The organism is Marinomonas sp. PE14-40, from assembly GCF_051623805.1.
Classification (GTDB): Bacteria; Pseudomonadota; Gammaproteobacteria; order Pseudomonadales; family Marinomonadaceae; genus Marinomonas.
This window is the reverse complement of the sequence record NZ_CP130700.1, coordinates 807,402-865,072: the sequence shown is the minus strand read 5'-3', so window position 1 is coordinate 865,072 and position 57,671 is coordinate 807,402. Positions and strand designations below refer to the sequence as shown.

Here is a 57,671-nt window from a genome sequence, read left to right as displayed (position 1 = left end):
AAGCGTGAAGATCTTAATCACACAGGTGCTCATAAGATTAATAATACGATTGGCCAAGCGCTTTTGGCTAAGCATATGGGTAAACCAAATATTATTGCTGAAACAGGTGCTGGACAACATGGTGTCGCATCAGCAACGGTAGCTGCTCGTTTAGGTTTAAATTGTAAAGTATTTATGGGTGCAGAAGACATCAAGCGTCAGTCCTTAAATGTGTATCGAATGAAGTTGCTGGGCGCAGAGGTTATTCCTGTTGATTCTGGTACACAAACACTTAAAGATGCTCTTAATGAAGCTATGCGTCATTGGGTTAGTCATGTTGATGATACTTTTTACATCATTGGCACGGCAGCGGGTCCGCACCCTTACCCTAAGTTGGTAAGAGACTTTCAGGCTGTTATTGGTCGTGAAACCAAAGTTCAATGCATGGAGCAAGAAGGGCGATTGCCTGACGCTGTCGTGGCATGTGTTGGTGGTGGTTCAAATGCTATTGGTATGTTTCACCCATTTCTACAGGATGAGTCTGTTGCAATGTATGGCGTTGAAGCTGGTGGAAACGGTGTTGAAACAGGTGAACATGCTGCGCCATTAACAGCGGGTCGACCTGGCGTACTTCATGGTAATCGTACTTATATTATGGCTGACGAAGACGGTCAGATAAGCGGTACGCATTCCATTTCAGCGGGACTTGATTATCCTGGTGTTGGTCCAGAGCATGCTTGGTTAAAAGACATTGGCCGCGCAAATTATGTTGCAATCAATGATGATGAGGCGATGGACGGTTTCCGTGACTTAACGCGTTTAGAAGGTATTATGCCAGCGCTCGAATCAAGTCATGCGGTTGCTTATGGTATGAAGCTTGCTGCCACTATGGATGAAGATCAAATCGTTGTAGTGAATTTATCCGGGCGCGGTGACAAAGATATTTTAACAGTCGCTGAACTTGATGGGGTTGAGGTTTAAGATGAATCGTATAAAAAATTGCTTTGCCGAACTAAAGCGCACTAACAAAAAAGCCTTGATCCCATTTGTTGAGGCAGGTGATCCAAGTCCTAATCACACTGTCGATATTATGCATGGTTTAGTTGCATCTGGTAGCAGTATTATTGAATTGGGTATGGCCTTCTCTGATCCTATGGCAGATGGCCCAGTCATTCAATTGGCTTGTGAAAGAGCGCTTGCGGCAGGCATTACTGTCGCAAAAGTACTTGAGATAGTTGCCGAGTTTAGAACTAAAGATAATACAACGCCTGTTGTATTAATGGGCTATTTGAACCCAATTGAGTTCTTTGGATATGAAAAATTTGCTAAAGCAGCAAAAGAAGCAGGTGTTGATGGCATTTTATTAGTCGATCTGACTCCAGAAGAAGCGACAGATGTAGTAGAATGCTTTTCGCAGAATGATATTGATCTCATTTATTTATTAGCGCCGACGACAACAAAAAGCAGAGCTAAAAAAATCTGCGATCAAGCGTCGGGCTATGTTTATTACGTGTCAGTGAAGGGGGTTACTGGTTCTGCAGCATTAGATGTAGACAGTGTTCGCTCACATGTTGAAAGTTTAAGAGAAATTACTGACCTGCCTATTGGTGTTGGTTTTGGTATTCGTGATGCCCAAACAGCAAAAGCGGTTAGCCAATGTGCTGATGGCGTCATTGTTGGTAGTGTATTGGTAAATGCAATTGCAGATAACCAAACACAATCAAGTGATGTTGTTGTTAAAGCTTTATCAGATATCTTAATGCCTATGCGTACCAGCATGGACAGTGTTTAAGTCAGTTTAAAAGACAGAATTGGAGTTTAAATGAGTAGTTGGCTAGATAAATTTGTTCCTTCAAACTTTAGAAGTGAAGCAAAATCTCGTAGTTCAGTACCAGAAGGTCTTTGGAAGAAATGTCCGAAATGTGAAAATGTTTTGTACCGTCCAGAGCTTGAAAAGAATTTAGATGTTTGCCCAAAGTGTGATCATCATATGCGTGTAAGTGCGCGTCGCCGATTGGATTTATTTCTTGATCAAGAAGGGCGTTTTGAAATCGCAGCTGATTTAGAGCCAGAAGATAAGCTTAAGTTTAAAGACTCTAAGCGTTATAAAGATCGTTTGGTTGCAGCTCAAAAGAATACTGGCGAAAAAGACGCTCTAATTGCAATGGAAGGTACGCTAAATGGCATGCCTGTCGTTGCCGTTGCTTTTGAGTTTAGCTTCCTAGGTGGCTCTATGGGCTCAATTGTAGGCGAGCGCTTTATTCAAGCTGTTAATGTTTGTTTAGAAAAACGTATTCCTCTTGTGTGTTTTTCTGCAAGTGGTGGTGCACGTATGCAAGAAGCCTTAATTTCTTTGATGCAGATGGCAAAAACCAGTGCTGGTCTTGAGCGCATGAAGCAACAAGGTATTCCTTATATTTCTGCTATGACTGACCCTGTATTTGGTGGTGTTTCTGCTTCTCTAGCTATGCTAGGTGATTTGAATGTTGCTGAACCAAATGCTTTGATTGGCTTTGCAGGTCCTCGTGTTATCGAGCAAACAGTGCGTGAAAAATTGCCAGAAGGCTTTCAACGCAGTGAGTTCCTATTAGATAAGGGTGCTCTAGATATGATTATTTCTCGCCACGATTTACGTGATCGTTTATATAACATTCTTTCTATCCTTACTAATAAGGCTGCTTAACTTAATGCACCCTAAGTCTCTTTCTGACTGGCTTTCTTATATAGAAAGTCAGCACCCAAATAATATTGAGTTAGGTCTTGATCGTTGTTCTGCTGTATTAGATAAGCTCAATTATGATCGACCTAAAAATGATATTTTCACCATCTCCGGTACAAACGGTAAGGGTTCGACCTGTACTTTTTTAACTCATTTCTTGGGTATGAAGGGTTTAAGTGTTGGTACTTTTACATCACCACACTTTGTTCGTTTTAATGAGCGAATTGCAATTAATGGTGAGCCAGTTTCTGATGATATTATTTGCCAAGCTTTTGCGCATATAGAAGAAATACGAGGCAATATAGCGCTAACTTACTTTGAATTTAATACGTTAGCTGCCATTTATATCTTTTCGAATGCAAACTTGGATTATTGGGTGCTAGAGGTGGGCTTAGGTGGCCGCTTAGATTCAGTCAATATGATTGATGCTGATGTTGCAGCTGTAACCTCTATATCGCTAGATCATATTGATTGGCTAGGTGATTCATTAGACGTAATTGCTCAAGAAAAAGTCGGAATTGCACGAAAGGGAAAACTGCTAATTAGTGGTGTAAATAACCCTCCAAAAAGCTTAGCTGTTAGGGCAAGTGAAATCGGAGCAGATCTCAAGCAAAAAGGGGAAGACTTTTACTATAATCTGAACCCTAATAACACTTGGTCTTGGCAAGGTAATGGTCAATCTATCAATGATTTGCCAATACCTAGTTTACCTGTTGAAAATGCTGCCACTGTTTTGGCTATTCTAAGTTATTGCGGTTTTGACTTAGAGTTCGAAGTACTAAGCAAGCTAATGCTTGATGCTAGTTTAACTGGCCGATACCAAACCCTAATGACTTCCCCTAATATAATACTTGATGTTGCCCATAACCCTGAAGCCGCACAAGAGTTACAACGTCGTATTAAGGCATCAAACAAACAAACAGTTGCAGTATGTGGAATGTTACACGATAAGGATATTGAAGCCGTGTTAACTTGCCTAAAAGACGATTTCAAACAATGGTATTTAGCTGACCTTGAAGGGCCAAGAGGCGCAAGTTCAGACCAACTATCACAATATCTAAACACCTCTAAGCAGTTTAAGAGTGTTGCTGAAGCATTTGATGCTGCAGTCAAGGAAGTTGGCACAGATGATATTAACATCATTGTTTTCGGTTCATTTGTGACAGTGGCAGATTGTATATCTCACCACGAAGAAAATTATTAACCATATATTAAGCAGGCTCAGGATTAATGCTGGATAAAAGTTCAACTCATAGACTGATTGGCGCAGGTATTATGCTGGTTGCCGCTGCGGCATTGCTTCCTGTAATTCTTGATGGAGAAAGGCCTCCTGAACTTGATCTAGATATCCAAGTCTCTAAAGCACCTGTTATTCCAGAAGTTGTCATTAAGTCTGTTCAGCCTTTGCCAAGCGTTGATAAGCAAATTGAGTTCAAAAAACTTAATAAAGCGAATGATGTTAAAACTAAAGATGTGGTTGTTCAAACGCCAAAAACACCTGCACCTAGTAAGGTTACAAAACAGGAGCCTAAGCAAACTAAGGTGCCTGTTGTTAAGAAACTAGAAAAAACCAGTAAAAAAGCTAAGTGGACGCTTCAAATAGCCAGCTTTAAAAGTAGAGAAAATGCCAACGCGCTTGTGAAAAAGTTACAAGCTGCAAATTACCCAGCTTACACCATTACCACGAAAACTTTGTTCAAAGTTTATGTTGGCCCTGAAATAAAACGATCAAGATCTGAATCTTTGAAACAAGAGATTAAGAAGAAGTTTTCTCTTGAGGGTTTCATCGTTAAATATTCCGCAAATTAGATTGATTTAAAGTTTTATGCCTTGGCATTTAATCGACTTCTGGTAAACTTCACTGCGGATTAGATGAGGCAAATATGGATCAGATTAGTTCTATTGCGACCCTTGATTGGGTTGTTTTCGCAGTCATAACACTATCCACGTTATTAAGTCTAAAACGTGGTTTCATTAAAGAAGTACTATCATTAATAACTTGGGTGTTAGCCTTTGTTATTGCTGTGAAGTTTTCGTCTCAAATGCAAAGTCTAATTGTTGATCAGGTTCAGAATGATCAAATCCGCTACATAGTCGCATTCGCCTCTTTATTTGTTGTTAGTTTATGTGTTGGCGCATTAATAAATTTTTTACTCGGTTCCTTAATCAAGATTACTGGATTATCCAGTACGGATAGGGTGCTGGGCATGTTGTTTGGATTTGCTAGAGGCACACTTATTTTAGTCGCCTTTACCTCTTTGTTAAGCTTAAGTCCTGTTGTTACTGAAACAGACTTTTGGAAAGACTCTAAGTTAGTACCTAAGTTGGTCGTACTTAAAGATTGGGCGCGTGATGTGTTAGGCAAGGGTTCGGATTATTTAGATCCATCCCTCATAGAGCGCGCTCTCGGCAGTTAGAGAAACGGATTCAATAAGTAACATGTTTGTTGTGATTTATTGAATCCCAACAAACAGCTTAGCGGAAACTGTTTCTTGAGTTTTAGGTGAATTTCACCACCCCAAACACGAGGAATAAAAGCATGTGCGGTATAGTTGGTATCGTGGGTACTTCATTGGTTAACCAGGCTATCTATGATGCGTTAACCTTACTACAGCATCGTGGACAAGATGCTGCAGGTATGGTGACCAGCCATAATGGTAAACTTTGTTTACGTAAAGATAATGGCAGTGTTAGTGAAGTTTTTAGAACACGTCACATGAAGAAGCTCATGGGTAACATAGGCATAGGTCATGCTCGTTACCCAACCGCTGGGACTTCTAGTTCTGCAGAGGCTCAGCCTTTCTATGTCAACTCTCCTTATGGTATTTCACTTGCCCATAATGGCAACCTGACTAATACAGAAAAACTTGGACAAGAAGTTTTTGAGTCAGATTTACGTCATATTAATACCACTTCTGATTCTGAAGTATTATTGAATGTACTAGCTCATGAGCTACATCAAGAAGGTAAGCTAATCCCAAAACCTGATGATATCTTTAACGCGGTAGAGCGTGTTTATCATCGTATAGAGGGTGGTTATGCCGTTGTTGCGCTCATTACTGGTTACGGCATACTTGCATTTAGAGATCCTGATGGTATCCGTCCTCTAATATATGGCTCTCGTATCACCGAAGCTGGTGATACTGAGTATATGATCGCTTCGGAAAGTGTTGCGTTAGATGCTGCTGGTTTTAAAGTTGAGCGTGATATTAAGCCTGGTGAAGCCATTTTTATGGATTTGAATCAGCAAGTATATTTCAGACAATGCACGCCGGAAAAAATCTCGCGCCCTTGTTTGTTTGAATACGTTTATTTTGCTCGTCCTGATACAGTAATTGATAATATTTCTGTCTATAAAGCTCGTATTAATATGGGTGAAAAGTTAGCCAAGAAAATTGCGGTTGAATGGGCTGATTTAGATATAGATGTTGTCATACCTATCCCTGATACTAGTCGTACTGCAGCACTTCAAATTGCCCAAGAAATTGGCGTACCATTTAGAGAAGGTTTAGTTAAAAACCGCTATATCGGTCGTACGTTTATCATGCCTGGACAAGAAGTTCGACGTAAATCTGTTCGTCAAAAACTTAACCCTGTGCCGTTTGAATTTAAAGATAAGGCTGTTTTATTGGTGGATGACTCGATAGTTCGAGGCACTACAAGTAAAGAGATTATTGAAATGGCACGTGATGCAGGCGCTAAAAAAGTTTATATCGCCTCTGCTGCTCCAGAAGTACGCTATCCAAATGTTTATGGTATTGATATGCCTGCTGCAGAAGAGCTGATCGCACATAACCGTAATGTTAGTGAAATTTGTGAGCTAATTGGTGCGGATGGCTTAATCTTCCAGGATCTAAGTGATCTTATTGATGCTTGTATTGATGAGAAGCATTCAGATGTTCGAGAGTTTGATACTTCTGTATTCGACGGTAATTATATTACTGGTGATATCGATGAAACATACTTAAACAGACTGGAAGCTTCAAGAAAAGACACGCAAAAACAAGAATCACAACCGCAATCAAATGACATGATGCGTCCATTCTAGTAACCTCTATTAAATAAGAGGGTTATCTATTAACTCTCTTATTTATCTCGCTTTTTTTATGATTTTCTGGAGATTCTAATCTCCGTTTCGTGTTAGGAATATATTATGTCGGAATACAAAGATGCTACCCAAGCGATTCACGCTGGTATCAAACCAACTAATGAGCAGGAAAATAGCGAAGCTATTTTTATGACTTCTAGCTTTGCTTACTCAAGTGCTGAAGAAGCTGCCGCTATGTTTGGTGGTGATATGGATGGCAACGTATATTCTCGATTCACGAACCCTACCGTTGCTCTTTTTGAAAAAAGATTAGCAAGTCTAGAAAAAGGTGAAGCCGCGATAGCAACCAGTTCTGGCATGGCTGCATTGATGACATTAGCTTATACCTTGTTGAAATCTGGTGATAGGGTAGTTTGTTCACGTAATATCTTTGGTTCATCTATCAAGTTCTTCGATGCATACACCACTAAGTTTGGTATTGATGTTGTCTATGTAGATGCAACAGATTATGAAGGTTGGGAATCCCTAGTAGATGAGAATACACGCCTTTGTTATTTTGAAACGCCTTCAAATCCTTTGTATGAGGTTGTCGATGTAAAAAGGGTTGCAGAAATCTGTCATGCTAAAAGTGCGTTACTTTGTGTTGATACTGTTGTTGCAACACCTGCTTTACAAAACCCTCTTACACAAGGTGCTGATATTGTAATGCAGTCAGCAACTAAATTTATTGATGGACAAGGCCGTTGCCTAGGTGGCGCATTAATTTCAAGTCAAGAAATTATCGATCAGTTTACCGGCTTTATGAGAAGTGCAGGACCAGCAATGAGTCCATTTAATGCTTGGACATTATTGAATGGTTTAGAAACCTTATCCTTACGTATGAAGGCTCATTCAGGGAATGCTATGCAATTAGCACAATGGTTAGAGGCTCACCCTAAAGTAAGTAAGGTAAATTATGGTGGCCTTGCCAGTCATAAATATCATGAACTAGCTAAGCAACAGCAAAAAGACTTTGGTGGTTTATTATCATTTGTTGTTGATGGTGGACGAGAAGCTGCTTGGAAAGTCATTAATGGCACTAAATTGATGTCTATTACGGGCAACCTAGGGGATACAAAGACGCTCGTAACTCATCCTGCTACAACGACTCATGGGCGTTTAACGGATGAACAGAAAGATGCAGCAGGTATTGCAGAAGGCTTAGTACGTATATCTGTTGGTCTTGAAGATATTGAAGATATTATTAATGATTTGAAAACGGGTCTTGATAGCTTATAACCTAATTTTTAGTCATAAAAAAACGACCTCATATGGTCGTTTTTTTATGACTAATTTAACTGCCAAGTTCTAACAATAGTGGTAATTATTTAGGCTCTAAATCGTCATCATCTTGAGCGAGAAACTCAGCCTCTTTTTCAGCAAGTCTTATTTCTGCTTCTTTTTTCAGCTCTATTTTTTGAACCTCAAGCACAAATTTTTCAACGAATTCTTGTACGCTTTCTTGTGTTTTTGTAAACTGCCAGCTTGTCGACTCTTTTCTCGCGTAAACCATTTTGGCGATTAAGGCCCCAATTTTTTTGCCTTTATAGGTCACTACAAACTTCATTGACGTGTTAAGTTCGTACTGAGGAGTATCTCCTAAAGAGCAACCAGTAAAACTTAAATCTGTACAGTTAAAACGAGTATCACGGTCAATATGAAACACAAGAGGGTAGCCGTGAGTATCTACTCTTACTGCATTACGTTTGTTTGAAGACTCGTAAGTGAATCCAATTTCTTCTAAGTTTTCCATTAATCTGTTCGCTTAATTTTTCTCTAATACAAATTCGACACGCCTGTTGAGGGCTCTATTATCTTCATTATTATTAGGTGCAATAGGGACACTGTCAGCATAACCTGTCGCTGTCATTCTTTGTGGCGCTATTCCTTCCTCTAAAAAATATCTTAAAACGGTTGTTGCTCTTATTGCTGACAACTCCCAGTTACTGGGGAATTTCACTGTACGTATGGGGATGTTATCTGTATGTCCCTTAATATTAATAGAAAACTCATAATAAAACTGAAACATTCTAATGAGCTCTTCAAAAATATATTCAGCTTGCCAGGAAAGTTCTGATTCTCCAGATTCGAATAAGGTTTGACCATCAACAGTAATGATAAGTTGATCACCATTTTGCTGTACTGACACCACATTACTAATTTGCGATATCTCTAGCTGTTTATGAACCTCTGCAGTCATTTCCTCTATTTCTTTTAGCTCTTCTTGCTCCAGCACTTCGGCAGCACCAGCAGTATTAGTTGATGAGGTAATAAAGTCATCATTCACACCTATCTGGTGTTCCTCTGGTTGTACAACGTTCTCACCACCCGCAGAGTGCTTTTCTGGGTCTTGGGTAACATTAGCACCACTACTGTTCATTGCAATTTGAATGGATGAAAGGGCCGACTCTAACGTATATTTAGAGACTTTTGTCATACTAAATAACAAAATAAAGAAGACTAAAAGTAGTGACATTAGATCGGCATAGGTAAAAATCCAATCGGCCACTTCTTCCTGTTCAAATAACGGATCGTCATTCATTTTCGTGCGCCTGCGGCTTTTTCGTTCTCTTTATCACCAGCAGTAGGTAATTTTCTTTGTTTAGCTGGAATATAAGAAGACAAACGTTCATATACAGCTAGGTAGTTATTACTTCCCATTAAGCTGACCGTACCATCTCGAATAATTTCTAGTGTTTGAATTTCCAAAATGGTTCTTGCTTTAAGTTTACCTGCAATGGGCAAAAAGATAACGGTTGCCATTAAAGAGCCATAAAAAGTCGTAAGAAGGGCTACGGCCATTGAAGGGCCAATCATTTCAGGGTCATCAAGTCTTGATAACATCTGAATCAAACCAATGAGCGTTCCAAGCATGCCAAATGCGGGGGCATATGAGCCCATTTTTTTAAATACATCTTGTACTACATAGTGTCTGATTTTTAAGGAGTCGATATCAGCTTGTAATGTTTTACGAATATAGTCTTCGTCATTGGCATCAGATGCCATATTTAAAGCGCGTTTTAAAAATGGTGAGTCTGCCTCAACACGACTTAGTGCTATTAGTCCCTCACGGCGGGCTAGTTTAGTTAACTGCAACATGGTCGCAATCATGACTTGAGGGTTTTGTTTATCTTGGGAAAAAATGATAAAGCCAGCTTTAAATGCGGCCAAAGTGTCACGTATCTGAAAGGTAACTAAAGTTGCGGCAAGCGTTCCTCCGATTACAATCATGATACCCGGCACATTTATAAAAATGCTGAAATCATTACTTCCAAGCACAATGGCATAAAGAATTAAGCCAAAACCTGAAATGATACCAATCAGTGATGTAAAATCCATCTGCAGTGTTACCTTAATAAAATCAAAACGATAATAATTTAACTCATGTTTTTCTAAAATACACCTGCGATTAATAAAAGAGTACGAAACTCATGATTTTTTCGTCAACAATTGTATGAATAGTAGACAACATATCGATCACCATCGTCAATGTAACAAAGTGTAGTTTTAATGAAGTTGTAAGAGTGAGAGAGTGGGTTATAAATACGCTTACATTTGAGTAGCCTAACAGGTAACAAGGTGATTATTTATAAGCCTTGTTACCAGAATCGTTTAGATAATTAATTATCATAATCCGTTTCTACAAACCGCCAAACCTTTGATAAAAGTTGTCGTCTACAGGCGGTAATTTCCCGAGCTCGTTTTCCAAATGTAAATCTAACCAATTGTCTGCTTGAGAATATAATGATTGGTATAAACTTCGACATAGTTGTCTTGCTTGATAGCCTTCCCAATCATTAGGTAATAATGGGTCTGGAAGCTGAGGGTCTTTCAGTACTATTTTACGATATTCATGTATCAATAGGGTTCGAGCAAGATGGCAATCTTGGTCGGTTAAATCCATATTTTGTTTTATTGCTTGGTATAAAGGATTAAATGTTGAAATGAAATCATGGTAACGATTTGCTAATTGATCCAAATTCCAACTTTCATTAACTTGCTTGTATAACGCTTGAGGGCTCTTTTCTGAAATTGATTCTGTCTGCATGACAATTACATCTTGCTGGCACTCTAATTCGTTTAACAGGGCACTAATGTCGAGTCGATTAATTCTAGGGTGTAGCATTACATCATTGCCTAACGCACCAAAGCTCAACCACTCAAGTTCATCCCTAACTTCCTTTTTTTTATCCCCCATTAATTGATTAAGAAAAATAAGGCACCAACTACCTTGCCAATGAGGTGTTTTCATCTGGTAGACATGCTCAAATGCATTGTTAAAGCGCTTAGAGCCAGAATTTGTTAGGCAATAATAACTACGTCTACCTTGCTTATCGGCTTGTAGCCAATTTTCATTTACCAGTCTGTAAACAGAGGTTCTCACAAGTCTTTCGTTAATACCAAAAGGTGATAGTAATTCAAATAAACTACCTAGCCACACCTTATCTGCTCTTGGCGTAATTGCGTCACCAAATAAGCTAATAATCAAAGAGCCTGCCCGCAGAGGTCTTTGATTTTTGAAATTTTCTATCAAAAGAATTAGCTCAGTTTGTGCTGACATTAACATATCTCATTTTATTAGCGTTTAAGGTGTGTCATTTAGCATTATATAATTCAGTAGAGGGTTAATGCTAATAGAATCATGTGTTTACTTAACATCAGACTCTATCTTTGGGGCTAATGAGCTGCTTTGGACATATTCATCCATGCGCTTCCTATTGTCTTCCGCAAACGGTAAAGGGGAGCACTCTTCTAATGTTTGTTGACAACGAACTGCCAAATTTTGATATTCCTTTGTTCCTAGTTGTTTCCATTTTATTTCTTTCTCAGATAATTTACGTGTCACTTTTGCTGGAGATCCAACAATCAAAGATCCTTGCTCACATGTAAAGCCTGCTTTCACAATAGCGCCTGCTCCAACAAGGGAAAAATCAGCTATTTCGGCATTATCTAAAATAACGGCATTTATTCCTATAAGACTGTCTCTACCTACTTGGCAACCATGTAAAACCGCGCCATGTCCAATATGGCCGTTTTCTTTAATGATGGTATCTGATTTCGGAAAACCATGTACAACGCAGTTATCTTGGATGTTTGAGCCCTTTTCCATAACGATACGACCAAAGTCACCTCTTAACGAGGCATTTGGACCAACATAACAAGCTTCATCAATGTGTACGTCACCAATAAGCACGGCAGTTGGGTGCACAAATGCCTTTGTGTGTACAACAGGACGAATACCATCAAGCTTATAACATGGCATAAAAATCACCTTTTATGAATTGAGCGTAAGAGTAAGTTGCTTTATTTAATAATATGACACACAAATTTATCTTTATGCAAGTTGACCTGTGTCATAAAGTTATTATAATCGAAAGAAGTTAACAAAATTAACTCATACATTAGCCATGATGATTTAACTAATAATCAAAGCGATTTTTATGATGACTCAAGATCTTGAAACAGTATTAATAGTCGAAAAAATAGAAAAGCATATATGTCTACTAAAATTAAATAGACCTAAACAACTTAATGCATTGAATAATTATCTATTAGGTGAAATAGCAGAACAGGTAGCAAAGGCAAATGAGGGTGATGAGATTAAGTGCATTGTTATCACTGGTAGTAACCGAGTTTTTGCTGCAGGCGCTGATATAAATGAAATGTCTAATATGGATATGCAAGACCTACTCTTTGACCAAAGGTCAGCTTATTGGCAGGTAATCTCATCTAGTAAAAAACCGATTATCGCTGTAGTAAATGGTTATGCCTATGGGGGTGGATGCGAACTTGCCATGCATGCCGATATTCTGATTGCTGGTGATAACGCTAAATTTGCTCAACCTGAAATTAAGCTTGGCATTATGCCTGGTGCTGGTGGTACCCAGAGGTTACTCCACGCAGTTGGTAAATCTTTAGCAATGCAAATGACACTAACAGGTGAACCTATCAATGCTAAACAGGCTTTAAGTTCTGGGCTAATCAGTGAAATTTGTGTACCAGAATTAAGTTTAGAAAGAGGTTTAACAATTGCCAAGCAGATTACTCTCCAGGCTAGTGTCGCTGTCAACCTCATAAAACAAAGCGTAAATAAGGCTCAGGATACTGATTTATCTACGGGTTTAGCGTTTGAACGGCAAGCTTTTTGTCTTCTTGCAGCGACAGAAGATAGACAGGAAGGCTTAGCTGCCTTTAAAGAAAAAAGAAAACCGAGATATATAGGTCGCTAAAACGCTTATTTGAGGTTGTTGTTTTATTACTTGAGGCTGCACCTTCAAGCTGATGGCGAGACTAATAGATAAAAGGAATAATTCATGAAAGAAAATACTGGACAGCTTGAACCAATAATTCTTGAAATCAATAAAGGCATTGCTGTTTTAACTTTAAACAGGCCGGAACAACTTAATAGCTTTAATGCGCATATGCATGAAGAAATGAGACTAGCGTTAAAAAGAATAGAAAATGACGCGAGTGTACGCGTACTGGTAATTACCGGTGCTGGACGAGGTTTCTGTGCTGGGCAAGATTTATCTGATCGTAATGTTGCTCCAGGGGGCGATGTGCCAGATTTAGGCGAATCGTTAGAGCTTAAATACAATCCAATGATACGTAAAATTAAAGCCTTACCATTACCTGTTATCTGTGCTGTAAATGGTGTAGCAGCAGGAGCTGGAGCGAATATTGCTTTGGCTTGCGATATTGTTTTAGCCGCTAAATCAGCAAGTTTTATTCAAGCTTTTTGTAAATTGGGCCTCATACCTGATTCAGGTGGCACTTGGAGTTTGCCAAAAACAATTGGTATGGCAAGAGCTAAAGGTTTAGCGCTATTAGGGGAAGAACTACCCGCTGAAAAAGCTGAGTCATGGGGGTTGATTTGGCGTGCTATAGATAATGAATCCTTGATGGATGAAACAATGGCAATGGCTCTACATTTCTCAGAGCAACCAACAAAGGGCTTGGCATTAATAAAACGTGCTTTACATGCGAGTGAGGAACAAAGCTTTGATGCTCAATTAGACCTTGAACGTGATTTACAGAGATTAGCAGGTCGATCTGATGATTATCGTGAAGGTGTTAATGCTTTTATTGAAAAAAGACCAGCAAAGTTCACTGGTAATTAGCAGAAGTGGAGGCTAACACTATGTCACAATCAAAACCATTGATAGCAAAGTTTGATAGCACCAGCGTTGTTGCTGTTATTGGTGCTGGTGCTATGGGAGCAGGTATTGCTCAAATTGCGGCTCAATCAGGCCATAGAGTATTACTTTTTGATAAGAATGAAGCTGCAATTTTCAAAGCAAAAGAGTCGGTTGCTATACAGTTACATAAGCGAGTTTTAAAAGGGAAGTTAAGCCAAGAAAATTATGATTTATGTTTGGAGAATATTATCCCAACATATTCAATGAATGAATTGGCTGGTGCCGATTTAGTCATAGAAGCAATTATAGAGAATTTAGATGTTAAGCAGTCTTTATTTCTTGAGTTAGAGTCTATCTGCAAAGAAACCTGTATATTTACCTCAAACACCTCATCTATTTCTATAACATCCATCGCGTCTAAACTTTCTAGACCAGAACGTTTCTTAGGGCTTCATTTTTTTAATCCTGCACCAGTCATGCCGTTAGTCGAAGTCATTAGTGGATTAGAAAGTGACCAAGCGCTAGCCAAAGTTTTATACCAAGCTTGTATACGTTGGGAAAAAAAGCCTGTTTACGCCAAAAGTAGTCCAGGCTTTATTGTAAACCGAGTCGCACGACCATTTTATGCTGAAGCATTAAGGATTTTAGATGAACAAGGAGCCAGTGTTTCGCAAATAGATGAATTAATGCGAGAGTGTGGCTGCTTTAAAATGGGCCCTTTTGAGTTGATGGATCTAATTGGACATGATGTTAATTACGCTGTGACAGAGTCGGTATTTCATGCCTATTACCAAGACCCCAAGTTTAAACCATCTTTGAGTCAAAAAAGTTTATTAGAAGCTGGGTTTCTTGGAAGAAAAACAGGACGTGGCTTTTATCAATATGATTCCAATGGCGATAAACACATACCGAACAATCTTACGGATTTACCAATAGATAGAAAATGGACGGAAAGTAAAGCGCCAGAGGGGCTTTTAAAACAAATACAAGTCACATCCAAACAAGAAAATCAGCAAAATCAGTTGAGTCCAACTAAAGGGTTAATTGAACGTTTTCTAAATGATAATTTTTATTTTGATAATGAAACCAACCAAGACTTAGAGCAGCAAATAGTCACTAGCTTTAAATTTGGCGAGGCACATATAGCGTTAACAAATGGCCTTACTGCAACCGAAAGAGCGAAAGAAGAAAGCCTTAATAATTTGGTGTTATTTGACTTAGCATTTGATTACTCAAGTATTACTAAATTAGCAATTAGTGCTTCAGATAACTGTTCGTCACAAGCTTTAGATGATGCCTACACCTTATTCGGATTAATTGGAATAACGTTAATCAAACTCGATGACATTCCTGGTTTAGTTTTAATGAGAACATTGGCCATGTTGACCAATGAAGCAGTAGAGACTTGCTTGCAAGGCGTGGCGACAGGGGAAGATATAGATAAAGCAATGTGTGCTGGGGTTAATTACCCTCAAGGACCAATAGCCTGGGGGCAAAGAGTTGGATTAACTCTTATTCATCAAACGCTTGTAAATCTCCAGCTTAGTTATGGTGAAGATAGATATCGGCCTTCATCTTTGTTAAGACGTTTAAGTGTTAGCGGTAAAAAAATAGTAAATGAGCCTGCTCATTAAGCTAAACTTTTAAAATTCACTTTTGGTGTTATAAATGAATCAATTACAAAATGCTTATATTATCGATGCAATTAGAACCCCAATTGGTCGATATGCTGGATCTCTGTCGAGTGTTAGAACCGATGACCTAGGCGCTATTCCAATCAAATCACTCATGTCTCGAAATCACGGGGTGAATTGGAACAAGGTTGATGATGTGATTTTAGGCTGCGCTAACCAAGCGGGGGAAGATAATAGAGATGTGGCGAGAATGAGTGCCTTATTAGCAGGCCTTCCTATTTCTGTTTCGGGTACCACTATTAACCGTTTATGTGGTTCGGGTATGGATGCCGTTGGGTATGCTGCTAGGGCGTTAAAGACAAATGAAAGTGCTTTGATGATAGCTGGTGGCGTAGAGTCAATGTCTAGAGCACCTATGGTCATGGGGAAAGCCGAAAGCGCTTTTAGTCGTCAAGCAGAACTTTTTGATACTACGATAGGCTGGCGTTTCATAAATCCCTTAATGGAAGAAAAGTATGGTGTAGATTCTATGCCAGAAACGGCTGAAAATTTAGCGCAAAAATACGAAATAAGTCGCCTTGATCAAGATGCTTTTGCTTATTTAAGCCAAGAAAAAACAACTAAAGCGCAAGCTGAAGGGCGCTTTGAACAAGAAATTACGCCAGTCTTGATTAAACAGAGAAAGAAAAAAGACATCATAATTGATCAGGATGAGCACCCAAGGTTAACCAGCTTAGAGAAGTTAGCTCAACTTAAAGCACCCTTTAGGAACGAAGGCAGTGTAACCGCTGGAAATGCGTCCGGTGTAAACGATGGCGCTTGTGCTTTGCTTTTGGCTAATGATGAGGCCATCACTGAGCATGGCTTGAAGCCAAGAGCAAAGGTACTTGCTATGGCGACTACAGGTGTTGAGCCTAAGTTTATGGGAATTGGTCCTGTACCAGCAACACAAAAAGTATTGAGGCAACTTGGTTTATCATTAGATGACATGGATGTAATTGAATTAAACGAAGCCTTTGCTGCTCAAGCGCTTGCTGTTATTCGCAACTTAGATTTAGATGAAAATGACTCTAGGATTAATCCCAATGGCGGTGCAATTGCATTAGGGCACCCTTTAGGAATGAGCGGTGCTCGTTTAATCACCACTGCGCTACATGAACTAGAGTTAAGAGCGATCAAGGGTGAGAGGTCAAAATATGCGCTTTGTACAATGTGCGTAGGTGTCGGTCAGGGGATTGCAATTGTGATAGAGCGAATTTAGTTTGCTTTTCTGCTGCTAAACCTTAAGTGATGAAACAATGCCTTTAATGATCAGTTTTGACCTTTAAAGGCATTCATATAAAAAGCAAAATATTATGATTTGAGGGATGATTTGTATAAATATAATCGTCTTTATTGAGAGGTTAAGTATAAAAGCTTTAATTTTATGCTTTGAACAAATTTCTTCACTAAATTTTATGCGTGTATTTTTCATTATTATTTCTGTCGACAACTTATTAGTTAAGGTATTCCTTAAATAATTGCTAAGCGCCTAACCCACACTTTCCCTGCCAAAAGCATTCATTGCTTTGTGATAATTATTTATGATTTTTAAAAAGCTAAAACCAACTTATCTTATTATTTGTTGCTTGACGAATAGGTGTTGAGAGAGTCGATAGAAGTAATAAAATTACGTTCTTTTTCGCTGGAAATGAAAAAAAATAAGTATGAAAGATGAGTAAAACAGTATGATTTTCAGTGCCTTAAGGGCTGTGCGATTACTTTTTGATATTTTTACTTGTTTGACTATAACCCAAAGAGAGTCTCTTTACGGGGATTAATAGGTGTTTTCGAAACTATGAGAATAGACGATTCTAGATAGCAATTTACTCAGATCCTAAAGCACATTTATTTTAACAACTTTGCCGATGTTAATCCTATAATCTAAGTTATACAGGGATGCCTTGTTATAAAATTAGTTATAGATAAAATGTTTGTATATTCCAAAAAGAAATAAAAAAATCCATTTATATTTCAAAATATTTTGTAAGTTTAAAGTAAATGCGGTAGTACAGCCACCTATTCTCGAGATAGACAATAGATGGCCAATTTAGCGCTTAAGCATTTACTCTACTTAAATTGCCATTATTTCAATAAACATTCTAGGGTGATCAAAGGTCAAAGTCGCCAACTTGATACCCGCCCACTTCGGGCTTGAAACTTATCGCTATACGGTTCCAGCTATTTATCGTGGTAATAACCAAGGTCAAATCTACCAGCTGTTCTTCTGAGAAATGCTCTCTCGTTGACTTATATAGTTGATCATCAATTTCATTTTGATGAATTAATGTATTTGCTTCGGCCCAAGCTAAAGCTGCACGTTCCTTTTCACTAAAGAAGTTTGTTTCTCTCCATGCTATCAAGCTATGTAACCTTTGCTCTGTTTCTCCTAATGCTCTTGCATCTTTGCTGTGCATATCAAGACAGTAAGCGCAGCCATTAATCTGTGATACACGTATTTTTACTAATTCTGATAGGGTTTTATCCAAAGTATTTTTGATTTTGTAACAGCTAGAAATATACTTTTCAGCTTCAATTAAAGTGTTCATTGCGCCAGGGGATGCTTGAAAATGGTTAAGTCTTTGTGACATGGTATTGCTCCTTAATGGATTAATCGTATGAAGCAAGATTAGACTGAGTGCTTTATTAAAAATTGGATAAAAACGACTTAATGCCAACACTTGATGATATTAATTATCTTAAAATCTCTCCAGAACCGCCTTTGGGTGATTATGTACAAACCATATGGTTGGCACGGCATGATAAGAACAAAGAGGTATTGGCCTTTAGCTTGCTAAGCGATTGTGGTTCTTGCATTTTGTTTAACTATGGTGATGAAATTAGATTAACAAGAAATAATCACTCGCACAGGGTTTCAAAACAGGCCGCGGTAGTAGGACCAAGCAAAGCGCTTTTTGAGATTGTTTTTAATAATCAAATTTGCACACTCGGTATTAATTTTCACCCCGGTACTGGTTGTCCTTTCTTAGAGAGTGGAATGGAGCAATTGATTGATAGAATAGACATTTCTAATGAAAAACGTTTTGCAAATGCTCATCATATGTACATCAAATTTGAAACTGAAATTAAAGCAGTAACAGGTGAAAGCTTACTGAGAAAAGTAGAAGAAGGTTTAATTAGTAACTTGTCTAATTATCACTTACAAGCTCAGGATAAATTAGAATCTCTCATTACTCTTTTTAAGCGCGAACAGGATATGCCATTAGAGTTATTAGCGGATATGTCTGGTGTTTCCGCTAGAGAAATTCAAAGAAAATTTAAACAGTACGTTGGTATCAGTCCAAAAGTTTATCAAAGGCTCATGAAGCTAAATAAGGTTAAAGGTAGGCTATCAAGTGGGGATTATGAAAGCTTAACTCAGTTAGCAATTGATAATGGCTATTATGATCAAGCCCATTTTATACGAGAGTTTAAATATTTTATGAAACTCACGCCAAAACAGTATCGGAAATTAAAGGAAAATAACTAAATTGAGCGCGCTCAATTAATTCGTCTTGTTAATAAGACATCAAAATGGAAGCTTTCATGTTAAACACGCTATCGATTTCAAATTACCGCTCATTAGTTAAGTTAGTTATCCCTTTAGGTCGACTTAATTTGATAACGGGCGCCAATGCTAGCGGTAAGTCTAATCTATATAAAGCCTTGAGATTATTAGCTGAAACTGCCCAAGGAGGGGTTGTCAACGCTCTCGCAAAAGAAGGAGGGCTTGAGGCTTGTTTTTGGGCTGGTCCAGAAGTTATTTCAGATAGAATGAGACGAAGTGAGATCCCTATACAGGGTGGACCAAGAAGCAAGACGAAACGTTTAAGGCTAGGCTTCACAGGAGATGACTTTGGATATTCAATTTCTTTAGGTTTACCTAAACCAAGTAATTCTGCTTTTTCATTAGATCCTGAGATTAAAAGAGAATGTATTTGGGCTTGTCACTCTGGCTCAAGTACATATCGTCCAGCATCGTCTCTCATCGACAGAGATGCAAGCTTGATTAAAATTAGAGAAAAACGTAATTGGCAGGTAATGAGTCAAAATATAGCCACTTTCGATAGTATTTTTAGTCAGATATCAGACCCAGATAAAACGCCAGAAGTAATCACTCTAAGAGATAATATTAGACATTGGCGTTTTTATGATCATTTTAGAAGTGACATGGATGCGCCTGCAAGGCATGCTCAATTAGGGACAAGAACGCCAGTTTTACATCATGATGGTCGAGATCTTGCTGCTGCACTGCAAACGATTAATGAAATTGGGAGTCATGAGGCTTTGGCTGACGCCATTAGTGATGCTTTTCCAGGAGCGCATTTAAAGATAGCGATAAAAGAAGATGCTCGTTTCGCGATCGAGTTTTACCAATATGGTTTGTTAAGGCCTTTATCCGGGCAGGAGTTATCAGATGGCACTTTACGGTACTTATTATGGGTGGCGGCACTATTAACACCAAGACCTCCACCATTAATGGTACTTAATGAGCCTGAAACAAGTTTACATCCAGATTTATTGCCTGCTTTGGCAAGGCTTATTGTCAGCGCTTCTGAGCGAACTCAAGTCTGGGTCGTATCTCATGCTTCAAGGCTTATTGCTGCCCTTGAAGAGCATGAAGGTTGTCACAGTATCTGCTTAAAAAAAGAGTTGGGGGAAACAAGCGTTGTGGGTCAAGGCATGCTTGACGAGCCTCATTGGGTTTGGCCAGATGCAAGTAAATAATGCCAGGCCCAAAAAGCCTGGCACAATTGCTAACTATTAGTCATGTTGTTCTTGATGCGGCATCTGATAATAACTTAGGTTTGTTATCATTAGTTCAACATGGCTCTTCATAGCCGCATCAAACCTGCCATGTTTGCCATATTTAGCTTTTAATTTATCTAACGCATTTTCTGCGACACCATTATGGAATTTATGTACTGATACTAAAATATCCGCATTAGGGGTGAAGTATTTGCCAAAAGGTTCTTCAGAAAAAGCCATATTTACAGAGTTTCGAATATCATTAATAAGGGTTAGATGTTTATCTATATCCTTACGTGAGCCTATGTTGCCATGACCAGCATTAAGGTATTTCCAATCCATTTCTTTTACTTTCTTTAGATTGTTTTCAAGTGGAGCTATGTCTAACGCACCAACTAGTCTGAAGTATGGAATAAAGTCCTCTGGCTCAATTGCATCAGGATAATGAAGTACACCTTCACCTTCTAATAGGAACATTGAGTTATCAATACTGTGGGTGTCATTTGCTGCCGTGATAGAGACTTTTAATTCATCAAACATAAAATAATTTTTTTCAGCACTAACAACCTGTGTTGGAACCGGTACCAGGTTTCCGTATCGTGTCACTTGATCAGCGACTGCTTCAGGGGCAATAATATTAAGATTCACGTTTTCTTTTTTCGCATTATCTACAAATATTTGTGCGTCAGATAAATGATCTAAATGGTAGTGAGAATAGATTAGGGCAGTGATAGGTAAATCAGTAACGCTTTTTATTGCTTTAATAACTGATTGTGCCCCACCATTTGAAAGTGGGTCAATTACCATCACACCTTTATCAGATACATAAAACGTTGCATTGTGAGTACCTGTCGCAACAAAGTAAGTTCTCTGTGTTAATGCCTGCAAAACATAGGGTTGTGTATAGCGGTTTTGAATTAAGTTTGGAATGTATTGCCCTGGTTGAATGGTCTCTACCATTGTAGTTGCTGCTGCATTAGACAAGCTTGGTAATGCCAGTGTTGCTGACATTAAGCTTGTTATTAGTGCCATTCGTACTTTTGTGAAAGTCATTGTTAACCTCAGGTGAATATTGGATTAGTTCTAAAATATAAATACAGTCTCTTAGTATTTATCTCTTACCCTTCTACTGCTTGCAAAGGGGCTATCTTGCAAAGCTTTTTAATCTATTCCATTTACTAGTTTCTATTGCGTAGAAGAAGCTGAGACAAATGTAACGCTAAATAAATTGTTTCAAAATAGACGAATGGCAAGAATTAATGTGCAAAAATGCAGATTAGAGTTTGCTTATTTTTAACATTAAATATGATTCTATTAGTCATAATTATGCAATTGTGTGTTTTATGATTGAGGATTTTTAGATGCTTTTAAGTCAATTAAAATGAGAAGAGTCTTCGGGTCTTTTAAATTTAGAGTTTTATTAATAAATGTTAAACAAAATTTAGGTAACTACATTGAATAAAATAACAGCACACTTACAACATGAAAATGCAGCAAAACTATTAATCCGTTTGACTCTAGGCACTTTATTATTGATGCACGGTTTAGCTAAAATTGGGAATGCAGATTCACTTGGCTTTATAGCATCGCAATTAACAAGCTTTGGATTACCAAATTTTTTGCTCTATGGCGTTTTTATAGGAGAGTTATTTGCACCACTTATGTTAATAATCGGTTTTCAAAGTCGTATTGCAGGCTTGTTGATTGCTGGCAATATGTTATTTGCGATAGGTTTAGTACATATGACAGAAATTTTCAGTATTAATAACACGGGAGGTTGGGCGCTTGAATTACAAGGCTTTTATTTGCTTTCTGGGCTAGTAATTGCTTTATTAGGCAGTGGTCGTTACGCAATTCAAGCTGATTAAGTAAGCAAATTAAGGCTCTATCAATATCCCTCTTGAGCTGTAATACACCTTCTAGTCATCTCAATGTAATCTAAATCAAAAGATACACTAGGCTTTAGCAGATGAGCCTTGTGTTTTTTAAAATTTGTAGTTTTCCTTAAAGTATTTAGTAACTTTTAGTTTTTTAACTCTTCCTACACTAATAGTTATTCTTTCTCACAGCCATTCCTATCTATTGGTTTTTTCTCTATTACGATACGTAAATTAATAATTTATTAAATTTAATGTATCTTAATAATGTCTATTTAAAACAACATCTTAGCTTTAAAAAATTAAAATGGTTATGTTTGATAATAATTTATGATACTTAAAATTCTTGTGTTTGATATTTGTTGTGTCATAAACTTATTTGTAATTAGTGGAATGTAATAACCATTTTAAGTAGATGTAGAGGTAGTAATGTACGCTCAACTTGTGGAAACCGGCGTTAAAAAAGTCAAAAGTCAGGATGAAATGAGTCAGGACGAGAGTGACTTTCAAGCAAAAATAGATGCTGAAATTAAAATTGAAGCAAAGAACTGGATGCCAGAAGCTTATAGAAAAACCTTAATTAGACAAATCTCTCAACATGCCCATTCAGAAATTGTTGGTATGTTACCTGAAGGTAATTGGCTAACCCGAGCGCCGACATTAAAAAGAAAGCTGCAGCTGTTAGCCAAAATACAAGACGAAGCAGGTCATGGTTTGTACCTTTATAGCGCTATGGAGACTCTTGGTGCAGATAGAGATACTGAAATTGAAAAGTTACACACGGGTAAGGCAAAGTACTCAAGTATTTTTAATTACCCAACATTAAATTGGACTGACATGGGGGCAATTGGTTGGCTCGTGGATGGTGCAGCCATAGTCAATCAAGTGGTACTACAACGAACCTCTTATGGCCCTTATTCACGTGCTATGGTGCGAATTTGCAAAGAAGAAAGCTTTCATCAGCGCCAAGGCTACGAAATTTTATTAACCATAATGCAACATGGTACAGATGGACAAAAAGCCATGGTTCAGGATTCAATCAATCGTTTGTGGTGGCCGTCTCTTATGATGTTTGGCCCTACCGATGATGATTCACCTAATTCTAAGCAATCCTTAGCTTGGAAAATTAAACGTAAATCCAATGATGAATTACGCCAAATGTTTATCGATCAAACGATTCCTCAACTTGAATTTCTAGGCTGTACCGCACCTGATCCGGATTTAAAGTGGAATGAAGAAACGGGTCATTATGATTTTGGTGAAATTGATTGGGGTGAATTTTACGCCGTGTTAAAGGGTAATGGTCCTTGTAACCAAGAAAGATTAGCTAAACGTAAAAATGCGATTGATAAGGGGGCTTGGGTAAGAGAAGCCGCTGTTGCCTATGCCAAAAAACAAGAATCAATGAAGGGAGCTTAAGATGTCAGAATATCCATTATATGAAGTGTTTGTACGAAGTAAGCATGGTCTGAACCACAAGCATGTAGGTAGTGTTCATGCGATAGATGATGCCATGGCGATGGAAAATGCTAGAGAACTTTATACCAGACGTTGCGAAGGTGTCAGCATTTGGGTTGTTCCTTCAAAGATGATTACAGCGTCGGCATTAGATGACAAAGAGGCTTTGTTTGATCCGTCTGAAGATAAGATTTATCGCCACGCCTCATTTTATGAACTACCTGATGAAGTCGGTCATATGTAAGGACATCTTTGATGAATACAAATACTAGTCACACTCATTCTTTATTTACATATTTGCTCAGGTTAGCTGATTCAAATTTAATCCTGTCACAAAGGTTATGCGAACTTTGCGGTGATGCACCTTCTTTAGAAGAAGAGTTAGCAATTAGTAATGTTGCGCTAGATTTAATTGGACAAGCAAAAAATTGGTATGAGTACGCCAGTGAATTAGATCCATTAAAACGTACAGCAGACCATTTAGCCTTTCGACGTGATGCCCATGAGTTTTATAACGTCCTTTTAGTTGAACAAAAAAATGGCAACTTTGCCGAAACAATTACTCGACAGTTTTTCTTCGATGCTTGGCATTTATCAATTTTAGAGTCGTTACAGGACTCTAAAGATGAGCGTATTAAGTCTATTGCTAGCAAAGCAGTGAAAGAAGTTTCTTATCACCTAAGGCGTTCGAGCCAATGGATGATTCGATTAGGTGATGGAACTGAGCTAAGTCACGAAAAAATGCAATCAGCGATAAATCAATTGTGGCGATTTACCGGTGAACTTATAACGAATGATCACCTTGAAAATACTTTGGAGCGAGTTGGGCTTATTCCTGATTCTCATAAAATATCTGGTTTGTGGAAGCATTCAATTGAGACAGTGCTGTCGCAAGCTAAGTTAATTAATCCTGATTATGATGCCTGGATGTATAAAGGTGGTAAACAAGGAGAGCATACTGAGTTGTTAGGTTTTATTTTAGCTGAAATGCAATATCTGCAGAGGGCATATCCAGATGCAAAAGTATGGTAGGCCTTCCCCTAAATCATTGATGGACAGCACTCCTTATCTAAACTCGGCTAAGGAACAAATTTTAGCTACAGATATTCTAGGTGACCTTAGTAAACCTCTTGAGTATGACGAGACATCTATCTGGCAAGTTCTAACTCAAGTGCAGGACCCAGAAATTCCGACAGTTAGCATTGTTGATTTAGGCATTATTCGTAGTGTAAGCCTTAGCTTAAGACAAATTTTTGTTGAGGTAACACCCACTTATTCAGGTTGTCCTGCAACTGATCTCATCAATGATTTGATTTTAGAGGCATTGTGTCATGCAGGTTATCAGAACATTAAAATAGAACAGGTTCTGTCTCCCGCTTGGACGAGTGATTTTATTACAAGCACAGGGCGAAAAAAGCTGATAGACGCTGGAATTGCACCTCCTAAAGGACTTGTTTCTAAATCAAGTTTAATAGACCGCGAGATTACGTGTCCCCATTGTAATAGCGAAAATACTAGATTAATAAGCGAATTTGGTTCGACTGCATGTAAGGCATTATATCAATGCAATGATTGTCGTGAGGCCTTTGATTATTTTAAGTGTATTTAACACTGGATGAGTATTAAATGTTATGAACAAATTTTACCCACTAACCATTAGTAAGATACAAAGAGAGACACGCGACGCTGTCTCTATTTATTTTTCAGTGCCTGATGAATTAGAAGACAAATTTAAATATGAACAAGGTCAGTACCTCGTTTTTAAAAAACACATTGAGGATACTGATATAAGGCGATCTTATTCTATTTGTTCAAGTGTTAATGATGAGCAGCTTAGAGTCGGTATAAAGCAGGTTCAGAATGGTCTCTTTTCTAGTTTTGCAAATCATGATCTTAAAGAAGGGGATACCCTTGAAGTAATGCCTCCTCAAGGTAGATTTGGTGCAGATTTGAGTCTAGCTCTTGATTCAAAAGCACCTGAGAGTAAACATTTTTTAGCTGTTGCAGCCGGTAGTGGTATTACTCCTATTTTATCCATTATAAAAACCTGCTTAGAACAAGATGCAAAGAGTCAAGTGACGCTAATGTATGGCAACCGTTCAACAGCCAGCTCCATGTTTCGTAACGAATTAGAAGATTTAAAAAATACCTACATGGATAGATTTAATTTGGTGTTTATCTTTAGTCGTGAGACACAAGATATCGACCTTTATAACGGGCGTATCGATGCAAACAAGTGTCAATTGCTATTGAAAAGATTAATGCAGGTTAGTGAATTATCAGGCGCTTTCATTTGTGGCCCTCAATCCATGACAGAGCAAGTAGCAGCTAGTCTGATAGAGCAAGGCCTTGATAAACAGAAAGTTCATTTTGAACTATTTCATACAGAATCTGATTCAACTGCTAGGCGTCAAACAAAACAAGGCAATCAAGCTGTTCAAACCTTCGAGAAGAGCGATATTACAGTGATACATGACGGTAGAGAAATGCAGTTTGAATTACCTCATAACTCAAAAACTATTCTTGAAGCAGGTAATGATATTGGTGCAGATTTACCTTACTCCTGTACCGCTGGTGTTTGCTCTACCTGTAAAGCAAAAGTAATTGAAGGTGAAGTAGAAATGGATGTGAATTTCGCACTAGAAGATTATGAAGTTGAAGCTGGTTATGTGCTCTCGTGCCAATGTTATCCCATTACGAGCAAGGTAGTGCTGAGTTACGATCAGTAAACTCTTATCCCAAAAATAATAATTAATTTAATTGCTAAACGAATAAGCAAATAGAGGTTTTCATGAAGATATTCCAAAGTTTTTTAAATGGCCAATGGATAGGTGAAGAAAAGAAGAGCGCATTAAAAAGCGCCATTAATGGTGATGTGATTGGCTATACACATGCAGAAAAGCCTGATTTTAGTAAAGTAACTCAATATGCCAGAAAAGAAGGGCAATCAGCCTTGATGCATATGGACTTTCAACAAAGAGCAACATGTCTTCGAAACCTTGCTAAATATTTACTTGAGCATAAGGAATCTCTTTACCAATTATCGCGAGAAACTGGAGCGACACGTGGTGATAGCTGGATAGATATAGAAGGTGGGTTTGGAACTTTATTTGCGTATGCAAGTATGGGAAGAAACCAACTTCCATCTGGTAATTTGATACATCAAGGCAGTGCCATGCCGCTAGGGAAAAATAATAATTTTGCTGGTACCCATATATTAGTCCCAAAAGGTGGCGTTGCTGTACATATCAATGCATTTAACTTCCCTATTTGGGGAATGCTTGAAAAATTTGCTCCCTGCTTTCTTGCTGGTATGCCTTGTATTGTAAAACCTGCCAGTGCAACCAGTTATCTCACTGAAGCTGCTGTACGTTTGATGAATGATTCTGGTTTGTTACCTGAAGGTTCTTTGCAGTTGATTATAGGAAGTACAGGAGATTTATTGGGTCAATTGATTGAGCAAGATGTTGTTACCTTTACGGGTTCAGCTCAAACAGCCCGATTATTAAAAAACCACGAAAACATTGTTAAGCGTTCAATTCCTTTTAATGCTGAAGCTGACTCATTAAATGCAGCGATACTGGCACCAGACATTAGTCGCGAGGATAGTGAGTTCGATCTATTTGTTCGTGAAGTATTTAAAGAAATGACGACAAAAGTGGGGCAGAAGTGTACAGCCATTAGGCGCATTATAGTACCAAGAGAGGCCATGCCACTCTTGATCGACAAGCTAAGTGAAAAGCTTGCAAAGGTTTCATATGGTGACCCAGATTGTGAAGGCGTCAGAATGGGGGCTTTGGCGTCAATTGAGCAACTTGAGGATGTTAAAGCAAAAATAGCAGAGTTAAGTGAAACGAGTGAGCTGGTTTATTCACAGGATACCAAGCCTCAAGGTATTGGCTGTCAGAAAGGTGCGTTTATTTCTCCACATCTATTTGTTAATCATCAACCTTTAATCAATTGTGCAGCACATGATGTTGAAGCATTTGGCCCAGTTGCGACCATAATGCCGTACGATTCTATTGATGATGCTTTATCGATAGCTGCCTTAGGCAAAGGTAGTTTAGTCACAACGCTATGCACTAAGGATCCAATGATAGCCGCCAAAATGATCCCAAGCTTGGCTGCTCTGCATGGCAGATTACACATTCTAGACGCACAAGCCTCATTAGAGTCAACTGGTCATGGCTCTCCTTTGCCATTTTTGAAACATGGTGGCCCGGGCCGTGCTGGTGGTGGAGAAGAGTTAGCTGGCATTAATGCGGTTTATCATTATATGCAAAAAGCGGCTATTCAAGGTTCTCCGACCATGTTGAGTGCCGTTACTGGCGAATACGTAAGGGGGGCTGAGGTAATAGAAACAGATGTTCATCCGTTTAGACGTAGTTTTGAATCAATTCAAATTGGAGAGTCGTTATTAACCCATAGACGTACTATAACCGAAGCAGATATTGTGAACTTTGGCTCCTTATCGGGTGATCATTTTTATATGCACTTTGATGATATTGCTGCCAAAGAATCACAATTCGGTGAGCGTATTGCTCATGGATATTTTGTTCTATCAGCTGCTGCTGGGTTATTTGTCGACCCTGGTGTAGGACCTGTGCTAGCAAACTATGGCCTTGATAATTTGCGTTTTATTGAACCAGTACCCATTGGTACGACAATCCGAGCAAGGTTAACCTGTAAGAGAAAAATTGATCAAGGTAAAGAATCTAAAGATGGAAAACCACAGGGAGTTGTTGTTTGGGATGTACAAGTAACCGATCAAAATGATGTGCTGGTGGCTAGTTACGATATTTTAACCTTAGTAGCTAAAGATGGAGTTAAAGAAAATAGCCTGCAGTAAATACCGTTTAATCACTAAAAATATCAGACAGTATAATTTCTTTAGAAAGGATCCAAACTAGAGAAATTATACTGTACGTATATACAGTATAATTTCTTACACCGTATAAATCTTATCTTCAGACACTGAATTACGATTATTTTGTACACATATCGCACTAAACTGTACGAATAATATACTGCAAAGCTGCCTTTCTATAATTAAATACGAATAAACAAAAATATTGAATATAACCAAATGCTGTATGTTTATACAGTGTGTGATTTTTGTTTGTCAGATTTATGACTCATTACGACCAAAAGTACTGATATGTATTCTCAACTAATCTCATTGCTAATGTGATAAATTGATGTTTTTAAACCCTAATAGGATGTCAGCGTGAGCCAGGTAATTAATAAAAATCTCTTTTTAGTCAAAGAACATATCGGTTTATTTAAAGCGGCTAATAACTTTGATATTTATGATCCAGAAAATGGCGAATTGATCATGGAATGTCGTGAACCAAATCTGGGGTTGATTACTAAATTACTTCGCTTTACAGACTACAAAAGAATGACTCCATTTGATGTACAAATTAGAACGCCTGATGACCAACGAGTAGTTCGAATCACGCGTGGGATCTCAATTTTTTTGTCAAAAGTTGAGGTACGAGATGAAAACAATGAACTAATAGGTGGATTTAAACAGAAGTTTTTATCTATCGGTGGTCGCTTTGATGTCCTTGATAAAAATGATGAGGTGATATGTACCTTATCTGGTAAATGGACGGGGTGGGATTTCTATTTTAAACGTGATGATCAAGAGTTTGCACATGTTTCAAAGAAATGGGCCGGTATAGGACAGGAGCTTTTTTCAAGTGCTGATAACTATGTACTTAAAATTGCTGAGGAAATTGAAGCTGATCATGATGTTAGAAAACTTATTTTAGCTGCTGTTATGTGTATAGATATGGTGCTTAAAGAATAAAAATATTTTACAACCTAAGCTAAATATACAAACTTAGTGAAAAATATCGAAAGGGGCGACATATGAAATTGGCAGCACTCTCAAATCAGCAACTTACTCAAAAGTTAGCAGAGCTGAACTTTGACGATGAGGTTAACTGGTGTATTGAAGATAAGAAGTTAACTAAAAACTTTGAGTTTAAAAATTTTCAAACAGCATTTGGTTTTATGACTATGTGTGCACTTTATTGTGACAAAGTTGATCATCACCCAGAGTGGAAAAATTGCTATAACCGTGTTTATGTTCAGCTCACAACTCATTCTGTTAAAGGTATTTCAACTAAAGATTTTGAACTCGCTGATCATATGGATAAAGTTTTCTTGCATTTCACTCTTTAGACTGTGATTTGCTGAGAAAGTGATCTTTTTAAATTAATTTATCTTATGACAGCAAAACGCTCTCTTTGTGGCTATAGTCAATTCTTGATTACGAAAATATGACAGAAAGGCGCCAAGGAGAGAGAAATGGAATTTATATCGCCAACAAGTGTTCTTGAAAATGCTTTTTTAAGATTTTATAGAGACTTTGAGCTAAGTGACCCTATTAATTCGTTGCACTATGAAGCGGCTAGAATTGGTTTTAAATCCTATGTTAATCAACTAAAAGATGAAGCGCAGGGGATATATAACGCAGAAGGTAAAGTACGCTGTAATCACTATTGGTTGATAAATGATCATCACGAAATTATGGCCGTGCTAAGAATACGACATCACATAGATACACCTTACCTTTCTTCTGAAGGAGGACATATCAGTCTTGATGTATCGCCTCGCTTTAGAAAGCAGGGGATTGCAAAGCAAGCATTATATTTAGCCAAGCAGAAACTAAGACGTTTAGATATAGAAAACGCATTAATTACAGCCGATGAGTCTAATGTCGCTGCGCGAAAGGCTATAGAAGCCAGTGGTGGTAAACTTGAATCTATTATTAATGGTAGAGTTAACTTTAAACCAATTGCCAGATATTGGATCAGCACTCACACTCAAAAAACAAATCAAACAATGCCCTTTGCAGAACTTGCATAAAAAAAGCCTTTGAAATCGTAATTGGATTGAAGTTAACTTAAAAAGTCAGCTTCAATCCTTAGTTTGATCACCTGAAATAACATACTCATTCGTTCATATTTTAATAAGCTTATTTAATTTTGACTCTCAAATTGAGAGTCAAAAAATAACATATCCATTACTAAATACTAATTGATAAGTTTTTATTAGGCTAACCGACTGTTTTTAATGAATTAATTAATATTGGCTTAAAAAATGCTCAATATGATTAGCAATTAACAAAACACAGACTTTATATGTTAAGTAGCGCCAGGAGTGGGGTTATATGAAGTCGGTACAGGAGGCTCTATGGAATCTATTGATCCGTTTTTAATCGCGTTTTTACCTAAAGAAATTCAATCCATGTTTTTTCCTTTCGCGAGTGTGCAGCTCGTTTCTTTGCTTTTTAATCTAATATTAGGCTTTATTCTAGCTACTGCTATTGGATTACATTTTAGAAAATATTCCTCGGCGTTTTGTAATAGACAAGATTTCTCGCGACTGTTCCCTTTATTAATGCTATCTGTAATTTTGATTATTACTGTTGTTAAGGCATCACTTGCTTTGGCGTTAGGGTTAGTGGGAGCCTTATCAATTGTTAGATTTAGGACGCCTATAAAAGAGCCTGAAGAGCTTCTGTATTTATTCTTGAATATTGGGATAGCAGTAGCGTTAGGTGCAGGTCAAACACTTGCCGCGCTTGTTGCCTGTATCTCAACGCTGGGCTTGGTTACTTTAGCAAAAAAACAACAAGTAAAAAGTTATGACGAAAGTGGACTTTTCCTATCATTAAACTATCGACCTAAGCTAAATTTTAATTCTGATACCTGCTTAACCAAAGTAAAAGAAACAGTATTAAAGCATGTTGAAAGAATGGAAATGAGGCGTTTCGATGTTGGGGAAAAACATTTTGATGCTACCTTTTTTGTTTCAGTTATAGACTCTGAGCAAGTGGATTCTTTGATCTCAGATCTTAAAAAACAATACCCAGAGATTAACACCTCATTACTCGAGCAACATAATATTGCAGGGGTATGATTATGAAGCTTGATAAGACGGGAAAACAAACAAATAAAACTGAAAAATGGTTAAGTATAAGCGCTGTATGCTTACTAATAGTTTTGGTTTTACCCTCAACCAACTATATCACCACAAGCCTTTTGCATTTAGGTTTTGTTTCACACCATGAGTCAACTAAAGACAAATTAATACAACTTGGACAAGAAATAATCGCAAGTCCAAATCGGTATCTTGAATCTGATTCAGAAATGCCATTGCTTAAGGTTGATGTGAATTATCAAGATTGGCAAGTATTAGCTAAAGATAGAGCTTTAGCGTTTGAAACCGGCATGATTGCTGAAAAAAGACACATGGTGAATGGGGTAATTCATTATAAGGGGGATGCTTATAAAACAAAGCTACGTTTACAAGGTGATGCATTGGAGCATATTGTGGGAGCCAAGCGGTGGTCATTGAGGTTTGATTTAAAAAATAATAAATCCATTTTAAATAATAAACGCTTTGCTTTATTAAGCTCTAATGTGCGGATACATCAGGGTCCATACTTATTTGCTCAGACTCTTGTGAAATCAGGCTTTGATATTATATCCCCCCAAATGAATCCAGTGAAAGTCGTTGTTAATGGTGTTAACTGGGGCGTTATGTTGATGGAAGAGACATTTGGACAAGATTTATTAAGTTTTAATCAAAGAAAACAAGGCTTAGTTGTCAGGTTAGATATACTTAAAGAAACATTAGATAGTGAAGGGCATATTTCACGTATCTTTCAGCCAAGAGCAATACAAAGAACAAGTGTTTTACGTGATCCTGAATTAAACCGGCATAGAATGATCGCCTTATCATTGATAAGTGATTTTTTTGAAGGTAAACGAATCGCCAGTGATGTTTTTGATTATGAGAAACTTGGTCAATACCTTGCTTCGATTGATGTTTGGTCAGCATGGCATGCCCTAAGTTGGAATAATTGGCGTTGGTACTATAATCCAGTAACCGCGAAGCTAGAACCGATACAAAGCGATGTTGCCGTGACACCTGCTAAGCATTATTGGCTTACTCAGGCTGTCAGTAAAGAATTTCCTGTTGCTAAAAAGATGTTAACAGACGCTAAAGTTAAAGCCGCATACGATAACGCTTTGGCAATCATGCTGACTCAATTAAACAATGGGGAAATGCAATCTTATTTAAAAGAAAAACAATCTGATAGATTAAAGAAGTTACATCATGGTATGCCTTTAATAAATGATTTTGACTTCGACATCATGCATCAACAAACACAGTGTTTAACATTGGGTTATCAGAGTCAAAATTGTAAAAATATACCTAAACTTGACTCGCAACTTCATCTTCATTTGACGAATTTTAGTTCAGTTAGAAATTGGGACCTAGCATCACATTTCTATTCAAAAAAGAAAAATTCTGAAACTAATTATTTAGCCTTAATAAATACATCATTAGAGGATTTACATATCCATGCGATTGAAGGAATTAATCATTTAGCTTTTAAAGAGATTTTAGAGGTTGAAGGTGTAGAATTTCCTTTAGTGCTTAAACCTAATGAACAAAGGCAATTAAAAATCTCACAACATATAACAGACCTTATTTTACATGCAGCTGTTACCTCTAAAAAAATAGTTCCTTTTTACTTTAAGCGAGATCTTGACCCATTAGCTCCTATTCAAAGAATGCCAATGAGCCAAGAGAGAGTCAGTCAGGTAAGTACAGCTCTAGATGACGAAATATCAATTGTTAATCGATAGTTTTATTAATCAAAACTTTCGGCTTACTTTCTAAGAGGGCGGATTATGAATACTAAAGAATTAAGGTTTGAAGTAAAAATTCCAGTACCCTTAAGTCAGCTTGAAGAAATGTTGATATGGCTGCGAACTCATCCTCTTATGTTTAGAAATAGATATAAAGATAGGTATGTAAATAGTCTTTATCTGGATAATCCAAGCATGTCTATTTATGAAGAAAACTTAAGTGGCGTTAGTCGAAGGAAAAAGGTGAGAATACGTTGGTACAAAGCGCTAGATAATACAAGAAAGGCATGTTTAGAGTTTAAGCATAGGCTATCTGGAAAAGGCTATAAAAAGACTTTTCAAATTGAGTTTGATATCTCAAATTCAATTGTTAATTGGCGAGAACATATTCAAAGTAGTTACGCACAATTGAGTGATCATGATAAACCAAATTGGGGTAATGAACTCACACCCATATTAATTTGCCGATATTATCGACAATATTTTGAAAGCGCCTGTGGTTTAGTGAGAGCAACCATAGATAGTAAAATTCAAGTTTACGATCAACGTAACCATGATAAACCAAATATAGAGAAGGGTGTTCCACTTGGGGAATATGTACTGCTTGAATTAAAAGCAAATCATGGGTACGAAAAAGAGCTCTCAGCACTTATTGCTACCTGCCCAATGCGACCATCAAGACACTCAAAGTATGTGTTAGGCGTACGGACACTCTTTTGGTGTTAACTTAACAAGCATGCTGGCTAATAATCAAACGATTATGGCGGTCTTATAACTAAAACATAGTTTGAGGTATAAGAATCCTCTTTGATAACTTAACCTCAGCTATTGAATCGACAGCAATCTTGGTATCATTAAACCTCTATAAATTAATCAATTAGAGGTTAGGTTTGTTTAAGATAAAGTATAAATTACAAGGCCTTTGCTTCTTTCTACTAAGTGCTTATTCTCAAGCTGAAACACTTTATGTATCTGCCGCAGCCTCACTTGCTCCTAGTTTATCGGTAATAGAAAGTGCATTTCATGAGCAATATCCAAATGACGAATTGGTTATTAATTATGCATCCTCTTCTATCTTGGCTAGGCAAATTCAGTACGGTGCCCCTGCTGATATTTATTTATCAGCTAATAAGAAGTGGATAGAGTATCTTAGCAATCAACAAAGGCTAGAAAAAGACAGTATTATTTCTTTTGTTGCCAATCAATTAGTCATTGCCAAAACTAGCACAAAAACAAACACTGTATTAACTCAAACTTGTTATGACCAGAGTTCAACTAAAGCTACCTTTAATAATATTTATAAGCAGAATAAAAAAATTATTGTGGCAGACTTAGGTCATGTTCCTTTAGGCATATATACAAAACAAACACTTAATACAATTGGAGAGTTTACAAATTTTCAACAACGGTTAATTCCAAGTGCAAATGCGAGATCTGCTTTGGCGTTTATCGAACAAGGGCAAGCAGATTATGCCTTTCTCTATTACTCAGATGCGATTAACTCAACAAAAGTAAATGTTATCTGCATAATTCCTAGCGATTTTCATGATCCAATAAGTTATTACTTAGCAAAAGTTGTCGATACTGGTAGGAATAAAAATAGCCAATCTAAGGACAACTTTTATCACTTTTTACAAAGCGAAACTGTAAAAAGTATCTTGGTTAAACAGGGTTTTTTAGAGCAAAATTAACAAGTAGGAATTAAACCTTAATGATGGACATCATTCACAATCTTGCTTTAAGTGAGTTTGAAATAACAGCCTTATGGTTAAGCTTAAAAGTATCTGGCATAGCAACAATATGTATTTTACCTTTCGCTATTTTTATGGGTTTTATTTTATCTAGGCGTAGCTTTTTTGGTAAATCCTTACTAGAAGCCATAATTTACTTACCGCTAGTTTTACCCCCAGTGGTCATTGGCTATTTATTGTTAGTTAGTTTATCCAACCAATCTTATTTAGGACGTGTGCTGTTTGACTATTTGGGCCTAGAGTTTGCGTTTCGTTGGCAAGGTGCAGCACTAGCAGTTGCCGTGGTTTCTTTACCTCTAATGGTTCGTAGTATTCGACTCACTTTTGATCTCATTGATACAAAAATTGAGCAAGCAGCCTTAACATTAGGGGCTTCACCATTAAGAATATTTATGAGTATTAGCTTGCCTCTAGCTCTACCTGGCATAGTGTCCGGGGCGATTCTTGGTTTGGCGCGAGGGTTAGGGGAGTTTGGTGCAACAATTACATTTGCGGCTAATATTCCGGGACAAACACAAACATTACCACTTGCTATGTATAGTTTTATTCAAACTCCTGGGGCTGAATTTATGGCCGCAAGGCTTTGTGTCATTGCGATTATTATTGCCATCATAGCGTTACTCATATCAGAGCTTTTAACACGCCAAATGAAGAAAAAACTAGCGGGGCAAAGTTAATATGTCTTACCTCAATGTCAAAATTAGAAAACGATTTGGAAATACATCATTAGCCTTTAGTTTTGAATTGCCTAAAACTGGTGTAACTATGATTTATGGTCCATCAGGAGCGGGTAAGACGAGTCTCATTAATATGCTTTCGGGTTTAACAAATCCCGATATGGGGAAAATCAAGTTTGGTGATGACGTCATGTTTGATAGTCATTCACACGTTAACGTTAAAGCTAATAAGCGACAAATAGGTTATGTCTTTCAGGATGCTCGTTTATTTCCTCATTTAAATGTAAATCAGAATTTGTTCTACGCTTCTAAGTCCGAGAATAATGACGAGGCTAAATCACTGATAAAGCTTTTAGCACTTAATTCCTTATTAAAACGAATGCCTAACACTCTCTCAGGTGGCGAAAAGCAACGTGTTGCGATTGGAAGAGCATTACTTTCTAAACCAAAATTGCTTTTGTTAGATGAACCTTTGGCATCACTTGATCAGGCTAAAAAGAAAGAGTTACTTGGCTATTTTAAACGCCTTGTTAAACAGTTAAATATTCCGATTATCATGGTAAGCCATGATGAAAAAGAGGCAATGGCATTAGCTGATAACTTAATTTTAATTGATAAAGGTAAAGTTGTTAATTATGGCCCTTTAGAAACAGTATGGAATACTCAGAATCAATTAAGTAATAGCACGAGCAAACATAGTATGGCCTATAGCGCGTTACATAAGTTTGATCACCTTGATTATGCTATGTCGCAAGTTGAATTTATTCATGAAAAATCAGGTAACCTCACAGGTTCATTTTTATGGATGAAAGCGCAAGGAATGGGAAACGGACAAAGTCACCAGGACACTCAAAATCTTCGACATAAGCAGAGTGTTAATTTAGATAATAAATTTAGATTGTTAATTGATGCTCAAGATGTCTCCATTGCACTCGATAACAGATCACCTTCAAGCATTCGCAACCGGATTGTTTGTCGTATTATCTCTTGCCAAGAAGTAGGGCGAGAACAATCCTTACTGGTAAACCTTGCTGATGCGAATGGTGTCATTTTTATGGCAAAAATTAGTAACTGGGCTTGGCGTGAAATGAAACTTAAAATGGGAATGAAAGTGGTCGCTCAAATCAAATCCACTAGCTTAATTCCTATCCATTAGTCATTTACTATTAGAGTCGGCGGTTTTAAGAGTGTTTAGAGCAATAAAAAAGGCATCCGAAGATGCCTTTTTTATTGTCGAGATAATTTAAGCTTGTGGTGCTAAATCATCATTTGACTGGGCTGCTAAAGCTTTCTGCAACTTTCTTTCTTTCCGGCGATAACCTAGCACTAACAAACAAGGTGTTAGTAATAGAGTTAGCGGCGTCGCGAAAAGTAAACCACCAGCAATTGCAGTAGATAGCTGTGTCCACATCTGAGATGAAGGAGCGCCAATGCTAATACTCTGATTCATGAGGTCAACATTTAGCTGGAACACCATAGGCATAAGTCCCAGTATCGTTGTCACTGTGGTAAGCAATACCGGCCTTAACCTTTGAGCTCCAGTTCTGACTGCTGCCTCAACAACCATCATCCCCTGGGCCCTAAGACCATTAAAGGTATCTATAAGTACAATATTGTTGTTTACAACAATGCCTGCCAGAGCGATCACTCCCACACCACTCATTACAATACCAAAAGGTTCGCCTTTAGCCATTAAGCCAACAAGTACACCCATGGTAGAGAAAACAACCGCACTTAGAATCAATAAGCATTGGAAGAAATTATTAAATTGAGTAACCAGAATGATTGCCATCATGAAGAAAGCAATACCAAACGCATTCATTAAGAAGGTCTGAGATTTTTGCTGATCTTCTGTATTACCTCTGAATTGATAATCAATATCAGATGGTATACCTGATGCTTCCATTTCGGCTGCAATAGCTTTAATGACCTGATCTACAACTAAACCATCTTTCACATCCGCACTGATATTAACGACTTTCTTGCCATCAACACGATTGATCTGACCTTGCTTAGGCGCCGCTTTTCTGTGAATAAAATTACTAACAGGAATAGGGCCAACATTAGAAGGAATCATAATGTTATCAAGTTGCTCTAAACTACGTTGATTTACAGGGTAGCGTAAAACAATATCAATCTCATCATCAGCACCTTCTGGTAAGAAGTCAGATAGGGTAATACCGTTAGTCACAAGCTTAATTGCATTACCTAATGTCGCAACACTGACGTCGAAACGCTGTGCTTGGGCTCGATCAATGTCAATTTGCCATTCAATGCCAGGTAGAGATCTGTCATCATTTACCGTCACTATTTCATTACGCTGACCAAGTTCTTCAACTAAGCGATCAGCAGTTAAGTTCAATAGTTCACTGTAGTCAGATGAAAGTTCAAGTTCTATATCGGTACCTGATTGAGGGCCATCTTGTTTCACTTCTGCTTCGACAATAATGCCTGGAATTTTATCCGTTTCTTCACGTATTTTAGATAAAATAGCTTCAGCAGGTACACGAGAATGCCAGTCAACAAATTCTAGTGATAATGTGCCTATGCTATCCGGAGAAGACTGATTGCCAGGTGATGCTGTTGTCGTTGTAATCACGCTCTTAAGATCTGGGTGACCAATAACAAGGCTCTCAACTTGACGTACTATCTCGTCTTTTTCGTCTAGTGATAAGTCACCACGTGCACGAATTTCTAGGTTAGCAATATCAGGTTCACTTTCAGGAAAGAACTCGACACCTTTACCAAACTGTCCATAAGACATGAAAACACTAACAAGTAGCATTAAACAAAAAGCTAAAACTAACCATGGGCCTTTTACAAAGAAAGAAAGTAAACGTGTATAGGCGCCGGTTAATCCTTTCAACTGGGTTAAGTCACCAGACTCAGTTAGTTTAAGTGTACGTTCTGTTGCTGGCGTATAAGTACCTTTCTTACCAATAATCGAACCGATTGTTGGAATTACAACTAATGCCATAACCAGTGAAGAGGTTAGCGTTGCGATAACTGTAATCGGCATATAACGCATGAACTCACCGACAATGTCAGGCCAGTAAAGTAGAGGCATGAATACAGCTAACGTCGTTGCCGTTGATGCTGTGATTGGCCAAGCCATACGTTGTGCTGCTTCAGAGTAAGCTTGTTGTTTAGAGGCACCTTCTGCTAATTTTCTATCAGCATACTCGGTGACAACAATCGCGCCATCTACTAACATACCCACACTTAAAATTAGGCCAAATAAGACAACCATGTTCATGGTGTAGCCTTGAAGGTGTAGAAATAAAATACCCATCAAGAAGGCACCAGGTATTGCAATACCTACAAGAACAGAGGTTCTTAACCCTAAGAAAGCAACAATCACTATCATTACCAATAAGGTAGCAAAAATAACGTTATTAAATAGGTCGTTTAGAGATTGAAGTATGCTGACAGACTCATCTTGAGATAAGCTATATTGCACACCCTCTGGCCATTTCTTACTTTCTTCAGCAATCACTTCTTTTACAGCAGCAATCATATTGATAGTGTTACCACCAACACGCTTAGAAACCCCTAAGGTAATACTGCTTTTTCCATCTAGGCGAGCATAGCTGGTTGCATCTTTATAGGTCATTTGACCCGTTGCAATATCTTTTAGCAGGACAACTCTATCGCCATCGACCTTCATAGGAAGGTTAAAAATATCGTCACTTGTTTTAAGAAGCCCAGGGACTTTTAAAGAGAATCTGCCAGAGCCTGTATCTAACGTACCGGCAGCAACCAATTGATTACTGTCGTTAAAAGTGCTTACAACATCAGTAAGATTAAGGTTGTAAGACTCTAAGGCATCAGGACTAATAATAATCTCAGCAAGGTCTTCTCTATCACCACTAATCTCAGCTTCTAGTACACCTTCAGCGGCTTCGATATCATCTTGAAGGTCATTAGCAATTCGACTTAGGGTACCGAACTCAACATCACCGTGTAAGGTGACTTGTAGTACAGGGAAAGTAGATAGATTTATTTCATTAACTGTCGGCTCATCAGCATCATCAGGTAAATCTGCTTTCGCAGTATCAACCTTGTCCTTCACATCAACTAGTGCTTGATCTATATCTGTGTTGCTATCAAATTCTAGCGTAATAGATGCATGACCTTCAGAAGCCGTAGAAGAAATTTTATCTAAGCCTTCAATACTCTTTAGCTCTTTCTCCATAGGGTGAACTAAAAGACTATCAGAGTCCTCAGGAGAGATACCATCTAATGAAATTGAGACATAAATGGTTGGTATCGTTATATCAGGTTCTTCTTCTTTTGCGATGTTAAAATAGGAAGAAATCCCCATCGCTAATAGCAAAACGAAGAACATTAATACGGTTCTTGAACGCGACAGCGCCGCATTTATTATATTAACCATGTTACTTCCTATTGATTTTTATAATATGCGTCTACAACGTCGCCAGCTTTAGTAAAGCCTTGACCAACAGTAATCAGGTTTATATTTTGCGGTAATCCACTGACCCAAACTTGATCACGATCTGATTTAAGAACTTCGACAGGAGAGACAATAACTTCATTATCTATGTTAAGTGTCTTAACTGCTGTTTTTCCATTGTCATCAAGTGTTAATAGCGCGGCTGAAAAAGCGTGAGCCATTCGCTTAGGCAGAGCAAGATCTACATGGGCGGTAATACCAGCAGGGATTTTGCTATCTTGATTTGGCACTTTTATTTCAACAGCGATAGAGCGAGTTTCACTAGAGGCAATAGAACTCACATAGCTTACCGTTCCTTCAACCACATCACCTGTACTCAATTCAATGTTGGCATTTAGACCTTGTTGAATACTGTTGATTTTTTTCTGTGGCACATTGATTTCTATTGTCAGTGGATTAATAGAAATAAAATCACCTACTGTTGCATTATTTTGTATCAATTGGCCGAGTTCAACATCTAAGGTATTTAAAACACCAGAGAAAGGGGCAACGAGTACCGCATTTTCAAGATCAATCTCTAATGAACGAAGTGTCGCTTTCGCTGAGGCTAGATCAGCTTTCGCAGTTGCAACATTGACAGCAGAAGAGTATTTCTGCTGTTTTAGCTTAACTGCGCCATCTAATTCAAGTTGTCGTTGAGCAATTAATGCTTTTGATTCTGCAATACTAGATTTTAAAGCGCGAGTATCGATTGATAGTATGGCTTTACCTTTTTTAATGTAATCGCCTTTTTCCACAAGAATCTTACGAATTTTACCGGCTGCACCTGATGTTAATTGAATTTCTTTGCTTGGTTGAGTCGTACCGGAAAGAGTGAGCTTATCTTCCATAATCTGAGCACTAATGACTTGCGCTTGAACTTTTTTCTTTAACACATTCTCATTAGATACTTTCTGCTCTACGGCAGACGGATTATTTGCTAGCGTACTCGAATCTTGAGCTTGAGCTTGCGTTATTCCGTTACCACCAACAGCCATCCAAACAACAGCTGCACCTAACACGGTGATTGCGGTTATCGGTCCAGCTTTACTTTTTAGATCCATCAGGGACTCCATATAACAAACTAAAATTTACAATCGAACTAATATTCAATAATTTGGGTATAAGCTTATTGTGACAGGGAATGAACTGACATACTTCATAAAAACCCATATAAATGTGTAAGAAATATGAACATTTGACTTTATCAACTAAATTGAGTTTTTCAAACTTGTTTGTTTTATACCCAGCTCTGAAAAAACGATTAGTTACAAGCGCTTATTTTAATTTGCATGAATAAAATGAACTGGATTCGCTAAACGTTTTCACTCTTAGCTGATAGAATGCGCGCCATTATCATTTTATTTTCTAGTGAAAAAACATATGAGCTTATTATCTCTCGAACAAGTGAGTGTTGCTTTTGGGCATAATCCTCTCTTGGCAGCTATCAGCGTTTCAGCAGAAGCTGGCGAACGCATTGCGATTATTGGTCGAAATGGTGCGGGTAAATCTACCTTTTTAAAAGTTGTTGCTGGTGATGTTATTCCAGATGAAGGGGTAGTACGTATTGAAGGTGGCATTAAAATTGCCCAATTACCTCAAGAGCTCCCACAAGCAGATGACAAATTAGTAAAAGAAGTTGTCAGTGAAGGTCGACCAGATGCAAATGCTTTGTTAAGTCGTTATTACACTTTACTTGAGGACTTAGACAATGATCACTCTGATGAGCTTAGTGAAATACAGCATAAACTAGATGACATACAAGGCTGGGATCTTGAGCAGAAAGTAAGTCAAATGATTCAACGGCTACAACTTCCTGGCGATAAGAAAATGGCTGAACTGTCAGGTGGTTGGCGTCGTCGCGTTATTCTAGCGCAAGCACTATTAGCTGAGCCTGATATTCTTCTACTTGATGAACCAACTAACCATTTGGATGTACCTACGATCGAATGGATGGAAAAACAGTTACAACAATTCCGTGGTTTAATCCTTTTCATTACTCACGATAGACGCTTTCTAGAACAACTCGCTAATCGCATTATCGAATTAGATAGGGGAAACCTTATTTCTTTCAATGGCAAACTAAGTGGCTTTTTAGACTTTAAAGCAAAAATGCTTGAAGAAGAAGAAAGAGCAAATGCGTTATTTGATAAACGACTTGCTGAAGAAGAGGTCTGGATTAGACAAGGTATTAAGGCAAGACGTACCCGTAACGAAGGCCGTGTAAGAGCATTGAAAGCCTTACGAGTTGAGCGCTCAGAGCGTATTAACCGTCAAGGTAATGCCAATATGAAAATCGAAAGCAATGATAAGTCTGGTAAATTGGTTGCTGAATTTACTCAAGTTGCACATCAATTTGAAGACAAGGTCATACTAAAACCAATGGACCTTATGGTTACCCGTGGTGATCGAATCGGTCTTATTGGCCCAAATGGTTGTGGTAAAAGTACCTTTTTGAAAATCCTTTTAGGCCAAATAGCCCCTAATGAAGGTAATGTTAGACAAGGTACGAAATTAAATGTCGCCTATTTTGACCAACTAAGAGAACAATTAGACCCTGAAAAAACGGTTGCTGAAAACGTTGGTGAAGGTAAAGACACGGTTGAGATTAATGGCCGTGACAAACATATTATTGGTTATTTAAGTGATTTCTTATTCCCACCAGAACGTGCACGCACTCCTGTAAAAGCATTATCTGGAGGAGAGAGAAACCGTGTTTTATTAGCTAAGCTCTTCACCAAACCAGCTAACCTCTTAATTATGGATGAGCCAACAAATGACTTGGATGTAGAAACATTAGAGTTATTGGAAGAGCTACTTATGAATTACCAGGGCACACTCTTGTTGGTTTCTCACGACAGGGCTTTTTTAGATAATGTTGTTACAAGTGTTATTGCATTTGAAGGTGAGGGTGTCGTTCGTGAATATGTCGGAGGATACCAAGACTGGATTCGTCAAGGTGGCCGCTTTGTTGTGGAGCCAGAAACACCAGAAGAAGTGAAAGCTGTTAAGCCACAAGAAAAAGTAAAAGCGACTGAAACTAAAAAAACTAAAAGCAAAAGTAAATTAAGCTACAAAATGCAACGTGAGCTTGATGCTATGCCAGACACAATCGCGTGTATTGAAGCAGAACTTGAAGCGATTGTCGCTACCACAAGTGCTGATGATTTTTATAGCCAAGAGCAAGATGTTGTTCAGGCAGAATTAAATAAAATGACAGATATTGAAGCCCAACTTGAGCAACAAATGGACAGATGGGTTGAATTAGAAGAATTGCAAAACGGATAAATTATGACTAAAAAAGTAAAGCCTGTGGCATTTGTTCCTCGTTTTTTTGGCGCATTTGGCCAATTTTTTAAATACCTTTCATCATCAGATTATGCTGCTCGTTGCCAAATTGTTGCAACTGATGAAAAGTTTGCTTTTGAAGTACCTGAAAAGATTGTTAAAGAAGTCGTTGTCGAAACAGTGACTGAAATAAAAGAAGTTGAAGCACCACGTTTAGAGACAGTATCAGTTGACGGTGCTTACCAGCTTCTACAACTTATGCAGCAAGAAGCTCGCTTAATTGATTTCATACAAGAAGACATAAGTGGTTATTCAGATGCGGAAGTTGGTGCAGCGAGTCGTGTTATTCATCAAGGCTGTGGCAAAGTTCTATCTCAAAATTTTGAAATTGCGACTGTGTCTGATCAAGATGAAAATGCAAGAATTCAAGTAGCAGAAGGTTATAACAATCGTGAATTTAAATTAGAAGGCCGTGTTGAAGGTAGTGGACCATTTACAGGTACCTTAATTCATCCGGGTTGGAAGGTGGTTAAACAAAACCTGCCTAAGGTTTTAGACACAAAAGATATGCATATTTTGGCGCCGGCTGAGGTAGAGGTTTAATACTATGTCTAATACTCAATATTTTGTTGGTATCGACTTAGGTACAACACACTCAGCTATTTATTATGCAAAAGCAGGTTCTGACGAGAGTGAATTAATACAGCTAAAAATCCCTCAGCTTGTGGCTCCTGGGCAAGTTGCAGAACGAGAGCTATTGCCGTCATTTATATATCAGGCTCACACTAATGAAATGCTAGCCAGCGATATGCAATTGCCTTGGGGAAAATCTGAGTTTGTTGTCGGAGAGCTGGCTCGTGAGATGGGGGCAAAATCAGCAGGGCGATTGATTCAAAGTGCTAAGAGCTGGCTTTGTCATAATACCGTTTCATCACAAGAAGCCATTTTACCAATTGATGCAGTAGATGAGATCGAAAAGTTCTCTCCTGCAAAAGTAACTCAGATTCTAATTGAACATTTAGTCGCTACTTGGAATCATAATTTCCCTGATGCTCCTTTGAGTGAGCAAGACACTGTTATTACTGTACCTGCATCATTTGACCCTGCAGCTCGTGCAAGCACTGAAAGTGCAGCGCAAGCTTCTGGTATACACGCTCGATTAATAGAAGAACCATTAGCTGCCTTCTATGCTTGGTTATCTAATGCAGGGAAATGGCAAGATAAGATCCAATTAGATGATCAAATATTAGTCATTGATGTGGGTGGTGGTACAACCGATTTATCTCTTATCCAAGCTGTTGATGATGACGGTGAAATGCGTCTGGATAGAGTTGCTGTTGGTCGCCACATACTTTTAGGTGGTGACAATATGGATATGGCTTTAACCTACATAGCGGCAGGACAAATAGCCTCAACGGGGACTAACCTTGAACCTTGGCAAATTTCAGCACTAACTCAAGCATCAAGACAAGCAAAAGAAAGGCTTTTAAGTAATCAAGATTTAGCTGAAGTTGATGTAGTTGTGCCAAGCCGTGGTAAGAGTCTATTCGCTAATAAAGTGCAAACTAGCATAAATCGTGAAACGGCAATGGCGAGTTTAATTGAAGGCTTTTTCCCGATAGTAAATTATGGTGAGCAAGCTCAATCTACTGCAAGATCAGGTATTGCAAAACTTAACTTAGAGTATGAAGCAGATCCAGCAATTAGTCGTCATATCAGCGAGTTTTTAGCTAAACATCACGCTAAACCAAATAAAGTTTTACTCAATGGCGGTGTTTTTAAAGCCGAGATTATAAAACAACGAGTGCAAAGCCTTCTAAATAGCATGCTTATAGAAGGCTCTGATCAAGTTGTTGAACTATTAACTTCTAGTGATGCTAATTACCTAGATAATGCCGTTGCCAAAGGAGCCTGTTATTACGCTTTAGTTCAAGCGGATGGCGGTATAAAAGTTAAAAGTGGCTTGGCAGCAAACTACTATATTGGCGTTGAAAGCCCTATGCCAGCGATTCCTGGTATGGCACCTCCTGTCGATGCTGTTTGTATTGCTCCCTTTGGTTTAGATGAAGGCTCTGAAGAACAAATGCTTAGCAGCGAATTCGCGCTAGTGGTTGGCCAAAATGTAGACTTTAGGTTCTTTCAATCTAAAGCGACTGATGTCGCTGAACTTGGCGATACGGTAAATTCATTCTCATTAATGAGTTTAAATGAATTAGGAAAAATTCAAGTTCGTTTGGATGCGGGTCACTACAAAGAAGGTGACATGGTTCGTGTGATACTTTCATCACGCATTACTGAGCTTGGTGTTTTGCAACTAGAAGCTCATGATACTCAATCAGAGTTATCTTGGACATTGGAATATCAAGTAAGGGATGCTTAATGGCGCAGTTTAAGTATTTCGTTGGCATTGATTTAGGTACAACCAATTCGGTTGTATCTTATAGAAGTGTTGATGACACAGTTGAAAGCACTCACTTATTGTCGATACCGCAATTTATGTCTGATGCGAGTATTAGGGAGTTTACACATCTTCCTAGTGCTATTTACATCTTGGCAAAAGATGAACAAGGTCAATTAAGTCAAACATTACCTTGGGCTCATGCTGACAAGTCAGAGAACTTTGTCTTGGGTATGGGGGCATTAGAATTAGGTAAGAGGCGTGCAAATCAATTAGTGCAAAGTGCTAAAAGTTGGCTCAGTCATCGGCAAGTTGATCGTCGTGAAAAGATACTTCCTTGGGGAAGCGATTGCGACACGAAACTTTCTCCACTACAAGCAACGGCCTTAATACTTAAACACTTACATCTAGCATGGAACCATAAATTTAAAGATTCACCATTATCTGATCAGCAAGTAGCATTAACTCTACCTGCTTCTTTTGATGAAGAGGCAAGAGCGTTTACGCTGGAAGCAGCTAAGGAAGCAGGATTAGATAACCTTTATCTTATTGAAGAACCGCAAGCGGCCTGCTATCACTGGATAAGTAACCCAGAGCAGCTTGATCAGCTTAGCGATAAAAAGATGTTACTCGTGGTGGATATAGGCGGTGGTACGACTGACTTTAGTTTAGTTAAAATCAAGAAGCATAATGATAAGCTTTCATTGCATAGAGTAGCAGTAGGTAATCACCTTTTATTAGGCGGTGATAATCTAGATCAAGCTTTAGCGTACCAACTTGACCCTCAAAAAATTTCTGCTTTATCTGCATCTCGATTAGCTGCGTTAGTACAGCAAACACGCCAAGCTAAAGAGGTTTTACTTTCGTTAGATGCGCCTGAAACTTTAACTCTGACTGTATTGGGTGGCGGCAGCAAGCTCATAGGTGGTTCCCAGAAGTTTTCGGTTGAAAGAGATATCTTAATCAGCCAAATCGATAACGGCTTTTTTCCTTACGTCGATATAGTCGATAAGGTAAACCAAGCCAGTTATGGTGTACATACATTAGGTTTACCTTATGAGAAAGATGCCGCTATTACGCGACATCTAGCTGAGTTCTTAAGCAAACACACTAATGATATTCAAGCCGCCTGTGGTTCTGGCAATCTTGTTCCTGACGCAATACTTTTTAACGGTGGTTTATTTAACAGTGATAAGCTAAAAAACCGTTTGATTGATCAGCTCACTCAATGGCGAGGTAGTGAGCTGTTTGAATGTAATGATTTAGAACCTAACGATGCTGTAGCTAAAGGGGCCTGTGTCTATGTGGCTGGCCTCACCTCATCTGAGTCTGGTGTTGCTCGGATTGAAAGTGGCGTAGCTCATACGCTTTATTTGGCCCTACAAGGTGGTAAATTTTTGACTTTATTGCCAAAAGGTCAGGCTAAGAGCCAGTGGGTCGAATTAGAGCAAGAATTTCAAGTTACATTAGGACAGGATGTTCAATTTCCTCTACACAGAGGTGACGATAGTCTCATAAATACACCTGGTGATTTATTAGATAATGATCAAAATGTTGTGTTTATATCTGATCTTGAGGCACATCTAACATCTGATAATGAGCAGCAAGTTGCTGTTAAAGTGCGTGCTCAATTAACTGAAATTGGCGTACTTGCAGTCGAATTAAATGCAGTCAATTCAGAAGAATCTTGGTCTTTAGATTTTACAACGTTTACAAAGAGCCAAGATAAATCTAATAGTGCTACATCAAATGATGACTTAATGCATAAAAATTTAGGCCTTGCAGAAGAACTTTTAACACAATGCTTTTCTAAAATAGGCCAAAAGCAAGACGCAAAAGCGATCAAATCCCTTAAAACGGATATTGATAAGCTTTTAGGGGTAAGAGATGACTGGAATCTTGCCACGAGCAGACGTCTTGTTGATAAGCTATGGAGCTTAAGATCAGGGCGTCAAAAGAGTGCGAGTCATGAAAGGCAATGGTACCAATTAACAGGTTTTTGTATGAGACCTGGTTATGGTGCTGCAAATGATGAAGAGCGAATTAAGCAGCTTTTTAGTCTTTCGAATCAGGCACCAAATCACGATGATTCAATGGTTTGGGGGCAATACTGGACACTATGGAGAAGAATATCTGCAGGTTTAAGTGAATCAGAACAAAGCTTTTTACATAAAAAATTTGCTGAGTATTATTCACCTAGTGGTCAACGTTCTAGAGATAAAGTTAAACAACTCACTACCCGTTCTGGTGATGATTTAATTAGAATGATTGGTAGCTTGGAGCGTTTACCCCTTGAGACAAAAATTAGTAGTATTGATTGGCTAAAGAAACGCTTAACTAAATCATCAGAACCAGATACTGCTTGGTGGACAATAGGGCGTTTAGCAAGTCAGCAATTTATTCTATCGGATGTTGTTGAGCCCTTGCCTTTAAACAAAGTAAAACCACTAATTGATATTTGCCTGAAAGAAGATTGGAAAAAGCGTAAGCAGGCGGGGCTTGCTGGTGTGTTAATGACCCAAGTTAACACTCATGAAGATAAGGAGCTTGAAGCTCTAAAACAAAAAGTAATTAAAAAACTTAAAAAAGATAAATGTCCAAATCATTGGGCTTTAAGGCTGGAAGAGAAAGAGCAGCTAGATAAAGATGAATTAAATCGATTCATAGGTGATTCATTGCCAATTGGATTGAGCTTAATCGAATAACTAAAAACGGCCAATTTAATTGGCCGTTTTTAGTTTTAAACTCTTTAAGCTATAGAAAGTCTAACGCTAATGGTTGTTTTGCTAGGGCAATACCATTTAGGTCTGAATATATGTAATCCCCATCCTCAAATCTAAGCCCTGCAAAAGCCACATTAACACCGACTTCGCCAACCCCTTTACGGGTTGATCTAAGAGGCGTAGCGGCTAAGGCCTTAACACCTAGATCTATTTTAGCTTGCGTCGCCACATCACGCACAGCGCCATTAATAATCACACCTTCCCATCCATTATTTGAAGCTAGCTCTGCCAACATATCGCCAAGCAAAGCGACACGCTTACTGGCACCGCCATCCACAACCATGACTTTACCTGTACCATCTGTAGCAACAAGCTCTTTAACTCGTGAGTTATCTTCAAAGCATTTAACTGTGACGACTTCACCATAGAAAATCGTTTTTTTTCCATAACTATTAAATACAGGGTCTGCGATTAAGAGGTGATCCGGATATTGATCTGTTAAATCAGGTAATAAATCGAGCATGAGTATTCCTTAAACATGATAAGTGAAAGCTAAAAAACTGTAATTTAACTAACAATAACAGTCTTTTAGCTCACCGCCAGTCACCATGACTAATGCTCAACATTTATCATTTAAATGTCTGTATCATGTTCTGATAGGTCATCTTGTTCAGGTTCAGGTAAATCAATTAAGGATTTACTATGCGCAATCCTGAGTAAAATCGAAATTTGTTCATCAGGTGGTAACAGTTCTACTGCTTGAGAAAGGTCTAATAGGCTCAGTTCATAATGCAAATCAACGTCTCTATCGCTAAACCATCGCTGGGCCGAAACTACTTCAAAGCTTGGATCCATGCCTTTAGCATCAAATGTTGCTTCAACCATTGAGCCAACAAGATCTGTATCTAAAGCAAGCACAAAGTCAGTATCAAACTCAGCAGTCCATTCAGCGAGAATATCGCTGGCTTCATACCCAAATTCATATAATTGGTTTTCATCTATGTCACATAAGTTAGATTCAATATTGGCGTTATGTAACCAATCATCATCAGGAATAATGAGAACTTCTTTAATCTGTAGATCTGGTGTTGACCAAGTAAATAGTAAAGGAAAGCTAGCTTCGTCAGCAGAATTAGCGACACAGGTAAGGAATATAGGTAAACTTGTCATATCAATGAATTACATACCAAAATTTAGAGAGTGGTTAGGATGAGCAGCCGAATAAAAGTCAGCAGTGCCTTCGATGGCGGAAACATTAGTCTGATTGAAGCCAACGAGCCGGACAATATTAGAGTAAATATACCAAAAGATACAAACTCTAATTTCTTGCAGTGGTTTTATTTTCGTTTACAAGGGGTAATGGGGGAACATTGTACCATTAGGTTTGAAAATGCGCATGAAGCAGCCTATGCAGACGGCTGGTACGATTATCAAGCTGTTGCCTCATACGATAGAGAATACTGGTTCAGGGTACCAACAGAATATCAAGACGGCCAATTGATTATTCAACATACACCAGAGAAAGACAGTGTGTATTATGCCTATTTTGCCCCTTATTCATATGAAAGACATTTAGATATGCTAGCTTGGTCTAGCTCAAATGATGATTGCATTAATCATGACCTTGGCACTACTGCGGAAGGTCGTGATATCAGTTTATTAGAAATTGGTCGTAATCAAGCCAGCGCCAAGAACATTTGGATAATAGGTCGTCAGCACCCAGGTGAAACCATGGCCCAATGGTTTATTGAAGGTTTATTGGAACGTCTATTTGATGAGTCACATCCCATTTCAAGGGCATTGTTAAACCAGTGTCGTTTTTATGTCGTACCTAATATGAATCCAGATGGTGGTGTACTTGGCAATCTAAGAGTTAATTCTAAAGGGGTTAATTTGAACCGTGAGTGGATGCAACCTTCTGAAGAATTAAGTCCAGAAGTACTGGCTGTTCAAGCCAAAATGGCCGAAGTAGGAGTGGATCTTTTCTTAGACATTCATGGTGATGAAGAGCTACCTGTTAATTTCATCGATGGCTGTAGCCAGATTCCTTCTTTTGATCAACGCATGGCAAATATGGAATCACTCTTTTGTGGAACCTTGTTAGCAGTTAGCCCTGACTTCCAGACAAAACAAGGTTATGAAAATAATCATTTCGGGGAAGATACTTTAAAAGTCGCTGCTAAATGGGTAGGGGAAACCTATAAATGTTTATCCTTAACGTTAGAAATGCCATTTAAAGATAATGAATTATTACCAGACCCAGAAGTTGGTTGGTCACCTGAGCGCTCTAAAATTCTAGGTGCTGATGTGCTTTACCCAATTTACCAAGTTATAAATAGTCCAGAAATGAAATAGTGCTTACATATAAAAATGGCCTAACAAATGTTAGGCCATTTTTTTGTTCTGTAACGCTACTTATCATCTTGATCTGATAAACGCGCTTTTTCTGTTTCTCTTTGTACAGCAGCAAGCACACCACGTAATATGCCTAATTCGCTCTTTTCAGGTCTAGAGCGATTAAAGAAACGCTGCAGTTTCTCAAGTACTTTCCCTGGATGGTTTTTAATCACAAAGTTAATGTCATATAGCGTTTCCTCAAGATGAGTATGGAATAAATCCATGTCGCCTTTACGAGGGTATTCTGCAATCTCAACATCTGTTTTAGCAGATTTATTTTGACTAGCCATCCAAATTTCATAGGCAACAATCTGCACTGCTTGAGAGATATTTAATACAGGGTATTCATCATTGGCATCGATATAAACCTGACGATGACATTGCGCTATCTCATCGTTTAACAATCCTGTTTTCTCTCGACCAAAAACAATCGCAATAGGTTGATTGGTCGCTTCAATAACCGCTGATTCAGCACATTCTCTGGCATTCATTATCGGTAATTGGAAGGTTCTATGACGGGCGCTTGTTCCTATTACAAGGCTACAATCTGAAATTGCTTCTTCAAAAGTTGGTACGATAGTCGCGTTTTCTAAGAGATCCACAGCACCTGCAGCACGGCTAGTTGCTTCTTCAGACGGGTAATCGTTTGGGTCAACCAGATACAAGTTTGATAAGCCCATGTTTTTCATGGCTCTGGCAATAGCGCCAACATTACCAGGGTGGAAAGTATTAATTAAAACGATTCGAATATTACTTAGCATATGGTGTTTTCTATCTTCAACTGTTTCTGATTAAGGGCGTTATTATAAGGCCAAAGTGAGGGAAAGCTCTGTGCTGGCAAAATCGACCTGATCCATCACTATGGTACTGGTCTGATTAAATAAAAATTGCTTACAAGCCCCATGATACAAGGATCCTGTATGTAATACCAAGCGATAACGGCCTCTTGGTACATAGTTAGCCGCAAATGACTGACCCGCTCTTAAATAAAGGGTAAATGGAGCCAAACCATCATAAGATTCAAATGTCAGCATACTATGGCTATTAAGCCTATTTAGAAGACGCAGACGACTATTACCTGTCGGCTCAACGTCGGTTATTAGTTTGCCATGTGCAGGAGAGAGTCCGGGGTTACCAAGGCAAAGCGTTTGATTTGCTGCTTCAATAGTTCCAAAACCAAGATCTGATTCTTTAACCCAACCAGCTTGACCTTGATAGCGAATGGCTAACCAACCAGGCTTGGAGTTATTAGTAACTTGAACATTTTCTAATGGGGCAATACTTGCAATTTCATTAGCTTGATTGTCTGGTGTCGCAAATAATCCACTAAGGCCAAAAGTATAATTAGTGCCAAGTCGGAATTGAGGGTAAAGACCTGCAATAAATGGAATCTGCTTTTTAGAAGATAAAGCTTGAGCTTGTTGGCTCTGGCTTTCTTGCCAATAAAGCGTGCTGTATACACCCATGGCAAATACCACAAGGTATGAAACTGATAAAAATACTTTTTTGAAGACTGTGGATGGCTCTTCAATAGACTTTTTAGCTTTTTCGTCACTTTGTTGAAAGGATTGTTCAAAGGTACGATAAATATTAGGGTCTATAATAGTTTCTGTATGATCATGCGCAGTGTCAGCATCATTATCTAAAGACGAATTTGAAAAAGCATTTAAATTTGATTTAGCGGCTTGTTCATATACTTTTTTAGCGTTTTTCTCATTGATTTTACTGCGAGCATTTCTAAGAGCTGCTTCTTTTGCTCTCTCATTTGAAGCCGTTTTCCGTCTCATATCATCATAAGCACGCTGGCTTTCTTTAATATAAGCTTTCTGAATGTCGTCACTTTCAAACTGAGGCTGATTTGTCTTGTCTGACATAAAGTCATATTTATGCCAATCTTGAACAATTGCACCTTGCCGCATCGATGACAGGACACTTTGATAAGCATCCTGTAGACGTTGAAAGTGTTCTGTTGTATCGGTAGTTGGATTCTTATCAGGGTGATAAAGGCGTGCTAATCGTCGATAGGATGCCTTAGCATCCTGCTCGGTTGCATTAGAATCCAGTTCTAATAAGTGATAATCGTCTAATAAACTCATTTTGAAATTAAAATTTTTCCAAAAAGCTGTTCACAGGAGCCTTGCAGTGGCATTCTACGCTTTTCTAAATTATTGAATTTGTTTTCTATTTGATAACAAACGATATTATGCCTGATTTACTATAATGTACAAAGGAAAGCTTAATGACTGATAGGCTGACTCACCTAGATCAATCTGGCCATGCCCATATGGTCGATGTTTCAGATAAAAATATTTCTCATCGTAGCGCGACAGCGCAAGCCATCATAGAAATGTTGCCAAGTACTTTAACTAAAGTGGTAGAAGGTGGTTTACCAAAAGGTGATGTGATTGCCACTGCTCGTATAGCAGGTATACAAGCTTGTAAAAAAACAGCAGATTTAATCCCTCTGTGCCATCCTTTAATGCTAACGAAAGTTAGCGTAGAAATTGATGTGATTTCAGAAACCCAACTTAAAGTGCTTTGTACCTGTAAATTAAGCGGTAAAACTGGCGTAGAAATGGAAGCCTTAACAGGTGCTTCTGTCACAGCGTTAACCTTGTATGATATGTGCAAGGCTGTAGATAAAGGAATTATCATTAAAGAAGTCGCTTTATTAGAAAAATCAGGTGGTAAAAGCGGCGATTGGAGCAAATCAAATGCATAAACTGGATGTCGTATTCTTTGCCTCGTTAAGAGAGTCTCTAGGAAAAGATAAAGTAAGTATTGAACTAGATAAAGTTACCAGTATCGAAGAGATAAAGCAGGCCGTTGCATGCTTGTTAGATAATCCTGACCCATTATTTGAAGAAGGTATTCAAGCGTCAATTGATTACAATTTTGCTCGTGATAGCAGTAAAGTTGACCCTGAGAATGTGAAAGAAGTGGCTTTCTTTCCGCCGGTAACAGGAGGCTAATATGATCAAAGTCCAGCAAGCAGATTTTGATGTAGCAAAATTATATCAGAATTTATGCGACAACAATCAAACCGGGGCTGTGACAATGTTTGTTGGTCGAGTGCGCGACTTTGGCAATATTTCTAAAGATGATGCTTTAAGCACAAGTAAAGATGAAACGCTGTTTGAATTAGAGCATTATCCAGGAATGACAGAACATAACCTACAACAAATAGTGGATGAAGCTCACGCTCGTTGGGATTTACACGACATCCATGTTGTCCACAGGGTCGGTGAACTCAAAGTACAGGATCAAATTGTATTTGTGGGTGTTAGTAGCTCACATAGAGCAGAAGCTTTTCTTGCCTGTGACTTTGTGATGGATTATTTGAAAAGCCGAGCAGCTTTCTGGAAAAAAGAAACACACTCTGGTAATAGCCAGTGGGTATGTGCCAAAGAAAGTGATGAAAAAAGCTTAGAAAGATGGTCCCGCTAAGCCAGTAGGCTTCCATTTTAATGCTTTATAAGCCCTTATGACTATTTAGGTCTAAGGGCTTTTTTCTTGCCGCTAGCATGCCTTTCTCGATATTCGGTATCAATATACCTATCAGTTGTTGCCATACTTGCATGGCCAGCATCCTCTCTCACATGTTCTTTAGGACGAGTTTTAACATCTTCAGATATACCTGTATGACGTAGCCAGTGGACAGTGGCAACACGAAGATCTTCTGCATCAGACTTCATACCATCTTCAACCATTCTTTGATAAGCCGCATCAAAACAGAATTGGACAATGTTTCTTATCTGGCGAGTACTTGTCATAGCACCTTGGCCACGGTTTTTGGGAATGAGGGAGGTCTGTTCGGCGATAGTCGGTAATAATGGTAGTTGTCTAAACTTACGGTAACGCATTAAAGCTGATAACATTTCATCCGATACAGCTACCAACCTTTCTTTATTACCTTTAGACAGTACTTTAAGCCACCAGTTTCCGTCACTATCTTTGATAAAGTCACCCATAATAGGGGCAGACCTTTCATCGGAAACAAGCTCAGAAATACGCAAGTACATACCTAATAATGCATTCATGATGAATAGCGTTCTTTCATGCATATTAGCATCTTCTTCAGCTAGGATTTCTGCAGTTTCAATCACATAATCCCACTGAAGGTTTGAAATGCGACGAACTTGACGCCTCGTTACTTCTTTTTTAACAAACTTACTTTTTTGTCTAATTAGAGCAACTGGATTTTGTTGTACTGCATCTTCTTGGATAAGAAAACCATAAAACGAAGATAAGATAGAGAAGGTTGCCCTTATGGCGGCTTGAGACAGATTATGGGATTTCAGTTCAGGCGCTTCACCGCTACGAAATTTAAGTTTACTGACATGTGCAACAAAAGGGCGCCACTCTTTATTTGCTTCTCTACCGCCTTGTTTATTCTTAAAGCGAGCCACATTTTTAACACCTATCCAGTCATGAGGAGGTGAGATACAAAAATGGATAAACTCTTCTATTTCATCACGACGTAAATGGGTAGTGGGACTTTGTTTGATTAACCAAGACCAAAGTAGCAACCTTTCAACTTCTCGACGGTAGGAGTTAAACGTTGCTTGAGAGCCGTTATAACTATAGATAAAACAAAGTGCTAATTGCAGATCGCGACGATAATCAGCTTTATTCAACTGAGGCCAATTATGCGAAAGTTGTGCCGTTATGGTTTCAAATTGTGTAAATGGATTTGGTAAGTGCTCAAGATTATCGATTAACGCAGTAGATGACATAGATACATTATACTAAGGTGAAGATAAACCTATATTAGCTTATTAACTAATTCATTAATAACCCATTTAGGCATTTCAGTTACAGAATAAAAACTAATTGAAACAAACAAATATAATTAACTACTTCGCTTCTGTATTTTCCTATCTATACTAGTTTCTATTAAGGAATAACTGGTACGAAGCCAGTATTAAAACAGGTTTGGAAAGGAAGTCCTCATGCCGTTACTAGGATATAGCTATCGCTTTTACATCTCACTCGCATTTACCCTATTAATCATATTGGTAGGCGCTACCTTCTCATCTATTTTCTATTATCAAACCAAAGATATAATCACAGATCTTACCAGTAAAGCTTTTGGCTTTACGGTAGAGGAGACTGCGCTTAAAACGTCTGCTTTGTTCGAAAACGCAGAGTCACTCGTGTCAGTAATCGCCAGTCATGAAATAACCAATACCAGCAATGCCGCTGAGAGAAAGCCCCATTTTAACTTCTTATTAAGCAGCTTTTCTAAAACAAAAAACATTGCTTCTGCGTATATCGCATTCAATGACGGTGATTTTTATTTAGTCAGACGATTACCGAGTAAAAACAAACGATCTTCTTTTTTTAGTGCGCCAGAAGATACACGTTACGTCATTCAGGTCTCCGAAAAAAACCTTGATACCAATACAGGTGAATACCGATATTATGATGAATCATTAGCACTTATTTCTGTTCAGCCAGATATTACCTATGGTCAATTTGACCCAAGGACACGTCATTGGTATCAAATGGCAATGGCGAAACATCAAGCCATCACAGCTGATCCTTATGTTTTCTTTACTACCAAAGAGATTGGAACGACCATAGCGCAAAGGTCACCTTCATCTCGTGCGGTCATTGCGACAGATATAAGTCTAACGAAACTTACTGAGTTTTTAACTGACTTCAAAACAACTGAGAATACCAAGGTGGCATTATTAACACGGGGTTCTGGGGTTATTGCTTCTGTCGACAATACGATTAATGGTCACCTAACTAAGTTAACACCGAATACACCAATACGCTTACCTTTACTTGAAGACAAGGCTCTAAAAGATGTTTTGATGAATAGCCAATTGAACCAACAAAAAAATAACCTAGTTGAAATACACAGTGAAAATCAAAACTGGCTATCTATGGTTAGAAGTATTGAGCTCCCTAATAACATTCAATACACGCTTGTCATTGCCATTCCTACATCTGAATTGTTAAGTGAAGCCACAATAATGCTAATAAAAAGTGCTGTATGGTTAGCTACTTTATTAATTGTATTTTTGCTTCTGACTAATAAACTCGCATCAAGAATGACTAAATCAATTTACTATCTGGTTAAGCAAACGAATCAGATACGTGACTTCAATTTTAAGCGTAAATTTGATTTTAGATCCAACGTAAAAGAAGTGAATATGCTTGGTAGCGCAATGAACCAGATGAACGCAACCATCACTGAGTTTATTGAAATGAATAAACTTCTAGCTGAAGAAGAGGATTTTAGTAAGTTACAGAGTGTGTTGCTTGATAAAACAATCAATATCTGTGAAGCAAAAGCGGGTGTGCTTTATCTTATTGATGAAGACGAAAGTAATTTGCTTCTACCTCAAGTAACCATGATAAATAACAAGCAATTTAAGCAGCATATCTTAGTTCCATTAAGAATTAGTGAACTGCCAGACATGATACAAGATGGCATTATTGAACAAAACTTGATCAAACTGGATTTCAAAGATAAAGATTATATTGCTTTTACGCATCACTCAGGTTTAGAAAGTGTGATTTCTCAAGTTGAAGATAAAATACAAAACTTGATTTTAGTGCCGCTTTTTAATCGTCAAAATAGCTTGATTGGTTGCTTAACCTTATTGATGGAT

At 38.2% G+C, this 57,671-nt stretch carries 53 protein-coding genes and 2 pseudogenes (2 of these 55 cut by a window edge); 41 read left to right on the top strand and 14 right to left on the bottom strand.

The window, feature by feature from the left end; all coding sequences use genetic code 11:
* The 8 genes from trpB to Q0A08_RS03955 form a co-directional block, all read left to right on the top strand.
* On the top strand, positions 1-960 hold the 3' portion of the coding sequence (gene trpB, locus Q0A08_RS03990; RefSeq protein WP_438465033.1) for a tryptophan synthase subunit beta. Its footprint begins 249 nt before the window's first position; only the last 960 of its 1,209 coding nucleotides appear in the window; the start codon falls outside the window, past its left edge; the stop codon is at positions 958-960.
* Between the two features lies 1 nt (position 961).
* On the top strand, positions 962-1,771 hold the full coding sequence (gene trpA, locus Q0A08_RS03985) for a tryptophan synthase subunit alpha (RefSeq protein WP_438465032.1): 810 nt from the start codon (positions 962-964) through the stop codon (positions 1,769-1,771).
* Between the two features lie 30 nt (positions 1,772-1,801).
* On the top strand, positions 1,802-2,662 hold the full coding sequence (accD, locus tag Q0A08_RS03980) for an acetyl-CoA carboxylase, carboxyltransferase subunit beta (protein WP_438465031.1): 861 nt from the start codon (positions 1,802-1,804) through the stop codon (positions 2,660-2,662).
* 4 nt (positions 2,663-2,666) lie between these two features.
* Positions 2,667-3,902 (top strand): bifunctional tetrahydrofolate synthase/dihydrofolate synthase, encoded by a 1,236-nt coding sequence (gene folC, locus Q0A08_RS03975; RefSeq protein ID WP_438465030.1) that lies wholly within the window; start codon positions 2,667-2,669, stop codon positions 3,900-3,902.
* A 26-nt stretch (positions 3,903-3,928) separates the two neighbouring features.
* Entirely contained in the window at positions 3,929-4,507 is a 579-nt protein-coding gene (locus tag Q0A08_RS03970; protein WP_438465029.1) for an SPOR domain-containing protein, read from the top strand.
* A 74-nt stretch (positions 4,508-4,581) separates the two neighbouring features.
* Complete coding sequence (locus tag Q0A08_RS03965; protein ID WP_438465027.1) at positions 4,582-5,115, top strand: CvpA family protein; 534 nt, start codon at positions 4,582-4,584, stop codon at positions 5,113-5,115.
* Positions 5,116-5,237: 122 nt separating this feature from the next.
* Positions 5,238-6,746, top strand: a complete 1,509-nt coding sequence (gene purF, locus Q0A08_RS03960) for an amidophosphoribosyltransferase (protein ID WP_438465026.1) — start codon at positions 5,238-5,240, stop codon at positions 6,744-6,746.
* 105 nt (positions 6,747-6,851) lie between these two features.
* Positions 6,852-8,024, top strand: a complete 1,173-nt coding sequence (locus Q0A08_RS03955; RefSeq protein ID WP_438465024.1) for an O-succinylhomoserine sulfhydrylase — start codon at positions 6,852-6,854, stop codon at positions 8,022-8,024.
* A gap of 85 nt (positions 8,025-8,109) precedes the next feature.
* Here Q0A08_RS03955 and Q0A08_RS03950 read toward each other — a convergent pair whose 3' ends face one another.
* The 5 genes from Q0A08_RS03950 to Q0A08_RS03930 form a co-directional block, all read right to left on the bottom strand.
* The gene (locus Q0A08_RS03950) at positions 8,110-8,538 is read right to left on the bottom strand and encodes a hypothetical protein (RefSeq protein WP_438465022.1); all 429 of its coding nucleotides are present in this window, start codon (positions 8,536-8,538) and stop codon (positions 8,110-8,112) included.
* A 12-nt stretch (positions 8,539-8,550) separates the two neighbouring features.
* Positions 8,551-9,327 carry an OmpA/MotB family protein gene (locus Q0A08_RS03945; protein WP_438465020.1) on the bottom strand — a complete coding sequence of 259 codons (777 nt, stop codon included), beginning with the start codon at positions 9,325-9,327 and terminating at the stop codon, positions 8,551-8,553.
* On the bottom strand, positions 9,324-10,124 hold the full coding sequence (locus Q0A08_RS03940; protein WP_438465018.1) for a motility protein A: 801 nt from the start codon (positions 10,122-10,124) through the stop codon (positions 9,324-9,326). Before Q0A08_RS03940 ends, Q0A08_RS03945 begins: the two co-directional genes overlap by 4 nt.
* A gap of 301 nt (positions 10,125-10,425) precedes the next feature.
* Positions 10,426-11,346: a phenylacetic acid degradation operon negative regulatory protein PaaX gene (gene paaX / locus Q0A08_RS03935; RefSeq protein WP_438465017.1), complete on the bottom strand. Its 921-nt coding sequence runs from the start codon at positions 11,344-11,346 to the stop codon at positions 10,426-10,428.
* Positions 11,347-11,433: 87 nt separating this feature from the next.
* Positions 11,434-12,048 (bottom strand): phenylacetic acid degradation protein PaaY, encoded by a 615-nt coding sequence (locus Q0A08_RS03930; RefSeq protein WP_438465016.1) that lies wholly within the window; start codon positions 12,046-12,048, stop codon positions 11,434-11,436.
* 178 nt (positions 12,049-12,226) lie between these two features.
* On the opposite strand from Q0A08_RS03930, the gene Q0A08_RS03925 reads away from it, so the two are divergent.
* From Q0A08_RS03925 to pcaF, 4 genes are all read left to right on the top strand, one after another.
* Positions 12,227-13,015, top strand: coding sequence for an enoyl-CoA hydratase-related protein (locus Q0A08_RS03925; protein WP_438465014.1), 789 nt, complete (start codon positions 12,227-12,229; stop codon positions 13,013-13,015).
* An 84-nt stretch (positions 13,016-13,099) separates the two neighbouring features.
* Positions 13,100-13,906, top strand: a complete 807-nt coding sequence (paaG, locus tag Q0A08_RS03920) for a 2-(1,2-epoxy-1,2-dihydrophenyl)acetyl-CoA isomerase PaaG (RefSeq protein WP_438465013.1) — start codon at positions 13,100-13,102, stop codon at positions 13,904-13,906.
* 20 nt (positions 13,907-13,926) lie between these two features.
* Positions 13,927-15,558 (top strand): 3-hydroxyacyl-CoA dehydrogenase, encoded by a 1,632-nt coding sequence (locus tag Q0A08_RS03915; RefSeq protein ID WP_438465011.1) that lies wholly within the window; start codon positions 13,927-13,929, stop codon positions 15,556-15,558.
* Positions 15,559-15,592: 34 nt separating this feature from the next.
* A complete protein-coding gene (pcaF, locus tag Q0A08_RS03910) occupies positions 15,593-16,819 on the top strand; it encodes a 3-oxoadipyl-CoA thiolase (protein ID WP_438465009.1) in 1,227 nt (408 codons plus the stop codon).
* 889 nt (positions 16,820-17,708) lie between these two features.
* Here the strand turns inward: pcaF and Q0A08_RS03905 are convergent.
* Complete coding sequence (locus Q0A08_RS03905) at positions 17,709-18,188, bottom strand: carboxymuconolactone decarboxylase family protein (RefSeq protein ID WP_438465007.1); 480 nt, start codon at positions 18,186-18,188, stop codon at positions 17,709-17,711.
* Between the two features lie 80 nt (positions 18,189-18,268).
* Here Q0A08_RS03905 and Q0A08_RS03900 point away from each other — a divergent pair, with 80 nt between their 5' ends.
* Complete coding sequence (locus tag Q0A08_RS03900; RefSeq protein ID WP_438465006.1) at positions 18,269-19,087, top strand: helix-turn-helix domain-containing protein; 819 nt, start codon at positions 18,269-18,271, stop codon at positions 19,085-19,087.
* A gap of 56 nt (positions 19,088-19,143) precedes the next feature.
* On the top strand, positions 19,144-20,325 hold the full coding sequence (locus Q0A08_RS03895; protein ID WP_438465004.1) for an AAA family ATPase: 1,182 nt from the start codon (positions 19,144-19,146) through the stop codon (positions 20,323-20,325).
* A 36-nt stretch (positions 20,326-20,361) separates the two neighbouring features.
* Here Q0A08_RS03895 and Q0A08_RS03890 read toward each other — a convergent pair whose 3' ends face one another.
* Positions 20,362-21,378: an MBL fold metallo-hydrolase gene (locus tag Q0A08_RS03890; protein WP_438465003.1), complete on the bottom strand. Its 1,017-nt coding sequence runs from the start codon at positions 21,376-21,378 to the stop codon at positions 20,362-20,364.
* Between the two features lie 422 nt (positions 21,379-21,800).
* On the opposite strand from Q0A08_RS03890, the gene Q0A08_RS03885 reads away from it, so the two are divergent.
* The 16 genes from Q0A08_RS03885 (at position 21,801) to modC (ending at position 36,942) form a co-directional block, all read left to right on the top strand.
* Positions 21,801-22,214: a DoxX family protein gene (locus tag Q0A08_RS03885; protein WP_438465001.1), complete on the top strand. Its 414-nt coding sequence runs from the start codon at positions 21,801-21,803 to the stop codon at positions 22,212-22,214.
* 438 nt (positions 22,215-22,652) lie between these two features.
* Positions 22,653-23,642 carry a 1,2-phenylacetyl-CoA epoxidase subunit PaaA gene (paaA, locus tag Q0A08_RS03880; protein ID WP_438464999.1) on the top strand — a complete coding sequence of 330 codons (990 nt, stop codon included), beginning with the start codon at positions 22,653-22,655 and terminating at the stop codon, positions 23,640-23,642.
* A 1-nt stretch (position 23,643) separates the two neighbouring features.
* On the top strand, positions 23,644-23,925 hold the full coding sequence (gene paaB / locus Q0A08_RS03875) for a 1,2-phenylacetyl-CoA epoxidase subunit PaaB (RefSeq protein WP_063337190.1): 282 nt from the start codon (positions 23,644-23,646) through the stop codon (positions 23,923-23,925).
* 11 nt (positions 23,926-23,936) lie between these two features.
* Entirely contained in the window at positions 23,937-24,713 is a 777-nt protein-coding gene (paaC, locus tag Q0A08_RS03870) for a 1,2-phenylacetyl-CoA epoxidase subunit PaaC (RefSeq protein ID WP_438464998.1), read from the top strand.
* The gene (gene paaD, locus Q0A08_RS03865) at positions 24,697-25,290 is read left to right on the top strand and encodes a 1,2-phenylacetyl-CoA epoxidase subunit PaaD (RefSeq protein ID WP_438464997.1); all 594 of its coding nucleotides are present in this window, start codon (positions 24,697-24,699) and stop codon (positions 25,288-25,290) included. Before paaC ends, paaD begins: the two co-directional genes overlap by 17 nt.
* Positions 25,291-25,312: 22 nt before the next feature.
* Positions 25,313-26,410 (top strand): 1,2-phenylacetyl-CoA epoxidase subunit PaaE, encoded by a 1,098-nt coding sequence (gene paaE, locus Q0A08_RS03860; protein ID WP_438464996.1) that lies wholly within the window; start codon positions 25,313-25,315, stop codon positions 26,408-26,410.
* A gap of 62 nt (positions 26,411-26,472) precedes the next feature.
* Positions 26,473-28,530, top strand: a complete 2,058-nt coding sequence (gene paaZ / locus Q0A08_RS03855; RefSeq protein WP_438464995.1) for a phenylacetic acid degradation bifunctional protein PaaZ — start codon at positions 26,473-26,475, stop codon at positions 28,528-28,530.
* A 378-nt stretch (positions 28,531-28,908) separates the two neighbouring features.
* Positions 28,909-29,496: a phospholipid scramblase-related protein gene (locus tag Q0A08_RS03850; protein WP_438464994.1), complete on the top strand. Its 588-nt coding sequence runs from the start codon at positions 28,909-28,911 to the stop codon at positions 29,494-29,496.
* A 62-nt stretch (positions 29,497-29,558) separates the two neighbouring features.
* The gene (locus Q0A08_RS03845; RefSeq protein ID WP_438464992.1) at positions 29,559-29,873 is read left to right on the top strand and encodes a 4a-hydroxytetrahydrobiopterin dehydratase; all 315 of its coding nucleotides are present in this window, start codon (positions 29,559-29,561) and stop codon (positions 29,871-29,873) included.
* Between the two features lie 126 nt (positions 29,874-29,999).
* Positions 30,000-30,560, top strand: coding sequence for a GNAT family N-acetyltransferase (locus Q0A08_RS03840; RefSeq protein WP_438464990.1), 561 nt, complete (start codon positions 30,000-30,002; stop codon positions 30,558-30,560).
* A gap of 327 nt (positions 30,561-30,887) precedes the next feature.
* Positions 30,888-31,616: a DUF4956 domain-containing protein gene (locus Q0A08_RS03835; RefSeq protein WP_438464989.1), complete on the top strand. Its 729-nt coding sequence runs from the start codon at positions 30,888-30,890 to the stop codon at positions 31,614-31,616.
* 2 nt (positions 31,617-31,618) lie between these two features.
* A complete protein-coding gene (locus tag Q0A08_RS03830; RefSeq protein ID WP_438464988.1) occupies positions 31,619-33,355 on the top strand; it encodes a hypothetical protein in 1,737 nt (578 codons plus the stop codon).
* Positions 33,356-33,400: 45 nt separating this feature from the next.
* Positions 33,401-34,084, top strand: a complete 684-nt coding sequence (locus tag Q0A08_RS03825) for a polyphosphate polymerase domain-containing protein (protein ID WP_438464987.1) — start codon at positions 33,401-33,403, stop codon at positions 34,082-34,084.
* Positions 34,085-34,248: 164 nt separating this feature from the next.
* Positions 34,249-35,049: a molybdate ABC transporter substrate-binding protein gene (gene modA, locus Q0A08_RS03820; protein ID WP_438464986.1), complete on the top strand. Its 801-nt coding sequence runs from the start codon at positions 34,249-34,251 to the stop codon at positions 35,047-35,049.
* A 20-nt stretch (positions 35,050-35,069) separates the two neighbouring features.
* A complete protein-coding gene (modB, locus tag Q0A08_RS03815) occupies positions 35,070-35,786 on the top strand; it encodes a molybdate ABC transporter permease subunit (protein WP_438464984.1) in 717 nt (238 codons plus the stop codon).
* A 1-nt stretch (position 35,787) separates the two neighbouring features.
* Entirely contained in the window at positions 35,788-36,942 is a 1,155-nt protein-coding gene (modC, locus tag Q0A08_RS03810) for a molybdenum ABC transporter ATP-binding protein (RefSeq protein ID WP_438464982.1), read from the top strand.
* Between the two features lie 87 nt (positions 36,943-37,029).
* Here modC and Q0A08_RS03805 read toward each other — a convergent pair whose 3' ends face one another.
* Both Q0A08_RS03805 and Q0A08_RS03800 read right to left on the bottom strand, forming a co-directional pair.
* The gene (locus tag Q0A08_RS03805; RefSeq protein WP_438464980.1) at positions 37,030-40,182 is read right to left on the bottom strand and encodes an efflux RND transporter permease subunit; all 3,153 of its coding nucleotides are present in this window, start codon (positions 40,180-40,182) and stop codon (positions 37,030-37,032) included.
* Between the two features lie 8 nt (positions 40,183-40,190).
* Positions 40,191-41,303: an efflux RND transporter periplasmic adaptor subunit gene (locus tag Q0A08_RS03800; protein ID WP_438464978.1), complete on the bottom strand. Its 1,113-nt coding sequence runs from the start codon at positions 41,301-41,303 to the stop codon at positions 40,191-40,193.
* A 319-nt stretch (positions 41,304-41,622) separates the two neighbouring features.
* Here Q0A08_RS03800 and Q0A08_RS03795 point away from each other — a divergent pair.
* The 6 genes and pseudogenes from Q0A08_RS03795 to Q0A08_RS03770 form a co-directional block, all read left to right on the top strand.
* A pseudogene (locus tag Q0A08_RS03795) lies at positions 41,623-42,453 on the top strand (ABC-F family ATP-binding cassette domain-containing protein); the annotation flags it as partial.
* Positions 42,454-42,642: 189 nt separating this feature from the next.
* Positions 42,643-42,957: pseudogene (locus Q0A08_RS03790) on the top strand (ATP-binding cassette domain-containing protein); the annotation flags it as partial.
* Positions 42,958-42,999: 42 nt separating this feature from the next.
* A complete protein-coding gene (locus Q0A08_RS03785) occupies positions 43,000-43,527 on the top strand; it encodes a hypothetical protein (protein WP_438467600.1) in 528 nt (175 codons plus the stop codon).
* Positions 43,528-43,530: 3 nt separating this feature from the next.
* The gene (locus Q0A08_RS03780; RefSeq protein WP_438464976.1) at positions 43,531-44,130 is read left to right on the top strand and encodes a DUF2760 domain-containing protein; all 600 of its coding nucleotides are present in this window, start codon (positions 43,531-43,533) and stop codon (positions 44,128-44,130) included.
* Positions 44,131-44,134: 4 nt separating this feature from the next.
* The gene (locus Q0A08_RS03775; RefSeq protein ID WP_438464974.1) at positions 44,135-45,907 is read left to right on the top strand and encodes an Hsp70 family protein; all 1,773 of its coding nucleotides are present in this window, start codon (positions 44,135-44,137) and stop codon (positions 45,905-45,907) included.
* Complete coding sequence (locus Q0A08_RS03770) at positions 45,907-48,630, top strand: Hsp70 family protein (protein WP_438464972.1); 2,724 nt, start codon at positions 45,907-45,909, stop codon at positions 48,628-48,630. The genes Q0A08_RS03775 and Q0A08_RS03770 overlap by 1 nt, the downstream gene beginning before the upstream one ends.
* Positions 48,631-48,679: 49 nt before the next feature.
* On the opposite strand, the gene Q0A08_RS03765 is transcribed toward Q0A08_RS03770, so the two are convergent.
* Both Q0A08_RS03765 and Q0A08_RS03760 read right to left on the bottom strand, forming a co-directional pair.
* Positions 48,680-49,171: a putative 4-hydroxy-4-methyl-2-oxoglutarate aldolase gene (locus tag Q0A08_RS03765; protein WP_438464971.1), complete on the bottom strand. Its 492-nt coding sequence runs from the start codon at positions 49,169-49,171 to the stop codon at positions 48,680-48,682.
* A 110-nt stretch (positions 49,172-49,281) separates the two neighbouring features.
* Entirely contained in the window at positions 49,282-49,818 is a 537-nt protein-coding gene (locus tag Q0A08_RS03760; protein ID WP_438464969.1) for a hypothetical protein, read from the bottom strand.
* A 39-nt stretch (positions 49,819-49,857) separates the two neighbouring features.
* Between Q0A08_RS03760 and Q0A08_RS03755 the strand changes: the two genes are divergently transcribed.
* Positions 49,858-51,003, top strand: a complete 1,146-nt coding sequence (locus Q0A08_RS03755; RefSeq protein WP_438464968.1) for a M14 family metallopeptidase — start codon at positions 49,858-49,860, stop codon at positions 51,001-51,003.
* A gap of 56 nt (positions 51,004-51,059) precedes the next feature.
* Here Q0A08_RS03755 and trmJ read toward each other — a convergent pair whose 3' ends face one another.
* Positions 51,060-51,806 (bottom strand): tRNA (cytosine(32)/uridine(32)-2'-O)-methyltransferase TrmJ, encoded by a 747-nt coding sequence (gene trmJ / locus Q0A08_RS03750; protein WP_438464967.1) that lies wholly within the window; start codon positions 51,804-51,806, stop codon positions 51,060-51,062.
* 42 nt (positions 51,807-51,848) lie between these two features.
* On the bottom strand, positions 51,849-53,141 hold the full coding sequence (locus Q0A08_RS03745) for a J domain-containing protein (protein ID WP_438464965.1): 1,293 nt from the start codon (positions 53,139-53,141) through the stop codon (positions 51,849-51,851).
* Between the two features lie 143 nt (positions 53,142-53,284).
* Here Q0A08_RS03745 and moaC point away from each other — a divergent pair, with 143 nt between their 5' ends.
* From moaC to Q0A08_RS03730, 3 genes are read left to right on the top strand one after another with little or no spacing between them, the layout of a single operon-like run.
* A complete protein-coding gene (gene moaC, locus Q0A08_RS03740; protein WP_438464964.1) occupies positions 53,285-53,767 on the top strand; it encodes a cyclic pyranopterin monophosphate synthase MoaC in 483 nt (160 codons plus the stop codon).
* The gene (locus Q0A08_RS03735; RefSeq protein WP_438464963.1) at positions 53,760-54,017 is read left to right on the top strand and encodes a MoaD/ThiS family protein; all 258 of its coding nucleotides are present in this window, start codon (positions 53,760-53,762) and stop codon (positions 54,015-54,017) included. The genes moaC and Q0A08_RS03735 overlap by 8 nt, the downstream gene beginning before the upstream one ends.
* Position 54,018: 1 nt before the next feature.
* Complete coding sequence (locus tag Q0A08_RS03730; RefSeq protein ID WP_438464962.1) at positions 54,019-54,492, top strand: molybdenum cofactor biosynthesis protein MoaE; 474 nt, start codon at positions 54,019-54,021, stop codon at positions 54,490-54,492.
* Between the two features lie 41 nt (positions 54,493-54,533).
* Here the strand turns inward: Q0A08_RS03730 and Q0A08_RS03725 are convergent, their stop codons facing one another.
* On the bottom strand, positions 54,534-55,781 hold the full coding sequence (locus Q0A08_RS03725; RefSeq protein WP_438464961.1) for a tyrosine-type recombinase/integrase: 1,248 nt from the start codon (positions 55,779-55,781) through the stop codon (positions 54,534-54,536).
* 216 nt (positions 55,782-55,997) lie between these two features.
* Here Q0A08_RS03725 and Q0A08_RS03720 point away from each other — a divergent pair, with 216 nt between their 5' ends.
* Positions 55,998-57,671, top strand: partial view of an HD domain-containing phosphohydrolase gene (locus Q0A08_RS03720; RefSeq protein WP_438464960.1) — the 5' portion only. 1,308 nt of this gene lie beyond the right edge of the window; the window shows 1,674 of its 2,982 coding nt (coding positions 1-1,674); its start codon is at positions 55,998-56,000; the stop codon falls past the right edge of the window.

What these genes read in the sequence shown, in the direction of transcription:
- paaA (WP_438464999.1), top strand. Translation starts at nt 22,653, where the DNA reads ATGTACGCTCAACTTGTGGAAACCGGCGTTAAAAAAGTCAAAAGTCAG.
- paaC (WP_438464998.1), top strand. Translation starts at nt 23,937, where the DNA reads ATGAATACAAATACTAGTCACACTCATTCTTTATTTACATATTTGCTC.
- Q0A08_RS03840 (WP_438464990.1), top strand. Translation starts at nt 30,000, where the DNA reads ATGGAATTTATATCGCCAACAAGTGTTCTTGAAAATGCTTTTTTAAGA.
- Q0A08_RS03900 (WP_438465006.1), top strand. Translation starts at nt 18,269, where the DNA reads ATGCCAACACTTGATGATATTAATTATCTTAAAATCTCTCCAGAACCG.
- Q0A08_RS03800 (WP_438464978.1), bottom strand. Translation starts at nt 41,303, where the DNA reads ATGGATCTAAAAAGTAAAGCTGGACCGATAACCGCAATCACCGTGTTA.
- Q0A08_RS03905 (WP_438465007.1), bottom strand. Translation starts at nt 18,188, where the DNA reads ATGTCACAAAGACTTAACCATTTTCAAGCATCCCCTGGCGCAATGAAC.
- Q0A08_RS03970 (WP_438465029.1), top strand. Translation starts at nt 3,929, where the DNA reads ATGCTGGATAAAAGTTCAACTCATAGACTGATTGGCGCAGGTATTATG.
- Q0A08_RS03915 (WP_438465011.1), top strand. Translation starts at nt 13,927, where the DNA reads ATGTCACAATCAAAACCATTGATAGCAAAGTTTGATAGCACCAGCGTT.
- Q0A08_RS03830 (WP_438464988.1), top strand. Translation starts at nt 31,619, where the DNA reads ATGAAGCTTGATAAGACGGGAAAACAAACAAATAAAACTGAAAAATGG.
- trmJ (WP_438464967.1), bottom strand. Translation starts at nt 51,806, where the DNA reads ATGCTAAGTAATATTCGAATCGTTTTAATTAATACTTTCCACCCTGGT.
- Q0A08_RS03745 (WP_438464965.1), bottom strand. Translation starts at nt 53,141, where the DNA reads ATGAGTTTATTAGACGATTATCACTTATTAGAACTGGATTCTAATGCA.
- Q0A08_RS03785 (WP_438467600.1), top strand. Translation starts at nt 43,000, where the DNA reads ATGGATGAGCCAACAAATGACTTGGATGTAGAAACATTAGAGTTATTG.
- Q0A08_RS03965 (WP_438465027.1), top strand. Translation starts at nt 4,582, where the DNA reads ATGGATCAGATTAGTTCTATTGCGACCCTTGATTGGGTTGTTTTCGCA.
- Q0A08_RS03835 (WP_438464989.1), top strand. Translation starts at nt 30,888, where the DNA reads ATGGAATCTATTGATCCGTTTTTAATCGCGTTTTTACCTAAAGAAATT.
- Q0A08_RS03945 (WP_438465020.1), bottom strand. Translation starts at nt 9,327, where the DNA reads ATGAATGACGATCCGTTATTTGAACAGGAAGAAGTGGCCGATTGGATT.
- paaD (WP_438464997.1), top strand. Translation starts at nt 24,697, where the DNA reads ATGCAAAAGTATGGTAGGCCTTCCCCTAAATCATTGATGGACAGCACT.
- paaE (WP_438464996.1), top strand. Translation starts at nt 25,313, where the DNA reads ATGAACAAATTTTACCCACTAACCATTAGTAAGATACAAAGAGAGACA.
- Q0A08_RS03845 (WP_438464992.1), top strand. Translation starts at nt 29,559, where the DNA reads ATGAAATTGGCAGCACTCTCAAATCAGCAACTTACTCAAAAGTTAGCA.
- paaX (WP_438465017.1), bottom strand. Translation starts at nt 11,346, where the DNA reads ATGTCAGCACAAACTGAGCTAATTCTTTTGATAGAAAATTTCAAAAAT.
- Q0A08_RS03775 (WP_438464974.1), top strand. Translation starts at nt 44,135, where the DNA reads ATGTCTAATACTCAATATTTTGTTGGTATCGACTTAGGTACAACACAC.
- modC (WP_438464982.1), top strand. Translation starts at nt 35,788, where the DNA reads ATGTCTTACCTCAATGTCAAAATTAGAAAACGATTTGGAAATACATCA.
- pcaF (WP_438465009.1), top strand. Translation starts at nt 15,593, where the DNA reads ATGAATCAATTACAAAATGCTTATATTATCGATGCAATTAGAACCCCA.
- Q0A08_RS03765 (WP_438464971.1), bottom strand. Translation starts at nt 49,171, where the DNA reads ATGCTCGATTTATTACCTGATTTAACAGATCAATATCCGGATCACCTC.
- folC (WP_438465030.1), top strand. Translation starts at nt 2,667, where the DNA reads ATGCACCCTAAGTCTCTTTCTGACTGGCTTTCTTATATAGAAAGTCAG.
- Q0A08_RS03780 (WP_438464976.1), top strand. Translation starts at nt 43,531, where the DNA reads ATGACTAAAAAAGTAAAGCCTGTGGCATTTGTTCCTCGTTTTTTTGGC.
- paaB (WP_063337190.1), top strand. Translation starts at nt 23,644, where the DNA reads ATGTCAGAATATCCATTATATGAAGTGTTTGTACGAAGTAAGCATGGT.
- Q0A08_RS03755 (WP_438464968.1), top strand. Translation starts at nt 49,858, where the DNA reads ATGAGCAGCCGAATAAAAGTCAGCAGTGCCTTCGATGGCGGAAACATT.
- Q0A08_RS03725 (WP_438464961.1), bottom strand. Translation starts at nt 55,781, where the DNA reads ATGTCATCTACTGCGTTAATCGATAATCTTGAGCACTTACCAAATCCA.
- purF (WP_438465026.1), top strand. Translation starts at nt 5,238, where the DNA reads ATGTGCGGTATAGTTGGTATCGTGGGTACTTCATTGGTTAACCAGGCT.
- Q0A08_RS03770 (WP_438464972.1), top strand. Translation starts at nt 45,907, where the DNA reads ATGGCGCAGTTTAAGTATTTCGTTGGCATTGATTTAGGTACAACCAAT.
- accD (WP_438465031.1), top strand. Translation starts at nt 1,802, where the DNA reads ATGAGTAGTTGGCTAGATAAATTTGTTCCTTCAAACTTTAGAAGTGAA.
- Q0A08_RS03890 (WP_438465003.1), bottom strand. Translation starts at nt 21,378, where the DNA reads ATGGCACTAATAACAAGCTTAATGTCAGCAACACTGGCATTACCAAGC.
- Q0A08_RS03950 (WP_438465022.1), bottom strand. Translation starts at nt 8,538, where the DNA reads ATGGAAAACTTAGAAGAAATTGGATTCACTTACGAGTCTTCAAACAAA.
- moaC (WP_438464964.1), top strand. Translation starts at nt 53,285, where the DNA reads ATGACTGATAGGCTGACTCACCTAGATCAATCTGGCCATGCCCATATG.
- Q0A08_RS03955 (WP_438465024.1), top strand. Translation starts at nt 6,852, where the DNA reads ATGTCGGAATACAAAGATGCTACCCAAGCGATTCACGCTGGTATCAAA.
- Q0A08_RS03730 (WP_438464962.1), top strand. Translation starts at nt 54,019, where the DNA reads ATGATCAAAGTCCAGCAAGCAGATTTTGATGTAGCAAAATTATATCAG.
- Q0A08_RS03760 (WP_438464969.1), bottom strand. Translation starts at nt 49,818, where the DNA reads ATGACAAGTTTACCTATATTCCTTACCTGTGTCGCTAATTCTGCTGAC.
- Q0A08_RS03735 (WP_438464963.1), top strand. Translation starts at nt 53,760, where the DNA reads ATGCATAAACTGGATGTCGTATTCTTTGCCTCGTTAAGAGAGTCTCTA.
- Q0A08_RS03940 (WP_438465018.1), bottom strand. Translation starts at nt 10,124, where the DNA reads ATGGATTTTACATCACTGATTGGTATCATTTCAGGTTTTGGCTTAATT.
- Q0A08_RS03895 (WP_438465004.1), top strand. Translation starts at nt 19,144, where the DNA reads ATGTTAAACACGCTATCGATTTCAAATTACCGCTCATTAGTTAAGTTA.
- trpA (WP_438465032.1), top strand. Translation starts at nt 962, where the DNA reads ATGAATCGTATAAAAAATTGCTTTGCCGAACTAAAGCGCACTAACAAA.
- Q0A08_RS03925 (WP_438465014.1), top strand. Translation starts at nt 12,227, where the DNA reads ATGATGACTCAAGATCTTGAAACAGTATTAATAGTCGAAAAAATAGAA.
- Q0A08_RS03805 (WP_438464980.1), bottom strand. Translation starts at nt 40,182, where the DNA reads ATGGTTAATATAATAAATGCGGCGCTGTCGCGTTCAAGAACCGTATTA.
- paaG (WP_438465013.1), top strand. Translation starts at nt 13,100, where the DNA reads ATGAAAGAAAATACTGGACAGCTTGAACCAATAATTCTTGAAATCAAT.
- Q0A08_RS03930 (WP_438465016.1), bottom strand. Translation starts at nt 12,048, where the DNA reads ATGCCATGTTATAAGCTTGATGGTATTCGTCCTGTTGTACACACAAAG.
- modB (WP_438464984.1), top strand. Translation starts at nt 35,070, where the DNA reads ATGATGGACATCATTCACAATCTTGCTTTAAGTGAGTTTGAAATAACA.
- paaZ (WP_438464995.1), top strand. Translation starts at nt 26,473, where the DNA reads ATGAAGATATTCCAAAGTTTTTTAAATGGCCAATGGATAGGTGAAGAA.
- Q0A08_RS03825 (WP_438464987.1), top strand. Translation starts at nt 33,401, where the DNA reads ATGAATACTAAAGAATTAAGGTTTGAAGTAAAAATTCCAGTACCCTTA.